This is a genomic window from Flavobacterium ustbae (assembly GCF_003946915.1).
Taxonomy (GTDB): domain Bacteria; phylum Bacteroidota; class Bacteroidia; order Flavobacteriales; family Flavobacteriaceae; genus Flavobacterium; species Flavobacterium ustbae.
This window is the reverse complement of the sequence record NZ_RPOC01000012.1, coordinates 57,672-115,342: the sequence shown is the minus strand read 5'-3', so window position 1 is coordinate 115,342 and position 57,671 is coordinate 57,672. Positions and strand designations below refer to the sequence as shown.

The 57,671-nt window shown below is 34.0% G+C and carries 56 protein-coding genes and 2 tRNA genes (2 of these 58 cut by a window edge); 28 read left to right on the top strand and 30 right to left on the bottom strand.

Features of this window, described 5'->3' with window-relative positions:
- On the top strand, positions 1-625 hold the 3' portion of the coding sequence (locus tag EG814_RS15360; RefSeq protein ID WP_125722780.1) for a fatty acid desaturase family protein. Its footprint begins 473 nt before the window's first position; the window shows 625 of its 1,098 coding nt (coding positions 474-1,098); its start codon lies beyond the left edge, outside the window; its stop codon occupies positions 623-625.
- 75 nt (positions 626-700) lie between these two features.
- Positions 701-1,891, top strand: a complete 1,191-nt coding sequence (locus tag EG814_RS15355; RefSeq protein WP_125722779.1) for a pyridoxal phosphate-dependent aminotransferase — start codon at positions 701-703, stop codon at positions 1,889-1,891.
- 52 nt (positions 1,892-1,943) lie between these two features.
- Here the strand turns inward: EG814_RS15355 and EG814_RS15350 are convergent, their stop codons facing one another.
- The gene (locus EG814_RS15350; RefSeq protein ID WP_125722778.1) at positions 1,944-2,999 is read right to left on the bottom strand and encodes a serine hydrolase domain-containing protein; all 1,056 of its coding nucleotides are present in this window, start codon (positions 2,997-2,999) and stop codon (positions 1,944-1,946) included.
- A 328-nt stretch (positions 3,000-3,327) separates the two neighbouring features.
- Between EG814_RS15350 and EG814_RS15345 the strand changes: the two genes are divergently transcribed.
- The 3 genes from EG814_RS15345 (at position 3,328) to EG814_RS15335 (ending at position 6,439) form a co-directional block, all read left to right on the top strand.
- Positions 3,328-3,783 (top strand): ferritin-like domain-containing protein, encoded by a 456-nt coding sequence (locus EG814_RS15345; RefSeq protein ID WP_125722777.1) that lies wholly within the window; start codon positions 3,328-3,330, stop codon positions 3,781-3,783.
- A gap of 164 nt (positions 3,784-3,947) precedes the next feature.
- Positions 3,948-4,439, top strand: coding sequence for a hypothetical protein (locus tag EG814_RS15340; RefSeq protein ID WP_125722776.1), 492 nt, complete (start codon positions 3,948-3,950; stop codon positions 4,437-4,439).
- A gap of 131 nt (positions 4,440-4,570) precedes the next feature.
- Entirely contained in the window at positions 4,571-6,439 is a 1,869-nt protein-coding gene (locus tag EG814_RS15335) for a peptidase U32 family protein (RefSeq protein ID WP_125722775.1), read from the top strand.
- Between the two features lie 501 nt (positions 6,440-6,940).
- Here EG814_RS15335 and EG814_RS15330 read toward each other — a convergent pair.
- Entirely contained in the window at positions 6,941-7,300 is a 360-nt protein-coding gene (locus EG814_RS15330; protein WP_125722774.1) for a hypothetical protein, read from the bottom strand.
- 61 nt (positions 7,301-7,361) lie between these two features.
- On the opposite strand from EG814_RS15330, the gene purT reads away from it, so the two are divergent.
- The 3 genes from purT to EG814_RS15315 are packed head-to-tail and all read left to right on the top strand — an operon-like array spanning position 7,362 to position 9,420.
- Positions 7,362-8,522: a formate-dependent phosphoribosylglycinamide formyltransferase gene (purT, locus tag EG814_RS15325; RefSeq protein WP_125722773.1), complete on the top strand. Its 1,161-nt coding sequence runs from the start codon at positions 7,362-7,364 to the stop codon at positions 8,520-8,522.
- A gap of 2 nt (positions 8,523-8,524) precedes the next feature.
- Complete coding sequence (locus EG814_RS15320; RefSeq protein ID WP_125722772.1) at positions 8,525-8,845, top strand: DUF6370 family protein; 321 nt, start codon at positions 8,525-8,527, stop codon at positions 8,843-8,845.
- Positions 8,845-9,420 carry a Crp/Fnr family transcriptional regulator gene (locus EG814_RS15315; protein ID WP_125722771.1) on the top strand — a complete coding sequence of 192 codons (576 nt, stop codon included), beginning with the start codon at positions 8,845-8,847 and terminating at the stop codon, positions 9,418-9,420. The genes EG814_RS15320 and EG814_RS15315 overlap by 1 nt, the downstream gene beginning before the upstream one ends.
- 215 nt (positions 9,421-9,635) lie before the next feature.
- On the opposite strand, the gene aceA is transcribed toward EG814_RS15315, so the two are convergent.
- Complete coding sequence (gene aceA, locus EG814_RS15310) at positions 9,636-10,916, bottom strand: isocitrate lyase (RefSeq protein WP_125722770.1); 1,281 nt, start codon at positions 10,914-10,916, stop codon at positions 9,636-9,638.
- Between the two features lie 208 nt (positions 10,917-11,124).
- Positions 11,125-12,726: a malate synthase A gene (aceB, locus tag EG814_RS15305; RefSeq protein WP_125722769.1), complete on the bottom strand. Its 1,602-nt coding sequence runs from the start codon at positions 12,724-12,726 to the stop codon at positions 11,125-11,127.
- A 209-nt stretch (positions 12,727-12,935) separates the two neighbouring features.
- Between aceB and EG814_RS15300 the strand changes: the two genes are divergently transcribed.
- From EG814_RS15300 to EG814_RS15285, 4 genes are all read left to right on the top strand, one after another.
- The gene (locus EG814_RS15300) at positions 12,936-14,417 is read left to right on the top strand and encodes a helix-turn-helix domain-containing protein (RefSeq protein WP_125722768.1); all 1,482 of its coding nucleotides are present in this window, start codon (positions 12,936-12,938) and stop codon (positions 14,415-14,417) included.
- Between the two features lie 6 nt (positions 14,418-14,423).
- Positions 14,424-14,783, top strand: coding sequence for a hypothetical protein (locus EG814_RS15295; RefSeq protein WP_125722767.1), 360 nt, complete (start codon positions 14,424-14,426; stop codon positions 14,781-14,783).
- Between the two features lie 472 nt (positions 14,784-15,255).
- Positions 15,256-15,972 carry a pirin family protein gene (locus tag EG814_RS15290; RefSeq protein ID WP_125722766.1) on the top strand — a complete coding sequence of 239 codons (717 nt, stop codon included), beginning with the start codon at positions 15,256-15,258 and terminating at the stop codon, positions 15,970-15,972.
- A gap of 319 nt (positions 15,973-16,291) precedes the next feature.
- Entirely contained in the window at positions 16,292-16,825 is a 534-nt protein-coding gene (locus EG814_RS15285) for a YceI family protein (RefSeq protein WP_125722765.1), read from the top strand.
- Positions 16,826-17,053: 228 nt separating this feature from the next.
- Here EG814_RS15285 and EG814_RS15280 read toward each other — a convergent pair whose 3' ends face one another.
- Positions 17,054-17,917 carry a helix-turn-helix domain-containing protein gene (locus EG814_RS15280; protein WP_125722764.1) on the bottom strand — a complete coding sequence of 288 codons (864 nt, stop codon included), beginning with the start codon at positions 17,915-17,917 and terminating at the stop codon, positions 17,054-17,056.
- Positions 17,918-18,096: 179 nt separating this feature from the next.
- Here EG814_RS15280 and EG814_RS15275 point away from each other — a divergent pair, with 179 nt between their 5' ends.
- Both EG814_RS15275 and fabD read left to right on the top strand, forming a co-directional pair.
- Complete coding sequence (locus tag EG814_RS15275) at positions 18,097-18,459, top strand: DUF983 domain-containing protein (RefSeq protein ID WP_091492477.1); 363 nt, start codon at positions 18,097-18,099, stop codon at positions 18,457-18,459.
- Between the two features lie 74 nt (positions 18,460-18,533).
- Positions 18,534-19,406, top strand: a complete 873-nt coding sequence (gene fabD, locus EG814_RS15270; RefSeq protein ID WP_125722763.1) for an ACP S-malonyltransferase — start codon at positions 18,534-18,536, stop codon at positions 19,404-19,406.
- A gap of 96 nt (positions 19,407-19,502) precedes the next feature.
- Here fabD and EG814_RS15265 read toward each other — a convergent pair whose 3' ends face one another.
- From EG814_RS15265 to EG814_RS15245, 5 genes are all read right to left on the bottom strand, one after another.
- Positions 19,503-19,826 (bottom strand): hypothetical protein, encoded by a 324-nt coding sequence (locus EG814_RS15265; protein WP_125722762.1) that lies wholly within the window; start codon positions 19,824-19,826, stop codon positions 19,503-19,505.
- On the bottom strand, positions 19,814-20,008 hold the full coding sequence (locus EG814_RS15260) for a hypothetical protein (RefSeq protein ID WP_125722761.1): 195 nt from the start codon (positions 20,006-20,008) through the stop codon (positions 19,814-19,816). The genes EG814_RS15265 and EG814_RS15260 overlap by 13 nt, the downstream gene beginning before the upstream one ends.
- Positions 20,009-20,061: 53 nt before the next feature.
- Positions 20,062-20,964 (bottom strand): DMT family transporter, encoded by a 903-nt coding sequence (locus EG814_RS15255; RefSeq protein ID WP_125722760.1) that lies wholly within the window; start codon positions 20,962-20,964, stop codon positions 20,062-20,064.
- An 82-nt stretch (positions 20,965-21,046) separates the two neighbouring features.
- A complete protein-coding gene (galE, locus tag EG814_RS15250) occupies positions 21,047-22,063 on the bottom strand; it encodes a UDP-glucose 4-epimerase GalE (protein WP_125722759.1) in 1,017 nt (338 codons plus the stop codon).
- A gap of 45 nt (positions 22,064-22,108) precedes the next feature.
- Positions 22,109-23,239, bottom strand: coding sequence for a DegT/DnrJ/EryC1/StrS family aminotransferase (locus EG814_RS15245; protein WP_125722758.1), 1,131 nt, complete (start codon positions 23,237-23,239; stop codon positions 22,109-22,111).
- Between the two features lie 135 nt (positions 23,240-23,374).
- Here EG814_RS15245 and EG814_RS15240 point away from each other — a divergent pair, with 135 nt between their 5' ends.
- Both EG814_RS15240 and EG814_RS15235 read left to right on the top strand, forming a co-directional pair.
- Positions 23,375-24,604, top strand: coding sequence for a 3-deoxy-D-manno-octulosonic acid transferase (locus EG814_RS15240; protein ID WP_125722757.1), 1,230 nt, complete (start codon positions 23,375-23,377; stop codon positions 24,602-24,604).
- A gap of 337 nt (positions 24,605-24,941) precedes the next feature.
- Positions 24,942-25,157: a PG1828 family lipoprotein gene (locus tag EG814_RS15235; RefSeq protein ID WP_125722756.1), complete on the top strand. Its 216-nt coding sequence runs from the start codon at positions 24,942-24,944 to the stop codon at positions 25,155-25,157.
- A 125-nt stretch (positions 25,158-25,282) separates the two neighbouring features.
- Here EG814_RS15235 and EG814_RS15230 read toward each other — a convergent pair whose 3' ends face one another.
- From EG814_RS15230 to mutS, 4 genes are all read right to left on the bottom strand, one after another.
- Positions 25,283-25,663, bottom strand: coding sequence for a DUF1508 domain-containing protein (locus EG814_RS15230; RefSeq protein WP_125722755.1), 381 nt, complete (start codon positions 25,661-25,663; stop codon positions 25,283-25,285).
- Positions 25,664-25,851: 188 nt separating this feature from the next.
- Positions 25,852-25,937: transfer RNA gene (locus EG814_RS15225), tRNA-Leu, on the bottom strand.
- A 15-nt stretch (positions 25,938-25,952) separates the two neighbouring features.
- Positions 25,953-26,025 (bottom strand) — tRNA-Gly (locus EG814_RS15220).
- A gap of 151 nt (positions 26,026-26,176) precedes the next feature.
- Entirely contained in the window at positions 26,177-28,783 is a 2,607-nt protein-coding gene (mutS, locus tag EG814_RS15215) for a DNA mismatch repair protein MutS (protein ID WP_164515332.1), read from the bottom strand.
- A 157-nt stretch (positions 28,784-28,940) separates the two neighbouring features.
- Here mutS and EG814_RS15210 point away from each other — a divergent pair, with 157 nt between their 5' ends.
- From EG814_RS15210 to EG814_RS15200, 3 genes are all read left to right on the top strand, one after another.
- The gene (locus tag EG814_RS15210) at positions 28,941-29,372 is read left to right on the top strand and encodes a DUF1573 domain-containing protein (RefSeq protein WP_125722754.1); all 432 of its coding nucleotides are present in this window, start codon (positions 28,941-28,943) and stop codon (positions 29,370-29,372) included.
- A gap of 74 nt (positions 29,373-29,446) precedes the next feature.
- Positions 29,447-29,989 carry an RNA methyltransferase gene (locus EG814_RS15205; RefSeq protein ID WP_125722753.1) on the top strand — a complete coding sequence of 181 codons (543 nt, stop codon included), beginning with the start codon at positions 29,447-29,449 and terminating at the stop codon, positions 29,987-29,989.
- A 106-nt stretch (positions 29,990-30,095) separates the two neighbouring features.
- Complete coding sequence (locus tag EG814_RS15200) at positions 30,096-33,053, top strand: Ig-like domain-containing protein (RefSeq protein WP_125722752.1); 2,958 nt, start codon at positions 30,096-30,098, stop codon at positions 33,051-33,053.
- On the opposite strand, the gene folK is transcribed toward EG814_RS15200, so the two are convergent.
- Positions 33,042-34,190 carry a 2-amino-4-hydroxy-6-hydroxymethyldihydropteridine diphosphokinase gene (folK, locus tag EG814_RS15195; protein ID WP_125722751.1) on the bottom strand — a complete coding sequence of 383 codons (1,149 nt, stop codon included), beginning with the start codon at positions 34,188-34,190 and terminating at the stop codon, positions 33,042-33,044. The genes EG814_RS15200 and folK overlap by 12 nt on opposite strands.
- A gap of 138 nt (positions 34,191-34,328) precedes the next feature.
- Here folK and sppA point away from each other — a divergent pair, with 138 nt between their 5' ends.
- From sppA to EG814_RS15180, 3 genes are all read left to right on the top strand, one after another.
- Positions 34,329-36,086, top strand: coding sequence for a signal peptide peptidase SppA (sppA, locus tag EG814_RS15190; protein WP_125722750.1), 1,758 nt, complete (start codon positions 34,329-34,331; stop codon positions 36,084-36,086).
- A gap of 10 nt (positions 36,087-36,096) precedes the next feature.
- A complete protein-coding gene (locus tag EG814_RS15185; protein WP_125722749.1) occupies positions 36,097-37,044 on the top strand; it encodes an alpha/beta hydrolase family protein in 948 nt (315 codons plus the stop codon).
- A gap of 168 nt (positions 37,045-37,212) precedes the next feature.
- A complete protein-coding gene (locus tag EG814_RS15180; RefSeq protein WP_125722748.1) occupies positions 37,213-39,816 on the top strand; it encodes an AsmA-like C-terminal region-containing protein in 2,604 nt (867 codons plus the stop codon).
- A gap of 83 nt (positions 39,817-39,899) precedes the next feature.
- Here EG814_RS15180 and EG814_RS15175 read toward each other — a convergent pair whose 3' ends face one another.
- Positions 39,900-40,949: a glycosyltransferase family 9 protein gene (locus tag EG814_RS15175; protein WP_125722747.1), complete on the bottom strand. Its 1,050-nt coding sequence runs from the start codon at positions 40,947-40,949 to the stop codon at positions 39,900-39,902.
- Between the two features lie 152 nt (positions 40,950-41,101).
- On the bottom strand, positions 41,102-41,896 hold the full coding sequence (locus EG814_RS15170) for a DUF2797 domain-containing protein (protein ID WP_125722746.1): 795 nt from the start codon (positions 41,894-41,896) through the stop codon (positions 41,102-41,104).
- A 240-nt stretch (positions 41,897-42,136) separates the two neighbouring features.
- Between EG814_RS15170 and EG814_RS15165 the strand changes: the two genes are divergently transcribed.
- Both EG814_RS15165 and EG814_RS15160 read left to right on the top strand, forming a co-directional pair.
- A complete protein-coding gene (locus tag EG814_RS15165) occupies positions 42,137-43,648 on the top strand; it encodes a GH3 auxin-responsive promoter family protein (protein WP_125722745.1) in 1,512 nt (503 codons plus the stop codon).
- A gap of 70 nt (positions 43,649-43,718) precedes the next feature.
- Positions 43,719-43,961, top strand: a complete 243-nt coding sequence (locus EG814_RS15160) for a redox-active disulfide protein 2 (RefSeq protein ID WP_125722744.1) — start codon at positions 43,719-43,721, stop codon at positions 43,959-43,961.
- 410 nt (positions 43,962-44,371) lie between these two features.
- Here the strand turns inward: EG814_RS15160 and serB are convergent, their stop codons facing one another.
- The 7 genes from serB to EG814_RS15125 all read right to left on the bottom strand — a co-directional run bounded on the left by serB (position 44,372) and on the right by EG814_RS15125 (position 48,583).
- On the bottom strand, positions 44,372-45,601 hold the full coding sequence (serB, locus tag EG814_RS15155; protein ID WP_125722743.1) for a phosphoserine phosphatase SerB: 1,230 nt from the start codon (positions 45,599-45,601) through the stop codon (positions 44,372-44,374).
- A gap of 156 nt (positions 45,602-45,757) precedes the next feature.
- Positions 45,758-46,192, bottom strand: a complete 435-nt coding sequence (locus tag EG814_RS15150; RefSeq protein ID WP_125722742.1) for a VOC family protein — start codon at positions 46,190-46,192, stop codon at positions 45,758-45,760.
- A gap of 90 nt (positions 46,193-46,282) precedes the next feature.
- Positions 46,283-46,720: an SRPBCC family protein gene (locus EG814_RS15145; protein WP_125722741.1), complete on the bottom strand. Its 438-nt coding sequence runs from the start codon at positions 46,718-46,720 to the stop codon at positions 46,283-46,285.
- A 1-nt stretch (position 46,721) separates the two neighbouring features.
- On the bottom strand, positions 46,722-47,132 hold the full coding sequence (locus EG814_RS15140; protein ID WP_125722740.1) for a VOC family protein: 411 nt from the start codon (positions 47,130-47,132) through the stop codon (positions 46,722-46,724).
- 208 nt (positions 47,133-47,340) lie between these two features.
- Positions 47,341-47,745 (bottom strand): SRPBCC family protein, encoded by a 405-nt coding sequence (locus EG814_RS15135; RefSeq protein WP_125722739.1) that lies wholly within the window; start codon positions 47,743-47,745, stop codon positions 47,341-47,343.
- 17 nt (positions 47,746-47,762) lie between these two features.
- Positions 47,763-48,173 (bottom strand): SRPBCC domain-containing protein, encoded by a 411-nt coding sequence (locus tag EG814_RS15130; protein ID WP_125722738.1) that lies wholly within the window; start codon positions 48,171-48,173, stop codon positions 47,763-47,765.
- The gene (locus tag EG814_RS15125) at positions 48,170-48,583 is read right to left on the bottom strand and encodes a VOC family protein (protein ID WP_125722737.1); all 414 of its coding nucleotides are present in this window, start codon (positions 48,581-48,583) and stop codon (positions 48,170-48,172) included. Before EG814_RS15125 ends, EG814_RS15130 begins: the two co-directional genes overlap by 4 nt.
- A 141-nt stretch (positions 48,584-48,724) precedes the next feature.
- Between EG814_RS15125 and EG814_RS15120 the strand changes: the two genes are divergently transcribed.
- Positions 48,725-49,690: a GlxA family transcriptional regulator gene (locus EG814_RS15120; protein WP_125722736.1), complete on the top strand. Its 966-nt coding sequence runs from the start codon at positions 48,725-48,727 to the stop codon at positions 49,688-49,690.
- 81 nt (positions 49,691-49,771) lie between these two features.
- Here EG814_RS15120 and clpX read toward each other — a convergent pair whose 3' ends face one another.
- From clpX to EG814_RS15090, 6 genes are all read right to left on the bottom strand, one after another.
- Positions 49,772-51,004 carry an ATP-dependent Clp protease ATP-binding subunit ClpX gene (clpX, locus tag EG814_RS15115; protein ID WP_125722735.1) on the bottom strand — a complete coding sequence of 411 codons (1,233 nt, stop codon included), beginning with the start codon at positions 51,002-51,004 and terminating at the stop codon, positions 49,772-49,774.
- A gap of 179 nt (positions 51,005-51,183) precedes the next feature.
- Positions 51,184-51,858, bottom strand: coding sequence for an ATP-dependent Clp endopeptidase proteolytic subunit ClpP (clpP, locus tag EG814_RS15110; protein ID WP_125722734.1), 675 nt, complete (start codon positions 51,856-51,858; stop codon positions 51,184-51,186).
- A gap of 343 nt (positions 51,859-52,201) precedes the next feature.
- Positions 52,202-53,524, bottom strand: a complete 1,323-nt coding sequence (locus EG814_RS15105) for a trigger factor (protein ID WP_125722733.1) — start codon at positions 53,522-53,524, stop codon at positions 52,202-52,204.
- 110 nt (positions 53,525-53,634) lie between these two features.
- Positions 53,635-53,979: a phage holin family protein gene (locus tag EG814_RS15100; protein WP_125722732.1), complete on the bottom strand. Its 345-nt coding sequence runs from the start codon at positions 53,977-53,979 to the stop codon at positions 53,635-53,637.
- A gap of 53 nt (positions 53,980-54,032) precedes the next feature.
- Positions 54,033-54,797, bottom strand: coding sequence for an alpha/beta fold hydrolase (locus EG814_RS15095; RefSeq protein ID WP_125722731.1), 765 nt, complete (start codon positions 54,795-54,797; stop codon positions 54,033-54,035).
- 96 nt (positions 54,798-54,893) lie between these two features.
- On the bottom strand, positions 54,894-55,607 hold the full coding sequence (locus EG814_RS15090; RefSeq protein WP_125722730.1) for a pyridoxine 5'-phosphate synthase: 714 nt from the start codon (positions 55,605-55,607) through the stop codon (positions 54,894-54,896).
- 116 nt (positions 55,608-55,723) lie between these two features.
- Between EG814_RS15090 and EG814_RS15085 the strand changes: the two genes are divergently transcribed.
- The 3 genes from EG814_RS15085 to porG all read left to right on the top strand — a co-directional run.
- Entirely contained in the window at positions 55,724-56,383 is a 660-nt protein-coding gene (locus EG814_RS15085) for a CBS domain-containing protein (protein ID WP_125722729.1), read from the top strand.
- Between the two features lie 90 nt (positions 56,384-56,473).
- The gene (locus tag EG814_RS15080) at positions 56,474-57,358 is read left to right on the top strand and encodes an NAD kinase (protein WP_125722728.1); all 885 of its coding nucleotides are present in this window, start codon (positions 56,474-56,476) and stop codon (positions 57,356-57,358) included.
- A 173-nt stretch (positions 57,359-57,531) separates the two neighbouring features.
- Positions 57,532-57,671 carry the start of a type IX secretion system protein PorG gene (porG, locus tag EG814_RS15075; protein WP_125722727.1) on the top strand. Its footprint extends 553 nt past the window's final position, so the window shows 140 of its 693 coding nt (coding positions 1-140); the start codon lies at positions 57,532-57,534; its stop codon lies beyond the right edge, outside the window.

Genomic DNA, 57,671 nt, shown 5'->3' with positions numbered 1-57,671 from the left:
TCACCGTTTTCAACATTATTACTCTGTTTTCTTATACGGTTTATTAACTTTCAACTGGGCTATTACTACCGATTTTAAACAGATGCGTAATTACCTAAAAAGAAAACTATCTTACGGAGAACCAAAAAGTCCGAAGATTCTTTGGACCACTTTAGTAATTACAAAAATCATCTACCTTTCGATTTGGATTGTATTACCAATGGCAATTGGAATAACGTGGTGGAAAGTGCTTTTAGGCTTTTTTGTAATGCATTATACAGCAGGGTTAATCTTAAGTGTAGTATTTCAATTGGCACACGTTGTTGACCATACTACAAATCCAACTCCAAATGAATTAGGAGAAATGGACAATACATGGGCTATTCACCAATTGTACACAACGACAAATTTTGCACCAAAAAATGCCATCGTAAACTGGTATACAGGCGGATTAAACCATCAGATTGAGCATCATATTTTTCCAAATATCAGTCACATTCATTACGGTAAAATTGCAAAAATCGTAAAAGAAACAGCAAAAGAATGCAATTTACCCTATTACGAGTACAAAACGATGCGAAGTGCGGTTATTGCTCACTTTAAGCATTTACGCGATTTGGGTATGAAACCAGAATTATCAGTCTAAAAACTAAAAAAATCTATTAATAATTAACCTTCCTTAAAACAACACAGCAATTTAAGGACATTCAAAAATTTTATAATGAATCATATTCTTTCGGACAGAATCAACAACTTAGCGACTTCGCAAACATTAGCAATGGCGGCTTTAGCACGCGAATTGAAAGCACAAGGAAAAGACATTATCAGTTTAAGTTTGGGCGAGCCAGATTTCAATACGCCAGACTTTATTAAAGAAGCAGCAAAAAAAGCAATCGACGATAATTACAGCACCTATTCTCCTGTTGACGGATACCAAGATTTAAAAGAAGCTATCTGCAGAAAATTCAAAAGAGACAATGATTTAGAATACAAACCATCTCAAATCGTAGTTTCTACAGGAGCAAAACAATCTTTATATAACATTGCACAAGTAATGTTAAACGATGGTGACGAGGTAATCTTACCTGCACCATACTGGGTTTCTTATTTCGAAATCGTAAAACTTTCAGGCGGAGTTCCTGTTGAAGTTCCTACTTCTGTAGAAACTGATTTCAAAATTACTCCAGAACAATTAGAAGCTGCAATCACGCCAAAAACAAAAATGATGTGGTTTTCTTCTCCATGTAATCCATCTGGATCTGTTTACAGCAGAGAAGAATTAACAGCTTTGGCAAAAGTTTTAGAAAAACACCCAAATATTTATGTAGTTGCAGACGAAATCTACGAGCATATTAACTTCTCTGGAACTTTCTGCAGTATTGGTTCAATCCCAGGAATGTTAGAAAGAACAATTACTGTAAATGGAGTTGCAAAAGCATTTGCTATGACAGGGTACAGAATTGGTTATATTGGAGCTCCTGAATTTATCGCAAAAGCGTGTACAAAAATTCAAGGACAAGTAACTTCTGGTGCAAACTCAGTTGCACAAAGAGCTACTATCACAGCGGTAGATGCAGATCCAAGCGTATTAAACGAAATGGTTCAAGCTTTCCACGGACGTAGAGATTTAGTCGTTGGATTATTAAAAGAAATTCCTGGAGTAAAAATCAACGTTCCAGAAGGAGCTTTCTATGTATTCCCAGACGTTTCTTCTTTCTTTGGAAAAACTTTGAAAGGACACGAAATTAAAGATGCAAACGATGTTTCTATGTATCTTTTAGCAGAAGCAAATGTTGCTACAGTAACTGGAGATGCTTTCGGAAATCCAAACTGTATTCGTTTCTCTTACGCAACAAGCAACGATATTTTAAAAGAAGCATTACGCAGAATCAAAGAAGCGCTTACAGCTTAATTATTTTGCATGATATAGTAAAAAAGGGTGTTTTTCAACACCCTTTTTTCGTTTATTCCATTAGATGCAAAGCAATATCTTTTACTATCGAAGTTGGAGAATTGCATTCACAATTGCTTAAACCTACTACATAAATTTCTTCCTCAGGAATATAAACTCCCATCGATTTAAATCCGAAAATACTGCCTCCATGTTCGCGAACAGTTTTATTTTTGACCTTTTCCAAATGCCAGCCGTAGCCGTAATCTATATAAGTTCCGTTATTTAGCTTATAATTCTTAAAAGCCTTTTGAGTAAAAGTTTTACCTAAAATTATATTGTTATCTAAAGCATATTGCCATTTTGCCAAATCATCTACATTCGACATTATGGATCCCGAAGCATACGGAATAGAAAAACTAATATAATTGGCATTAATCAAACCGTCTTTGTCACGATAACCTGAAACTCTATTTTTTATAATTCTTTCGTTACTCGCATAAAACGTATTTTGCATTCCCACTTTCTTAAAAATATTTTTCGTTATAAAATCCTTATAACTCTCGCCCGAAACTATTTCAATAATGTATCCCAAAAGCACATAACCAGAATTGCAATATTTATACTGTTCGCCAGACTTAAAATCGATTGGCTCATTCTTAAAAAAATCGACCAATTCTTTTGGAGATAAATCTTCTCTGGCAATATTTTTAATCGCTTTCATGCTCGTAAAATCTTTAATTCCAGAAGTATGCGTCAGCAAATGATGAATCGTAATTTTGTTTCCATTCGTCGGATAATCAGGAATAAATTTTGTGATTTCGTCTTCCAATTTTAATTTTCCTTGTTCGGCCAATATTAAAATAGAAACAGCCGTAAACTGTTTGGTCATCGATCCAATTTCAAAAACAAATTCAGGTTTCATTTTTACATTCAATTCCAAATCAGCCGTTCCAAATGCTTTTCTGTACAAAATTTTTCCTTTTTTAACCACCAGAAATACGCCACCCGGATTTTCAGATTTAAATTTTGCCGGAATTAAGCTGTCTATTTTAGCTTCTAAATTTTGAGAAAATGCATTTTGAAAAAGCAGAAATGCAATAATTAAGAATTTTGAAATTGTTTTCATCTAATAACTGATTAATGATTGATATCTATTTCGACGATAAAATCAATATTTAGGTTACACATTCATTTATTTTGGGCGTGTTCGCCGCGGCGAATCGGGCTTTCCACTCCTATCCCTCACGCAAACAATCAACGAGAAATTATCATTTTAAAAAGAAAAAATCTGTTCTAATCTGCAATCCCGATAGCTATCGGAAGCGGGAAACAAAAACACAATCTTTCAAAATTCCCATTCTACAATATTGTAAAACATCAAATGTAATCCTGTAAAACAAAGCGTTATATAATTACAAACTTTGTAACATATTAATTTCAAAAAATTATATGTTATGATACATGCAGATGAAACCACAACAGAAACTATTAAAACTTTAGAAGGATTAATTTCTATTCTTGAAGATGGAAAACTAGGATATACCAATGCGGCAGAGCATGTAGAAAATCCAGCTATGAAAAGCGATTTTCTTGAATACGCCCGCGAAAGATCCTTGTTTATTGTAGAATTACAAAATCAAATTAACAAACTAGGAAAATCGACAGACACTTCTGGAGGAGGCCCACTTGGCGCTTTACACAGAACTTGGATTGATATTAAGTCAGCTTTCACAGGAGGCGATACCGAAGCCATTATAAACGCTTGTATTACTGGTGAAGAGGCCGCAGTTGAAAAATACAAAATGGCACTTGAAGACAATCATTTAGAACACGATCAGATTTACATCGTTTCAAAACAATTAAATAGTATTCAAAATACTTTATCACAAATTAAAATGAGAGCAAGCTAAACGATTCATGCTTTTTTTTTGAAAACCACTTTTAACCTTCGGGTTGGGTGGTTTTTTTGTTGTGTTGAAATTGAAAAATAAATCTTACTTTCGTCGCAACCAATTTCTAATCAAAAGTATTAACAACTACTTTTATCTATTATCCTGTTCAAAACAATTTACTGTTGCATATACTTAAATCAAAATTTACATTAAAAACACTACTAATTCCTTGTCTAATAATATCTTTAACATACGTTTTAATTTCTATATTAATCACAAACTTACCAATAAAAATAGACCAAATAAGATGGATTGATGTTTACATGTCATTTCTATTTCTTTATACGTTGATATTTCTTGTATTTGGTGAACTTAGAAACAAAATAATAAAAATTTCGCTTCATAATAATGAAATTGAAAAGAAGAATTATTTAGGACTTAAACGAAAATATAATTACAAAGATTTTGATGGTTATCAAACTTCTATTTTAACTTCGAAAGGACAAAATTATGAATACCTATATTTCATCAAAGACAACAAAAAAGAAATAAAACTCTCTGAATTTTACCACAAAAATTATTTTGATTTAAAAAATGAAATTTCAATTCATCTAAAATTTTTAGGAGAAGTAAAATCTAGTTTAATTGATGAAACAAAAGAAATTTTTAAATAAGACACATTATTTTCATTCAATATAAGTTAACAATTTCAAAAAAATCGCTTCAGCACTAGCAAACTCAAATAATTTATTAGACCTTTGCACACTTTTTTCCGTGAATACCACAAAAGGCTAAAGTTTTAGAAATGAAGAAGAAAATTGAAATATTAGCGCCTGCTAGAGATTTAATTGGTGGAATGGCCGCTATAAACAGTGGCGCCGATGCAGTATATATTGGTGCGCCACAATTTGGAGCGCGCTCAAATGCCAACAACTCAATCGAAGATGTTGCTGCATTGGTAAAATATGCGCACTTATTTAACGCTCAGGTTTTTGTAGTAATGAATACCATTTTGTACGACAACGAATTAGATACGTGTCGTGCCATGATTTGGGAATTATACGGAATTGGTGTTGATGCCCTGATTATTCAGGACATGGCGATTATGGAAATGGACTTGCCTCCTATCGTTCTTCACGCCAGTACACAAGCCAATAACCGTGATGCGGATAAAATTAAATTCTTAAAAGATGCCGGAATCAAACGTGTGGTTTTAGCACGCGAATTGAACTTGCATCAAATTAAAACAATCTACGACCATGCCGATGTAGAATTAGAATTCTTCGTAACCGGAGCACTTTGTGTTTCTTTCAGCGGAAACTGTTACATGAGTGTGGCAAACGGAGAACGAAGCGCAAACCGTGGTTCTTGTGCTCAAAACTGTCGTTTACCGTACAACTTAATCGACGGAAACGGAGATACTTTAATCAAAAACAGTCACTTGCTTTCTATAAAAGATTTAGATGTTTCAGACCAGATTCCAAATTTGATCGAAGCCGGAATTGTTTCTTTTAAAATCGAAGGCCGTCTTAAAGATGTGGCCTACGTAAAAAATAACGTATCTTATCTTCGTCAGAAATTAGACAGTTATTTAGAAGGAAGCGATAAATACGTTAAAGCTTCTTCTGGAAAATGCACTTATACTTTTGATTCTTCTTTAAGCAGAACTTTCAATCGCGGTTATACCGATTATTTCGTTAACGACAGAGACAAAAGCATTGGTTCTTGGGAAAGTCCAAAATCAAAAGGACAATATATTGGTAAATTAATCCGAACTATCGGAGATGCTTACGAAATCGAAAACGGTGAATTGCTAAACAATGGCGACGGACTTTGTTTCATCAACGAGCAAAACGAAGCCGACGGAATTTATGTAAACAAAGCCGAAAACGGAAAAGTATATCCAAACGTTTTAAAAGAAATCAAAGACGGAACTTTTATTTACCGTAATAATGATATTGCTTTCATTAAAATTGTTGAAAGAGAAGACAGTGCCATCCGTAAAATCGGAACTACTTTATTGTTTACCGAAAACGAAAAAGGATTCGAATTAATAGCCACCGACGAAGACGGAAACGTAAGTACGGTAACTTTAGAACATCCTAAAGAACAGACGAAAACTGGCGAATCTATTGCAGAAAACATCAAAACACAATTGGCAAAAACAGGTTTCACGCCTTACAGCGCTGATGATATTGATGTTGTATTTTCTCAAAACTGGTTTCTTCCTATTTCAAAAATCAACGAAATGCGAAGAAATGTTTTCGATCAGTTGTCAGAAATTCGTTTGGCAAACTATAAACGCGAAGAACATCAATTGGTAAAAACGTCACATCCGTATCCGGAAACTAAACTGGATTTTATGTACAACGTTTCGAACAAAACTGCTCGTAAATTCTACGAACGTCATGGTGTAACCGAAATCGAAAAAGCATTTGAATTACAATGGGATCCAGGAAAATCTCGTGTAATGACCACAAAATATTGTATTAAATACGAATTAAAAAAATGCCCAATCCATCAAAAAGATATCGTAGGCGTTAAAGTAAAAGAGCCGTTGGTTTTAAAACAGGGAGAATTGGAATACAAACTAAAATTCAACTGTAAACCCTGCGAAATGGAAATCTGGGAAAAAGATGCCGAATTTGAGATTGAAGAAGATCATTTTCATTAATATACAAACCGATGCTTTCAAAAGAAGTATCGGTTTTTTATTTTGGGCGTGCCCCTCCGGGTCGGGCTATCCGTTCCAAGTCCTCGCACTTCCTTCGTCAGGCTCCGGGCTTTCCACTGCTATCCCTCACGCGAAACGTAAAAACGAGAAAAAATCATTTTCAAAAGTAAACCTCAATAATATCAATTGCCTCCAGCTTTAGCTGGAGGTTTTCAAAAGATTTCTATTATTCGGCTTTAGCCAAAAAAATGAGTTTGGCTAAAGCCCTGCATTCTACAATTCATTCCTCCAGCTAAAGCTGGAGGCAATTCAAATCAACCTTTAATTATTAAAAATTAAATCTGCCGAATCTGCAAAATCTGTGTGAGAATAATTCTCATTTTATTTATCTTTACTTTTTAAAATCAATTTCAATGGAATCCAAAAACAGCATTACAAAATACTCCATTATTGCAGGATTTTTGGTGTGCTCTATTTTTAGAAAACTTTTTATTGATTTTTCTAATCTAAATTATACCTCTTTACCATTTTTTGAAAATAACCATCGTCCGTTAATTTTCCTTCAACTATTTGATTACCATCTGAGTCGTATTCATAAAAAACCAAACTAGTTTCTCCAACAGTTAAAGTCGTTCGTACAAGTTGTTCGTTTTCATCATACTCATTATCCCACCCCAAATGACTTCCATTTTTGTATTCCATTTCAAATTCCACATAACCATTTGAATTTTTATCTAGTACTAAATAACCCGTAAAAAGTTTTTGACGATATATTACTTTACGACAACCATCATCATCCCATTCACCATATTGTATTTGACTTTGATCAATTCTATTTTTGTGAGGTTGTTTTAAACTCATAGTTTTATAATAAATAATAAAAATAACTATTTTTGTTTACCAAACAATACACTACTCCAAAATGAAAATACTACTCCTAGGTTCAGGCGAATTAGGCAAAGAATTCACTATCGCCGCACAACGAATCGGACAAACCATAATCGCAGTTGACAGTTACGAAAACGCTCCAGCCATGCAGGTTGCACACGGCTTTGAAGTGATTAATATGCTCGACGGCGAAGCTTTAGACCGAATCGTAGCCAAACACAAACCCGACTTTATCGTTCCCGAAATAGAAGCCATTCGCACCGAACGTTTTTACGATTACGAAAAACAAGGCATCACCGTTGTTCCTTCAGCGAAAGCGGCCAATTTTACCATGAATCGTAAAGCAATCCGAGATTTAGCAGCAAAAGAATTAGGTTTAAAAACCGCTAAATATCAATACGCAACATCGGCAGAAGAATTGCAAAAAGCCGTTGCAGAAGTTGGAATTCCGTGTGTCGTAAAACCTTTAATGTCTTCTTCCGGAAAAGGGCAATCGACAATAAAAAGTGAAGAAGATATTTTAAAAGCCTGGGAATATGCCGTGGCAGGTTCACGTGGCGATGTTATCGAAGTAATTGTAGAAGCTTTTGTAGATTTTAATTCAGAAATTACGCTTTTAACCATTACGCAAAATAATAATCCAACGTTGTTCTGCGCGCCAATTGGTCACCGACAAGAACGTGGCGATTATCAGGAAAGCTGGCAGCCGGCTTTGGTTTCAGAAAAAGACTTATACGAAGCTCAGGATATGGCCGAAAAAATTACCGAAGCACTTGGCGGTGCCGGACTTTTTGGTGTTGAATTTTTCCTTGCTGATGATGGCGTTTATTTCTCTGAACTTTCGCCTCGTCCGCACGATACCGGAATGGTAACTTTGGCAGGAACGCAGAATTTCAACGAATTCGAATTGCATTTAAGAGCGATTTTAAGTCTTCCAATTTTCGAAATCACCTTAGAAAAAGCGGGAGCAAGCGCCGTAATTTTAGCTTCGGCAGATTCAACAAACCCAACTTTTACCGGAATCGAAAAAGTTGCCGCTTTACCTAAAACCGATTTCAGAATTTTTGGAAAACCAACTTCAAGACCTTACAGAAGAATGGGCGTTGTTTTAAGTTCTGATTCTTTAGCAACTCCAATTGATGAAATAACTAAACGCGCCAAAGAAACGGCGAAATTAATAATTGTAAATTCTTAATTATGAAAAATATTGTTTTAGCAGCTTTTCTGTTTATTGGAATTGCAGCAAATGCACAAGACAAAAAGAAATTTGACAAACCAACTGTCGTTGAAGCTTCATGTGGGGAATGCCAATTCGGAATGAAAGGCAAAAGCTGTGATTTAGCCGTTCGTATCGACGGAAAAAGTTATTTCGTTGACGGAACATCGATTCACGATCACGGAGATGCTCACGCTGAAAAAGGCTTTTGCAATGCTATCAACAAAGCTTTAGTAACAGGAGAAATAAAAGGAAATCGTTTTAAAGCGACTTCATTCACTTTAATAGACGATAAAAAATAATGGCATTAATTCTTGAAAACATTGCCAAACATGTTTCGCTGACTCCAGAAGAACAGGCACTTTTTTTATCTAAATTAGAAACGAACACTTACAAAGCCAAAACACTTTTACTGAATGCCGGCGAAGTTTGCAAACATTCGTATTTTGTAAATTCTGGCATTTTAAGAAGTTTCAATATCAACGATAATATTGTCGAACATGTGCTTTCTTTTGCCTGCGAGGGCTGGTGGATGAGCGATATGTACAGTTATTTTTCGCAGAAACCAGGACAGCTTTTTATTGAAGTTTTAGAAGAAGCTGAAGTGGTTTCGTTGTCGAAAGAGAATCAAGAGCAATTGTATTTGGAGATTCCAAAACTAGAGCGTTTTTTCAGAATTTTGATTGAAAATTCATTGGTTGCCAATCAGCAAAGATTAATGGACAATTTGAGTTTACCCGCAGAAGAACGCTTCGAAAAATTCAGCAAAAAATACGGGACTTTAATTCATAAAGTTCCTCAAAAACAAATCGCTTCTTTCATTGGCGTAACACCAGAATTTTTCAGCAAAATGAAAGCACGATTATTGAAGAAATAGTTCTTTTAGCCACAGATTTCACAGATTAAAAGGATTAAAATAACTTTAAAAAGTTACCACAAATTACACAAATTCACACAAATTAATTTGATTTAAAAATGAATAAAAAATTTGTGCGAATTTGTGTAATTTGTGGTAAAAAAAATCATTTTTAATCTGTGAAATCTGTGGCAAAAAAATAAAAAAAACACGGTTAGAAAACCGTGTTTTATGAATTAAAATTGCTCAACCTCTGTAGAATGTTCCATTGCCGTTATGGTAGATTTTCCTATCATAACCGTATTTTGAACAGCGTCGAAATAAGAAGTTCCCACAAAAGCCTGATGTTTTACAGCTCTGAATCCGTTTTTCTGTAAAGCGAATTCTCTTTCCTGTAATTCAGAATAGCCTGCCATACCGCGTTCTTTGTATGCTTTAGATAATTCGAACATACTCGTATTTAAAGCATGAAATCCGGCCAAAGTAATGAATTGGAAAGCATACCCCATTGCAGCTAAATCTTCTCTAAACGTTTCCATTTCGGCAACAGATAATTTTGCAGCCCAGTTGAAAGAAGGCGAACAATTGTAAGCCAGCATTTTATCTGGAAATTCTTTTTTCATCGCTTTTGCAAATTTTCTCGCGTAATCTAAATCCGGATTACTCGTTTCCATCCAAATTAAATCAGCGTATGGAGCGTAACTTAGTCCGCGGGCAATTCCCTGTTCGATTCCGTTTTTCACATAGAAGAAACCTTCTGCCGTTTTTTCACCAGTTATAAATTTTCGGTCTCTCGGGTCGGCATCGCTGGTTAATAAATTTGCAGCGTCTGCATCGGTTCTGGCAACAATTAATGTCGGAACTCCCATAACATCTGATGCTAATCTTGCCGCAATCAGTTTATTAATAGCTTCCTGAGTGGGAACTAAAACTTTTCCGCCTAAGTGTCCGCACTTTTTAGCAGAACTTAATTGATCTTCAAAATGAACTCCAGACGCTCCGGCTTCAATCATCGATTTCATTAATTCGAAAGCATTTAGGTTTCCTCCAAAACCCGCTTCGGCATCTGCCACAATTGGAACCAAATAATCTTTTTTATCTTCAATTTTATTTACGGTCTGAATCTGATCAGCGCGCAATAAAGCATTATTAATTTTCTTCACCACCATCGGAACGCTGTTTACCGGATATAGCGATTGATCCGGATACATTTCTCCTGCCATGTTTGCGTCGGCTGCAACCTGCCATCCACTCAAATAAATCGCTTCCAATCCGGCATCAACTTCCTGAATCGCCTGATTTCCGGTTAAAGCGCCCAACCCGGCAACATAATCCTGACTTTTTAACTTTCTCCATAATTTCTGCGCCCCCATTTTGGCAATAGAGTGCTCAATTTGATACGAACCCTGAAGCGTTACTACTTCTGCAGCGGTATAAGGACGTTCAACGCCTTTCCATCTAGGGTTGGTAATCCAATCGTTAATTAATTCCTGAATTCTGTCTTCTGTTGTTTTCATAAATGTTATAGTTAAGAGTGGTTAGTAATAGTGTTCAGTTCTCAGTTTTTTAGTGTTCAGTTTTAAACTGAGAGAAAATCTGCGAAAATCTATTTATTCTCATTTTAATCTGCTTGATCTGCTAAATCTGCGTGAAAAAATTTTCGCCCGCAGATTTTGCAGATTAAGCGGATTTTTTAGATTTATAATTTCGATATATTCGAAAAATCTATAAATATTTGTAGCACGGAATCGTTAAGAAATCCACAAAATCAGGATTTACAACTAAGCGTTCCAAAACTTTTTCTGCTAATGGAAATTGCTGTTCTTCGTGTTTTTCGTCTCCCAATTCGGTTTTGATTTTTTTGAATTCATCTAAAGCCAATTCGTGATAATAGGCCAAATCTAATTTTCGCCCATTATCCAAAACCACTTTGTTTTGAAGCCACTGCCACAATTGCGATCTTGAGATTTCTGCGGTTGCAGCATCTTCCATTAAATTATGAAGCGCCGCTGCACCTTGTCCGTTTAGCCATGAAGCCAAATAGAGAACACCAACGTTTATGTTTTTTCGAACACCGTTTTCTGTAATTAATCCAATTGGTGGTTCAATCAAATCTTCTTCTGTAATTTTTCTATGTTCTCTTTTAATATGAATCTGATTTGGCGTTGGCATTCCCGCATCAAAAATTTCTTTGGCAATCAAAACCAAATCCGGATGCGCCACCCAGGTTCCGTCGTGGCCGTTTCGCACTTCGCGCTCTTTATCGGCTCTTACTTTCGCGAAAGCGATGGCATTGGCTTCTTCATTATTTTTAATCGGAATTTGTGCTGCCATTCCGCCAATTGCATGAATTCCTCTTTTGTGACATCTTTGAATAACCAAATTCGAATACGCATTCATAAAAGGCGAAGTCATAGTTACCTGATCGCGGTCTGGAACAATAAATTTTGGATTTTTTCTAAATTTTTTAATGTAAGAGAAAATATAATCCCAACGTCCGCAGTTCAAGCCAACGATATGTTCTTTTAATTCATAAATGATTTCGTCCAATTGGAAACTTGCCGTAATGGTTTCAATTAAAACCGTCACTTTTATTGTTCCTCTTTTTAGTTTAAGATAATCTTCTGTAAAGTCAATTACAGAATTCCACCAACGCGCCTCCAGATAATGTTCTAATTTCGGAATGTAGAAATAAGGCCCAGAATTATTCTCAAGCAATCTTTTGTGATTATGGAAAACGTACAAACCAAAATCTATCAAAGATCCCGAAGCTTCATTTCCTTCAATCAAAATATGTTTTTCTGGAAGATGTAAACCTCGCGGACGAACAATCAAAACAGCTGTTTTCTCTTTTAAATGATACGATTTCTGTTTTACCAAATCGGTATAAGTAATGGTTTTATTAACCGCGTCGATTAAATTCACTTGTCCATCCATTAAGTTTTTCCAAGTTGGCGAAGTGCTGTCTTCAAAATCGGCCATAAAAGTTTTGGCTCCCGAGTTCAAAGCATTGATAATCATTTTTCGATCAACTGGTCCTGTAATTTCTACCCGACGATCCAGTAAATCTTTCGGAATTTCTCCAGCCGTCCAATTGCCTTCTCTGACACTTTTCGTTTCAGGAATAAAAGTCGGCATGACTCCGTTATCAAAAGCAGTTTGTTTTTGTTCACGCTGTAACAATAACAATTTTCGCTGTGAATCGAATTTTTTGTGCAATTCGATAATAAAAGCAGTTGCTTCTTCTGTCCATATTTTTGGATAAGCAAGCTTTTTGTCGGCCAGAATTTCTAAAGCCATTTCAGTAATCTCTAATTGGTTTTTCATAGCTGCAGATTTTAATTTTAATTGATTAAAAAATTATTTTCTTCAATCATTTTTTATTATATCGAAATCATCAAATCATAACTCATTCATAATTAATAAGTTTTAACAATACAATGTTATAAAAAAGTTTTTTACAAAACAAGCGAACGTTCGCTAAATTTAAAAAATATTTTTTTGGCGATTATTTTTAGAATGTTTACATTTGATTTATGGATATCGAAAAAGACTATATAAAGCTGATTTTTGGGCTAAAACTAAAGCAGGTTCGTACGCAAAAAAACCTTTCGCTTTTTGGCTTAGCCAAACTGACTAATTTGTCAAAATCATACTTAAACGAGATTGAAAAGGGAAAAAAATATCCCAAAACAGATAAAATTTTGCTTTTATGCGAACATATGGACGTTTCTTACGACCAAATGGTGTCTTTAAAATTGGATAATAATCTTGCTCCGATTGGTGAAATCCTGAAATCGGGAATTTTAAAAGAAATTCCGCTCGAGCTTTTCGGAATTCAGGAAGCCGATTTAATTGATATTATTGCCAATGCTCCTGCAAAAGTCAATGCGTTTATTAGTACCATAATTGAAATTGCACAGCATTATAACCTCAGTCGAGAAAGTTTTTTTCTGGCTGCTTTGCGTTCGTATCAGGAAGCACACAGTAATTATTTTGAAGATCTTGAAGAAAAGGTCATTGCTTTTTCGAAGTCTTTTCAAATCAATTTAGATTCTAGAATTAGTATAGAAGAATTAGAAGCGATCCTTAAAGAAGAATACGATTATAAAATTGAAGAAATTGCTTTTATTGATCAGGAAGCTTTGGGTGATTTACGTTCTATTTACGTTCCGAAAAGTAAAACTTTATTACTTTCTACAGAATTGGATATTCCGCAGAAAGCTTTTATTTTAGCCAAAGAAATCGCTTATAATTATCTCAAAATATCTGATCGTTTATTGACTTTTAGCTGGATTAAGTTTGAAAATTTCGATCAGGTTTTGCATAATTTTTATGCTTCTTATTTTGCTGGAGCTTTACTTTTGCCGAGAAAATTAGTGGTAGATAAAATCAATCTTTTCTTGGAAAATGAAAACACGAAACCAGAAGAATTTGTTGCTTTAATTGAGAGTTTTCAGGTTTCACCAGAATCATTTTACCAGAGATTGACGAATTTATTGCCGAAAGATTTTCAGCTGAAAAACCTTTTCTTTCTGAGATTATCACATAGAATTGGTTCTGATTTCTATCAGATAAATAAAGAATTACACATTACGCATCAACAAGAACCGCACGCCAACGAAACCAACGAGCATTATTGCCGAAGATGGGTTTCGGTTAAAACGATTGACGAAGCGATTAGACAAAATAAACCTCATTTTTTTGACGCTCAGATTTCGAGTTATGCAAACAGCGGAAACGAATATTTGGTTTTTTCATCGGCTACAAAAGATCCTTTTACTGAAAATTATATCAGAAGTATATCGGTTGGAATTTTAATTAATCCAACGATGAAAAAGAAGTTCAAATTTATTGATGGAAAACCCTTGGTAAAACGAATTGTAGGTGTAACTTGCGAAACCTGCGCCGTTGAAAATTGCTTAGAAAGAGCTGCACCGCCAATTATTTTGGAAAAAAAGAAACGCCATGAGAACACAGATGCTGTTGTTCAGCAGTTTATTAATCAATACAGCTAGAATCTTATGAAATATTTTGCGTTACTATTTGCACTGTTTTTCATCAATTTCAAACAGAAAACAGATAAACTTATCGGCCGTTATAGTTATTTAATTGAAGACAATAATTCCTATATTCAGAAAGACAAAATCACTTTTAAGGATAGTGTTTTCGTTTTTGACAACAAGTATATGCCTAAAGGAAAGATTTCTTATGGAAATGCAATATTGTTGGAAAACTTTATAAATACTAGCTTAGTGATAACTATTCCAAAAAATCAAATCGAAAAAGATACTATTGAGTTTTACATGCATGACAAAAATAGTTCTTCAGCGAATTATCTTGACGAAGTGACTGGGAAAGGGAGATTGATTAAGATAAAATAGTTGGTTTTAGAAATTCACTCAATCATGTCATCCTGACGAAGGAAGGATCACACACGAAATTCTACAAAGAATGGCGATTCACTTCATAGAGCTACTATTGTGATCCTTCCTTCGTCAGGATGACAAACTGAACGGTTAGCTTTGTCTATTATTACTTCTGAAAACAAAAACTTCTAAATTAGCCCCGATAGAAGTGGAAATCCTTTTGTGATGGTGTTCGGCACAAAAGATTGAAACGGATAGCGGGACTAGACTTCTTTTGAAAAATAAAATTTCTGCTTCAAAAAAAAATAATTAGATAATTTGGAAATGTGCCAATTAGATAATTTACCCAATCGCGAAAATTACACAGAGAACAACTTAGAAACTTAGAAGCTCAGAACCTTAGAAGCTTTTTCTTAACCTAGATTAAGTGCTTTTACTTTACCACGGTGGTATCTTTGTACTATAAAAATAACAAAACGACAAAGTCATGGAAAATATAGTAGTACATAAAGCAGAATCAAGAGGAAATGCAAATCACGGATGGTTAAATGCTTATCATAGTTTTAGTTTTGCAAGCTGGTACAATCCTGATAAAATTCAGTTTGGAGCTTTGAGAGTTTTAAACGATGATACGATTGCTGCCGGAATGGGTTTTGGAACGCATCCTCACGATAATATGGAAATTATCACCATTCCGCTTGAAGGAGATTTGGCTCACAAAGACAGCATGGGAAATACCGAAGTGATCAAAAACGGAGATATTCAGGTAATGAGTGCCGGAACCGGAATTCAGCATAGTGAATTTAATCCAAATGAAGATCAGCAGACTAAATTATTGCAGATTTGGCTGTTTCCAAATAAAAGAAATGTTACACCCCGTTACCAGCAGATTACTTTAAATGTTGCCGACAGACACAATAAATTGTCTCAGGTTTTATCTCCAAATGCAGACGACGAAGGAGTTTGGATTCACCAGGATGCCTGGTTTAATATGGGAAATTTCGATTCCGGAGTTTCTGCTGAATATAAAATCAAAAAAGAAGGAAACGGAGTCTATGCTTTCATCTTAAAAGGAAATGTAACTATCAACGGTCAGGAATTGAACTCTCGTGATGCCGTTGGAATTTCAGGAACTGATACTTTAAATATTCAAGCCAATACAGATGCTGAGTTTTTATTAATGGACGTTCCTATGAATTATTAATTCAAACAAAAACAATTAAATACCTGTAGCTTGAAACGATAATAAATCTGTAAATCAGATTATTATCGTTTCTTTTTTTATTCCATTTCAAAAAAGAAAGACTAACTTTATAAATGGTCTTGTTTGCCACAGATTAAAAGAATTATTATGATTTTTATTAATTGGAAGAAAAAAAAATCCTTTTAATCTGTGGAATCTGTGGCTTACAAAATAAATCCCATTTCTCATTTCTTAATCTAGGTTAAGTGCTTTAGGGCAACTGTCACCGTAACTTTGTCCTATCAAAATGAAACAAATTAATTATTAAAAAAATAAAATTATGGCAACTACAAAATGGTCTATTGACCCAACTCACTCAGAAATTGGTTTTAAAGTAAAACATATGATGTTTACTAATGTTTCAGGAAAATTTGGAACTTATGATGCTTCTGCAATTACAGAAGGAGAAAGTTTTGACAATGCAGATTTCAGTTTTTCTGCTGATATCGCTTCTGTTGACACTGCAAATGCAGATCGTGACGGGCATTTAAGAAGCGGTGATTTCTTTGACGCTGAGAATCATCCAAAATTAACTTTCAAATCTTCTGCTTTCAAAAAAATCAATGAAGGAAGCTACGAAATTACTGGAGATTTAAACATTAAAGGTGTTTCTAAAACCGTAAAATTCCCAGTTGAATTCAGCGGAATCATGACTGATCCTTGGGGAAATACTAAAGTAGGTTTAAGCATAGAAGGAAAAATCAATCGTAAAGATTGGGGACTAAATTGGAACTCTGCTCTTGAAACTGGAGGAGTTTTAGTTGGTGAAGAAGTAAAATTAAATATCGAATTACAGTTCGTAAAACAAGCTTAATCTTTTGGTTTTAGATTAAAAATTGGTTGGTTAAAAGCCCTGTACAATAGTGCAGGGCTTTTTTTTATAGCCACGAATTCACGAATTATTTTTTTATTTCACGCAGATTTAAAGGATTTAAGCTGATTTGCGCAGATTTATTTTTAATCTGCACGAATCTGTGAAATCTGCGTAAAAATAATAGCCAAAGATTAGCAAAAGAATTCGTGAATTCGTGGCGAAAAAAAATCATCTAACAGTATTTCTAAATTCTGTGGGAGACATTCCAGTTTGTTTTTTGAAGAAGCGGGAGAAATACGAGTAATCTTCGTAGCCGACTTTAAAAGCGACTTCGTTTACGGCTAATTGTTTGTCGATCAACATTCTTTTGATTTCTAGAATAACTCGATCTATTATTACTTCTGTTGCTGTTTTTTGGAGGATTTCGTTGCAGATTCTGTTCAAGTGTTTTAAAGTTATGTTTAGTTTTTCCGCATAAAAAGAAGGCAATTTTTCGGTTCTAAAGTATTCTTCCAAAAGCGATTCGAAAGTATTGATTTTGATATTGTACGAATGTGTTTGATGCGAATACGTATCGCTGTATTTTCGGGAAACTTCAATGTGAATGCAGTCTAATAAATTCAGCAATTTATCTAATTGATATTTACTGTTTTGAATATTTTCCTGAATCAATAAATCAAAATACGGAAGAATTTTTGGAATTTCATTTTCTTCAAAAACCATTTCTGGTCGGTTATGAATGGAATGATAAAAATTATAATTGTTGATTTTTTTTTGCCCGAAATACAAATTGTACAGTTCCTGCGAAAAGATGATTACGAAACCTTCTATGTCTTCAGATAAATTCCAATGATGCATTTGTCCTGGCTGCAACACAAAAAGACTTCCTCTTTTAATTTCAAACTGATCAAAATCGACTTCGTGCAATCCCGAACCTTTAGTAAAAAAAACCATTAAATAGGAATCATGACGGTGTGGTTCTTCGACAAAACTGTGGCTTTTTAAATGTTCTTTAAAAGTATTGACATAAAAATCACGGTGAATGTCGTTACAGCTGAAATTTTGTACACTGTAAACGGGATATCTTTTCATACACAAAAAATTTTTATTGATTTCTGATTACAGAATACTATTGATCGATTTGGAATTTGGAATTTAGATTTTGAAAATTTAGTCAAAAATGTCTTTTTTGTGCTATAATAAGCGAAGATATAAAAAAGACTTTTAAGTCATTACAAATTACCTTTGTATAAACAAAAATCAACAAAGTCATGTCAAGCGCATTAACTCATATTTTAAAAAACGAATGTCCTGTTTGTCACAAAGGAAAAGTTTTTACAGACAAAAATATTTTTCTGAATTTCAGTTTTCCAAAAATGAACGAATACTGCAGTCATTGCCATTATAAATTCCAAAAAGAGCCTGGTTATTTCTTTGGCGCCATGTACGTAAACTATGGTTTAACTGTAGCTCAGGGTATTGCAACGTATTGTATTGCGCAGTATTTCTTCGAAACTAACTTCGATTTAAGAATCCTTCCGATCATTGCAGTTGTTATTACTTTACTTACTCCTTTTAATCTCCGATTTTCAAGATTAGCATGGATTTACATGTTTAAGGGTTATACAAGTTAAAAAAATAGTACTTTTGCCTTCCAATTGAAACTAATTTTCAATTTTAAAAAAAAATAAAAAATTAAATTAGACAAATGAAAGCATACGTATTTCCGGGTCAGGGTGCACAGTTCACAGGAATGGGTAAAGACCTTTATGAAAATTCGGCTTTAGCCAAAGAATTATTCGAAAAAGCCAATGAAATATTAGGTTTTAGAATTACAGATATTATGTTCGAAGGTACTGCCGAAGAACTAAAAGAAACTAAAGTTACTCAGCCGGCTGTTTTTTTACATTCAGTTATTTTGGCTAAAACTTTAGAAGATTTCAAACCGGAAATGGTTGCAGGTCACTCATTAGGAGAATTTTCAGCTTTAGTAGCAAACGGAGCTTTATCTTTTGAAGACGGATTAAAATTGGTTTCTCAACGTGCTCAAGCAATGCAAAAAGCTTGCGAAATCACTCCATCTACAATGGCTGCTGTTTTAGGCTTAGCAGATAATATTGTTGAAGAAGTTTGTGCTTCTATCGATGGTGTTGTAGTGGCTGCAAACTATAACTGCCCAGGTCAATTGGTAATTTCTGGAGAAACTACTGCTGTTGAAAAAGCTTGTGAAGCTATGAAAGCTGCCGGAGCAAAACGTGCTTTAATTTTACCTGTTGGAGGTGCTTTCCACTCACCAATGATGGAACCTGCAAGAGAAGAATTGGCTGCTGCAATTGAAGCAACTACTTTCTCTACTCCAATTTGTCCAGTGTATCAAAATGTTACTGCAAATGCGGTTTCTGATGCAAATGAAATCAAAAAGAACTTAATCATTCAATTAACGGCTCCTGTAAAATGGACGCAATCTGTTCAGCAAATGATCGCTGACGGCGCAACTTTATTTACTGAAGTGGGTCCTGGAAAAGTTTTAGCTGGATTGATTAACAAAATTGATAAAGAAGCGGCTACTGCTAATGCTTAATTTTTAAAGTGGTCAGTGGTCAGTTTTTTAGTGATCAGTTAAAATATAAATTTAAAATCCCGAATTCATTAAATTTTGAATTCGGGATTTTAAATTTTAAAGCTCTTTAGCTTCAATAGAATTATTATTTATAATTGCTGTTATCAAATAATTTTGTTCTCGCTTTTCAAAAAATATATACCAAGTAGTCCTTGAACTAGTTTTGTAAAAGATATAATTTGAACCTAAATATCTAATAGGTTTTGGAGTTTCTTTATGCAGCATTTTTTTTAATCTATCAGGAATTGCTGCATAAATATCAGACACATAATTTTCTGCAGAATCTATAAATCCGAAATATTCTTTTTTATATAATGTAATAACCAAATCATCTAAAGAACGAATAACATGCGGTGTATAAATAATTTCTATTTCCCCCACCACTCTCTTATTCTTCTTATTGATTCAGCCTTGGCTTGTTCTGGAGTCAATCCTTTGGCAAACTCTGCATCAAAATCAAAAGTCTCGTGATCTATTCCTTTAAATTTTGGCTTTATTGTTTGGTATTCAACTTCAGGCTCTTCAACCTTATTATTTTTCTCGTTTTCTTTCTTTGCATCCATAATCACTTTCTTAATTCGTCAAATTTACAATAAAAAGGTCGAATCAAAATTTATTAGAGAGATTTTTCTTTCTTTTTGTAGTTAATAATAAAAACGCCTAAAATAATCAGAATTGTTGCAATTATAAACTCAACCGTTATCCTTTCATTCAAAAGTAGCCAGCCTAAGAATACCGCAATAATCGTGTTGATATAAGCTAAAATAGAAACTTGTACTGGAGTAACACGTTTCAACGCATAATTGTAACTAAAAAAAGCAATTACAGATCCGAAAATTGATAGATACAAAGCTGCACCTATACTCGTCAAACTCCATGAACTGACATCTGGATTTGGAGAAAAAATAGATGCCAAAACCAATTGAATACAAGACGCTATCGTAAATTGATAAAATAAATTAAGGATAATGTTATTCGATTTACTTCCGTGAATTTTAGTGTAAATCGTTCCAGATGCCCACGCCAAGATTGCAAAGCCCATGAATATCATTCCGGTTCTGTAATCAGCATCTAAAAATGATCCGAGTCCGTCTTTGAATATTAATACGACTCCAGAGAATCCAATAACTACACCTATAAATCCTTTGAGGCTCATTTTTTGCAATCCGAACAAAATACTTCCTAGAAAAATAAGTATCGGAGCCAAGGCGCTAATAACAGACGCTAATCCGCTTGGCAAAGTCTGTTCTGCAATTGTGGTAAAACCATTCGCAATAACAAGCATGCAAACCGATGCAACCAACTGATGTTTTAAATTTTCCCAACCAATCCATTTTAATTCTTTTTTAAACAGCAAAATAACCATCATAATTATTCCTGCCAATCCTTGACGAATTGATGTTACAAACCATGGCGGAATAGTTTCGACCGCAACTCTGATTCCTAAGAAAGTGGTTCCCCAGATAATTCCAACGGCCATTAAGGCTAATATTAATTTATAATCTAAACTTTGTTTCATGATAATCAGTCATCTAAAAAAAATCCCAAACTATACTGCTATAATTTGGGATCTTAAAATTTTATAATTTCAATTCAGTGAATTATTTATTCCTCACTTTTTGTTCCCATTTCCAAGCGCTCGCCATAGCTTCATCTAAACTTAGTTCAGCCTTCCATCCTAGCACATTATTCGCCTTATCTGTATTTGCATACGCTTCGGTAATATCTCCTTCACGACGTGGCATCATTTTGTATGGCAGCTTTTTATCACTGACTTTTTCAAAGCTGTGAATGACCTCTAAGACAGAGCTTCCTTTTCCTGTTCCTAGATTGAAAGTTTCCACTTTTGCTAAATTCTTTTTATTCAACAAACGCTGTAACGCAATTACGTGCGCTTTTGCTAAATCAACAACGTGAATATAATCGCGAACTGCAGTTCCGTCTGGAGTTGGGTAATCGTTTCCAAAAACCGATAATTCCTGACGTAAACCTACTCCGGTCTGTGTAATAAACGGAACCAAATTCTGAGGAACTCCTAATGGTAATTCTCCAATTTCTACTGATTCGTGCGCTCCAACTGGATTAAAATAACGCAATAAAATAGCACTGATATTAGTTACCTTAGCAGTATCTGTAATGATTTCTTCTCCAATTTGTTTCGTATTTCCGTAAGGAGACATTGCGGTTTGAACAGGAGCATCTTCTGTAATTGGCATTTTTTCGGCTTGACCGTAAACTGTACAAGAAGAGCTGAAAATAAAACTTGCTTCTGGTTTTTGCTGTAATTCCTGTAAAAGGTAAATTAAACTGCTAATGTTGTTTTCATAGTACAACAATGGCTGCTCAACACTTTCCCCAACTGCTTTTGAAGCTGCAAAATGAATTACACCTGTAACATCATCGTGTTTTTTAAAGAAATCCCGAACAGCACTTTTTTCTCTTAAATCTAATTTTTCGAATAAAGGCGTTTTACCTGTAATCGCTGTAATCCCTTTTAAAACCTCTTCTGAAGAATTGGAAAGGTTATCAATAATCACCACTTCATAGCCTTCATTTTGCAATTCGACTACAGTGTGAGATCCGATAAATCCTAATCCTCCCGTTACTAATACTTTCATTTTGTGGTTGTTTGTGTTATCTTTTTCGGCTAATAAATAAGTCTCTTATTTTAAAAATTCTATTACACTGTCTGTAATAAATTTAATCTGCTCGTCATCCAATTCTGTGTGCATTGGAAGCGCAATTACCTCTTGTACTAACTGATTTGTTACAGGAAATTGCTCTTCTTTATAACGAGGATCTAAATACGCTTTTTGAGAATGAAGCGGAATTGGATAATAAATCGCACATGGAATTCCTTTATCTAATAAATGTTGCATTAAAGCGTTACGATCTGCATCGATAATTCTTAAAACATATTGATGAAAAACGTGATCATTTTCGTTTGAATCAAATTCCGGAGTTATAATTTTTGCGTTTCCAGCAAAAGCAGCATTGTATTTTGTTGCTGCCAAACGGCGCGCTTTATTGTATTCATCTAATAAAGGCAATTTTGCATTTAGAACCCCTGCCTGAATACTGTCTAAGCGAGAATTTACTCCCACAACATCGTGATGGTAACGCTCGTACATTCCGTGATTTACAATTCCGCGAATGATGTGCGCTAGTTTATCATCGTTAGTAAAAATTGCTCCACCGTCTCCATAACATCCTAAGTTTTTAGATGGAAAGAAAGAAGTCGCTGCAACATGACCGATTGTTCCAACTTTAGCTTTTGAACCCGATTTAGAAATATAATCTGCTCCAATTGCCTGAGCATTGTCTTCAATTACATATAAGTTGTACTGAGCCGCAATTTCCATAATCGCATCCATATTGGCTGCGCGTCCAAATAAATGAACTGGAACAATCGCTTTTGTTTTTGGCGTGATTGCTTTTTTTAGCGCATCGATATCAATGTTCATATTTACCATATCAACATCGACCAAAACTGGTGTTAATTGCAATAAAGCAATAACCTCAACAGTTGCTGCAAACGTAAAATCTGCAGTAATTATTTCGTCTCCTGGCTGAAGACCCAATCCCATCATGGCAATCTGCAAAGCATCCGTTCCGTTTGCGCAGGGAATAACGTGTTTTGCTCCTAAATAATCTTCAAGATTTTTTTGAAACTGATGCACTAAAGGTCCGTTAATATAAGTATTGGTATCTAAAACTTCCTGAATTGAAGCATCTACAGTAGATTTTATTTTTTCGTATTGACTCTTTAAGTCAACCATTTGTATTTTTTTCATTTTTGAATAGTATTAAAATTAAAGACCTCCATTATGGGAAGAAATCTCTAAAAGGAGGAACAAAAATAGTTATTTAATACCTTCAAACAATGAAAATAGTCGAAAGAAACGTAATTTAGCCACAAAAATTTATACATGCTTTTTTTATACAATTTAGCCATTCACATCGCAGGATTTTTCTTAAGAATCATCGCCTTATTTAGTCCGAAAATTAAGCTTTTTGTTGAAGGCCGAAAAAATGTTTTCAATACACTAGAGGAAAAAATAAAACCTGAAGACAAAACCATTTGGTTTCATTCTGCATCCTTGGGCGAATACGAGCAAGGGCTTCCTGTTATCGAAAAAATCAAAGAAAAATATCCTTCGCACAAAATTATTGTTTCCTTTTTTTCGCCGTCTGGATACGAAGTGCGTAAAAATAACACAGTTGCAGACGTTACTGTTTACCTTCCTTTGGACACTAAAAGTAATGCAAAAAAATTCATTAAGATAGTTCATCCTGAAAAAGCATTTTTTATTAAATATGAATTTTGGCTGAATTACTTAAAAGAGCTTGAAAACCAAAAACTTCCAACTTATTTAATTTCTGGAATTTTCAGAGACAAACAAACGTTCTTTAAATGGTATGGTGGATTTTATAGAAAAGCTTTGAATGCTTTTACCTATTTCTTTGTTCAGAACGAAAAATCGAAACAAAAAATAGAAAGTCTTGGTTTTAAAAATGTAATTGTTTCGGGCGATACACGTTTTGATCGTGTAAATGCCATTTTAGAAAGAGACAATCGTCTGGATTATATTGAAAATTTCAAAAACAATCAGCCTACAATTGTTATCGGAAGTTCATGGCCAAAAGATGAAGTTTTAATCGCAGAATACATCAATCAGGCACCCGAAAATGTAAAATTCATTATCGCTCCGCACAACATTAAAGCAGATCAGATTTCAAATCTTAAATCACTCATTACAAAATCAACAATTTTATTTTCAGAAAAAGAAAATAAAGATCTATCCTACTACAATGTTTTTATAATTGACACAATTGGAATCCTTACCAAAATTTATAGTTACGGAACAATCGCTTATGTAGGCGGCGGATTTGGAAACCCTGGAATACACAACATTCTAGAGCCGGCAACATTTGGAATTCCGATTGTAATTGGCCCTAATTATTCCAATTTTGCAGAAGCAATTGCTTTAGTTGAAATCGGAGGATGCATTCCAATAACAACAAGCAAAGAATTAAAGGATATTCTTGACAGACTATTAAATGACAAAAACTTTTTAGAAGAAAAAAGCAAAATTTGCAGATCATTTATTCAAGATAATAAAGGCGCAACTGAGACAATTATAAAACTCGTTTCATGACTCTGAAAGCTCACAAGAAGGATTTAATTCAAAATAAGAATAAAAATACAGCGGTATTTTTCAGAAAGCATCTGCATAAATACTCTTAAAAAACATAACAAACCACAAGTTAGAGAATTAAAACCGACTGTTTTTATAAAGAATATTTAATAAAAATTTATTTACGCAACAAATTAAATAATTTAAGATTTTTTTATAAATTTGGCATATTCTTTGATAAATAAGATAATCGTGAGTAAGGAAAATATTTTAAAAAAAAAGTGAAAAAATATTTTACATATTAAAAAATTTATATCTTTGCCACGAATTAATAATTAACCTTTTATAATAAAGTAAGATGAAAAAAGTATTTTTAAGTTTAGCTGTTGTTGCTGTTTTAACTGTTGTATCTTGTAAAAAAGCTGACGCTGCTGCTGAAGCTCCTGCTGTAGATTCTACTGCTGTTGCTGTTGATTCAGCTGCTGCTGTTGTTGACTCTGCTGCTACAACTGTTGATTCTGCTGCTGCTAAAGTTGATTCTGCTGCTGCTAAAGTAGAAGAAGTAAAAAAATAATTAGAACCTAAGTTCTAACGATTTTAAAACCATCTTTTAGATGGTTTTTTTTGTGGTTAACTTTTTTAAAATCACTATCAAGCACAAAAAAAGCGCCTGCAATTTGCAGACGCTTTTTTTTATTATCATTCAGCTGCCTCTTCCTCTTCTTCCAACTCTTCATCCCCAAAAATAGATTCACTCGAAGAAAAATCTAAAATTTCCGATCTAGAAGAATAGGTCACAATTTCCTTTATTCCTTTCTGCAAAAGCAATTCTGTACTGTATTTACGACTTGTTGCAAAATGAACTTCACCAAGCATCAATTTAAAAAAATACTTCCCCCCAGAACCTTTAAATTTCAAAAACTTAGCCTGATCAATATTTGCTTTAAATTTCTCAATATCTTCCTCACACTCAAACCTCAACTCATAACTAAGGCTCGTAAAAATTACTTTCCCTCTTCTCGAAGTAAACGTAAATTTATATTCATCATTAAATCGTTTGCTAATTACAAAAGCACCCATTGAGAAATTTTAGATTTTAGATTGTTGATTTTTTTTTAAGATACTAAGCTTCTAAGTCACTAAACTCTAATTCTTCGCAATACCAAAACCCTCAAATTCCAAAATCTTAGAACCTCAGAATCTTAGCGCCTCAGAACCTTAAGCACAGCCTAGAAACAAAAAAGCCTCTTCAAAAGAAGAGGCTTTAGTACTCAGAGCGGGACTTGAACCCGCACGAACATTGCTGTTCACTGGATTTTAAGTCCAGCGTGTCTACCAATTTCACCATCCGAGCATTGTATGGTTTTTGAGCGAAAAACGGGGCTCGAACCCGCGACCTCGACCTTGGCAAGGTCGCGCTCTACCAACTGAGCTATTTTCGCATTTTCAAATTTTACTAAGAACTGCAACACTTGATTTGTTTCGTATTGCGAGTGCAAATTTAGGACATTTATTCAATTACACAAGCGTTTTTTCAAAAAAAAATCGACTTATTTTATAACTTTCTGATAACCTAAACTTTAAATTTAAAAATTATTTTTTAACCAACATTCTTTTGATCTCGTTCAGTTTCATTAATGCTTCTACTGGAGTAATTGCATTAATATCGAGATTCAGAATTTCCTCCTTTATCTCTTCCAACAATGGATCATCCAGATTAAAGAAACTCATCTGCATTTCTTCATTTGCCGATTTTATTCCGTTTAGCGCCTCGCTCGAATGATTCTTTTCTAATTTCTTTAAAAGCTTTTGCGCTTTCGAAATAACCAATTGTGGCATTCCAGCCATTTTAGCTACGTGAATTCCGAAACTGTGCGCACTTCCTCCTTTTACCAGCTTTCTAACAAACAGAACGGTATCTTTTAGCTCTTTTACCGCCACATTGAAATTCTGAATTCTCGGCATCGATTCTGTCATCTCATTCAGCTCATGATAATGCGTTGCAAAAAGCGTTTTAGCTCTTCCCGGATGTTCGTGTAAGAATTCAGCAATTGCCCAAGCAATCGAGATTCCGTCGTAGGTACTAGTCCCTCTTCCGATCTCGTCTAACAATACCAAACTTCTATCTGAAATATTATTCAAAATAGAAGCCGTTTCGTTCATTTCGACCATAAAAGTAGATTCTCCCATCGAAATGTTATCTGAAGCACCAACTCTGGTAAAAATCTTATCTACAATTCCCATTCTAACACTATCAGCAGGAACAAAACTTCCCATTTGAGCCAAAAGGACAATCAAGGCTGTTTGCCTTAAAATTGCCGACTTACCCGACATGTTAGGTCCGGTAATCATGATAATTTGCTGTGTTTCGCGATCTAAGAAAACATCGTTTGCAATATATGGCGTTCCAACTGGCAATTGTTTTTCGATTACAGGATGACGACCATTTTTAATATCTAATTCGAAAGTATCATCGATTTCTGGACATACATATTGGTTTTCGACAGCCATTTGTGTAAACGAACACAAACAATCCAGCTGCGCAATTAAATAAGCATTCATTTGAACTGGCTTGATATAAGTTCCAATCCAAGCCACTAATTGCTCAAAAAGTTCGGTTTCTATTTTATAAATCTTTTCTTCGGCACCTAGAATTTTAGTTTCGTATTCTTTTAATTCTTCAGTAATATAACGCTCTGCATTTACCAAAGTCTGTTTACGAATCCACTCTTCTGGAACTTTATCCTTATGCGTGTTTCGAACTTCGATATAATATCCAAAAACATTATTAAAGGAAATTTTCAATGAAGAAATACCAGTTCTTTCCGATTCTCTCTTTTCTATTCCTTCTAAAAATTCTTTTCCAGAAGTCGATATCGCACGCAATTCGTCCAATTCTTCATTAATACCTTTTGCAATAGCATTTCCTTTAGAAATTGCAACTGGCGCATCTTGATTTAAAGTCGTTTTAATTTTTTCGCGAAGCAAATCACAAGCATGCAAACTATCCCCAATTACTTTTACCGCTTCTTGCGGACTTTCGAGCGCAAGGGTTTTGATCGGAATAATGGCGTCTAGAGATTCCTTCAGATAAACAATTTCTCTTGGCGAAACTTTACCTGCAGCAATTTTAGAAATCAAACGTTCTAAATCTGAAATCTGTTTAATCTGATATTGAATATTATGCAGAATTTCAGGATTCGATTTTAAGTACGCCACAACTTCATGTCGGCTTTTTACTTTATTGGCATCTTTTAAAGGTAATGCCAACCATCGCTTCAATAAACGTCCTCCCATTGGAGAAAGCGTTTTATCGATCACATCCAAAAGCGTCACTGCGTTTGGATTGTAACTATGATACAATTCTAAATTTCGAATGGTAAAACGATCCATCCAAACGTATGCGTCTTCTGCAATACGCTGAATTGCTGTAATATGCTGTACGCGATTATGTTGTGTTTCTGACAAATAATATAAAATTGCTCCAGAAGCAATAATTCCTTCTTTCAATTCCTCAACACCAAAACCTTTTAAAGAATTTGTTTGAAAATGCTTTGTTAATATTTCTAAAGCATAATCTTCTTTATAAATCCAATCTTCTAGATAAAAACTGTGAAAATCTTCTCCAAAAGCAGCTTTAAACTCATTTTTATTATTCTTAGGAACCAAAACCTCACTCGGATTAAAGTTCTGCAATAATTTATCGATGTATTCTGCAGTTCCTTGAGCGGTTAAAAATTCTCCTGTAGAAACATCTAAAAAGGAAATTCCGATATTTTTATTAGCAAAATAAACAGAGGCCAAAAAGTTATTTGATTTTGACTGTAAAACCTCATCATTTAAAGAAACCCCCGGAGTTACAAGTTCTGTCACTCCTCTCTTTACGATCGTTTTAGTCATTTTCGGATCTTCCAGCTGATCGCAAATCGCTACACGAAGTCCTGCTTTTACCAATTTTGGCAAATAAGTATTTACGGAATGATGCGGAAATCCAGCTAATGCCGTTTCGGTATCAGACCCAGCTCCTCTTTTAGTTAAAGTAATTCCTAAAATCTTAGAAGCTCTAATGGCGTCTTCTCCAAAGGTTTCATAAAAATCTCCTACTCTGAAAAGCAGACACGCATCAGGATATTTACTCTTGATTTCATTGTACTGTTTCATTAAAGGTGTTTCTTTCACCACTTTCTCTTTAGCTGCCAAATTGTAATGTTTTAAATGAAAAAAATAAGACAGCGAATTTATGATTTTTTAACGGCATATCGAAAGCTTCAAAAATTAAAATATTTTAAGATTTTTTTAGTTCCTGATTTAAGAATTTTATATAGCTTTGTTTATCATTTAAAAAAGACCCTTAAAGATGAAAAAAATAATCTTATTTGCTATGTTAGCTGTTGCTGGTATCACGGCTACTAACGCACAAACAACTAAAAAAGCTAAAACAGCTAAAGTTGCAAAAGTGGAAGGAGCTGGAATGGCTTTTGAAACTGAAACTATTGACTACGGAACTATCGCTCACAACGCAGACGGAAAACGTGAATTTGTTTTTGTTAACAACGGAACAAAACCATTAATCATTACTAACACTACAGGATCTTGCGGATGTACTGTTCCAACTACGCCTAAAGAACCAATTGCTCCAGGAGCTAAAGGTATTATTGGGGTAAAATATGCTACGGACAGAGTTGGTGCTTTTACAAAAACGGTAACAGTAACTTCTAACGCAGAAGGACAACCAACAAAAATCCTTACTATTAAAGGTACGGTTTTACCAGATCCAGTAAAAAGCTAATCTGAGAAAGATTTAAAATAATCAAAAAGCTTCCTTATCTTTGGAAGCTTTTTTTATGACTTGAATTTAATACAATGAGAAAACTCGAAAACAGCGAACTAGATCGTAAATCAATTGAAGATTTTAAAAAATCGGAGAAAACCCCTTTAATATTAGTTTTAGACGATATTAGAAGTCTGCATAATATTGGTTCTGTTTTTAGAACTGCTGATGCGTTTTTGATTGAAAAAATAATTTTATGCGGTATTACTGCAACACCTCCAAACAAAGAAATTCATAAAACTGCTCTTGGAGCGACCGAAACTGTGGCTTGGGAACATCACGAAAATGTTTTGGAAGTTATCGAAAACCTAAAGAAGGAAAATGTTCTAACGATGGCAATAGAACAAGTTGAAAGTTCTGTTTTTCTTCAAGACTTTAAAATCGAAAAAGACCAAAAATATGCTCTAGTTTTTGGAAATGAAGTTTATGGTGTCTCACAAGAAGCCGTTGCTATTTGCGATGGATGTATTGAAATTCCGCAACTTGGAACTAAGCATTCCCTTAATATCTCTGTAAGCGCTGGAATTGTAGTTTGGGATTTGTTTCAAAAACTAAACTGGCCAAATAACAATTAAAGCCTTTTTCTGCCAAAAAAATGTGATTTTAAAATATTTTTACAACTTAATTTGTTAGAAATATAAATATATTTTTTTATTATTATAAAATTGATACTTTTATGAAATGAAAACTAATTTCTTAAAAATATCAATTTTATTTTTTGCTTTACTTTCCAGCTCTTTTGGATTTGCTCAGTATACCAATATTCCTGACTCAAAATTTGAGCAAGCATTAATTGACTTTGGAATTGATTCTGGCCCTCTTGACGGACAAGTTTTAAAAGCAAATATTACTGGGGTTCAAAGTTTAAATATTTCTAGTAGAGAAATCACTAATTTGACAGGAATAGAAGATTTTGTTGCTTTAAAAGAATTATATTGTTTTCAAAACCCACTATTAAATTTAGATATTTCTAAAAATATAGCTTTGGTTAATTTGAGCTGCGGCAACACTTTTATATCCAGTCTTAATACTTCTAATAATATTGCTCTAAAAGAACTTGATTGTCAAAAAAGCAAGATAACTGCTTTAGATCTTTCTAAAAATATTGCGTTGACAAAGCTTTTATGCAATGAAAATCAATTAACAAATTTAGATTTAGCGGCAAACACACAACTTGATTTTTTACAATGTAATGACAATCAAATAGTAAATCTAAACACTTCTACATGTGCACTTTTAAAACACTTAAATTGTGATAACAATCTGATAACGAATCTGAATATTAGCTCAAGTACAGTTTTAACCCATTTAGAATGCAGCAATAATCGTTTATCTGCTTTAGACACCTTAAATAATCTGGCTTTAATTAATGTTTATTGCAATGAAAATGAAATAACAGAATTAGATTTTTCTAAAAATACAGCTCTTGTTCGTTTATTCTTCGCTCACAATCAGCTAATAAAATTGAATTTAAAAAACGGCAATAACCCTTCTCTTCTTGCAGGTGATTTTAAATTTAATTCAAATCTTACCTGTATAGACGTTGATAATGAAATCTACTCTTTAGGAAATTGGGAAAGCTACAAAGATGCAACTGCTTTTTATTCGAACGATTGCAGCAAAGTCATATACAATCTACCAGAATTAAATTCGACAGGAGATCAGTTATACTGTCCGGGCTCTGAAATAAAAATAGTAGACACGTTTTCTATTACTCACGATACAAATGATACCGGAACAGTAGCTGGCTATATTCAAATTTCTTCTGGTTATGCACAAGGAGATCTACTTAAACTTTCAAATGCAGCGATGTATCCTTCCATTTCTACGCAATGGGATCCTGAATCAGGAAAACTAACCATTACAAAATTAGATGGAAGTCCAATTTTATATTCAGATTTCGAAGCAATTATAAAAGAGATTGTATTTTACAACCCTTCTACTACAATTTCTGGCACAAAAACTTTTTCAATCACCATCGGGCAAGCCAATTATTTGCCTTCAACAGGACACTTTTACATCTACATATCTTCACTTGGAGTCACATGGTCTTATGCAAAAGAGACAGCTGAGAATATGATCTATTTTGGCCTTAAAGGCTATTTAGCTACTATTACATCGGCAGATGAAGCAAAATTAATTGGAGAACAAGCATCTGGAACCGGATGGATTGGAGGGAGTGATGCTGAAACTGAAGGTGTTTGGAAATGGGTTACCGGCCCAGAAGCAGGAACTGTTTTTTGGAACGGTAATGCAAATGGTTCTACTCCCAATTATGCTTTTTGGAATACAGGCGAACCCAATCAGCAAGGTGATGAAGATTACGCACATATTACACAACCTGGTGTTGGAATACGAGGCTCATGGAATGATTTATCAAATTCTGGCGACAGTCAGGGAGATTATCAGCCAAAAGGATTTGTTATTGAGTTTGGAGGAATGCCAGGAGAAGCTCCTGTTAAAATTGCAACAAGTACTAAAATCACAATACCTGTTGCAACGCCAGAAGCAAACCCTGCTGCAATTTGCGACACGGGAAGCTTCACCTTCACTGCTACAGCAAATACTGGAACAATAAGCTGGTATGATGCTCCAATAGGGGGAAATTTATTAGGAACGGGAACAACATACACTACTCCGACAATAAACACAACAACAAATTATTATGTCGATGCTGGTTGCGAGATAAACCGTAAAATGGTAACTGCGACGGTAAACACAACTCCAGCAGATCCTATTGCAGAGCAAGAAACGTATACGAATTGCGGTCCGGGTACTTTAACTCTAAAAGCGATTTCAAATGTTGGTTCCATAAACTGGTACGATTCATTAACGGGAGGAACAATTCTTTTTACAGGAGAAACTTTTTCAACTCCAACAATCACTTCAAATACAACTTATTATGCAGAAGCATCAAATAATGGATGTGTAAACCTCACAAGAACGCCTATAAATATTCTAATCTATACGCCTCCAGCTGTTACAGATGAAACTTTGCCTTTATGCCAGTTTCAGTCCAGAACATTAGATGCGGGAATTCCTGGCATGAGTTATTTATGGTCAAATGCCGAAACAACTCAAACAATTGATGTTACTGTAGGCGGAACGTACACTGTCGCTGTGACAAGTCCCGAAAATTGTACGAGTACAAAAACAATCATAGTAGATGAACACAAAGTTCCGCAGATTGCCCGTGTTGATGTTGAAGGAACAAGAGCGATTATCTATCCCGTAAATGCAGAAGATTATTTTGAATATTCTGTAGACGGTATTAATTATCAAGATTCTAATATCTTTTATAATGTCCCTGGCGGACTTCAGACTGCTTACGCGCGAGAAAAAAGCGGATGTGGAGAAACTGTTAAACAATTTGTAGTACTTGTTTTTCCTCCATTTTTTACACCAAATAACGATACTTACAACGACATTTGGGAAGTAACCGGAATGGAAAATTATCCTCAGGCGACTGTTACCATTTTTGATCGCTACGGAAAACTAGTAGCGCAATTAAGCCGTTTCAAAATGAGTTGGGATGGCACATTAAACAAAGTTCCGCTTCCGGCATCTGATTATTGGTATGCCTTACAAGTAGATGATTCTATGCCTGTTTTAAGAGGGCATTTTAGCTTAAAAAGGTAGTTTTTTAATTAACTTGTTTTTGATTTCGTTTAAGATAAAAAGATAATCTTCGTGTTTTTTGACAAAATCACGATCCGAAACATCAATGATTAAAACATTCAAATCGGTTTGAGATTTTATGTATTCCAGATAGCCCGTATTGATTTTCTCTAAATATCCCGCTTCTATATTCTGTTCGTAAACTCGACCGCGTTTTTTGATGTTTTGAAGAAGTCTATCTGTATTCTGATATAAATAAATATACAAATCTGGCTTTGGCATTTCTTTGTAAATGATATCGAATAGATTTCTGTACAAACGATATTCATCTTCCTGAAGCGTTATTTTGGCAAAAATCAACGACTTAAAAATGTGATAATCGGCAACGATAAAATCTTTGAACAAATCAAATTGCGCCAAATCATCAGATAATTGCTGGTAACGATCGGCTAAAAAAGACATTTCTAGAGGAAACGCATATCGATTTTGATCTTTGTAGAACTTTGGCAGAAACGGATTATCAGCAAATCTTTCTAAAACTGTTTTTCCGTTAAAATCTTCTGCAATTTTGTGTACTAAAGTTGTTTTTCCTGCACCTATATTACCTTCAAAAGCAACATAATTAAACTGGTTGAGCGGAATTTTATCAATCGGACTTTCTAAATTCTGAACAACCGTACAAATACTTTCATCGGGAGTAACTGCAATCAATTCGGGAATTGTTTTTTGCAGAATCGGATGTTTCCAATTTAACTTTAAATCCTGCATAGGAAGCAGTACAAAATTCCTGTTTTGCATTAGCGGATGCGGAACCTGAAGTTTCTCTGTCTCAATTATTTCATCATCAAAAGCAATCAAATCAACATCAATAATCCTAGACTGATAGCCTTCTTGATTCAGACGGATTCTCCCTAGTTCTTTTTCGACTTTTAAAATTAGATTGAGTATTTTTTGCGCAGACGAATTGGTGTGCAAAAGTAGTGCACAATTATAAAAAGCATCACTTTCAAAACCCCAGGCCGGAGTTTCATAAAGTTTTGAAACCTGAATAACAGTTCCTACATTTTGATGTATTAAATCAATACAATTTTGAATGTTTTCTAGTCTGCTGCCTTGGTTGCTGCCTATCGATAAAACGACTTGATGCTGTAATTTCATAATTAATGCAAATTAACTAAAACTATTTTAGAATTAACCAATATATTTGTGAAACGACGTCTCAAATTCAATCTAAAATTTAGAGGTCTCGTTTGTAACAATTTGCTCTTTTTTGCTACTTATAAAAAAAATATACATATGAAGTTTTTAGGAAATGTAATTGCCACAGTAATTGGTATTTTTGTTTTTATCATGCTCTTCTTTTTTGGAGTAATCTTTCTCGGAGTAGTTTTTGGCGGAGACGACGCCGTTTCTCTTAAATCGGATTCGGTTATTGAATTGAATTTAAAAGAAATTAAAAATGACTACGCCGGAAAATATAAAGATCCTTGGGTTACTCGTTTTTCTGAACAAAAAGGCATTGGCTTGACCGATGTTATTAACGCCATCGAAGCGGCTAAAACAGATGATAACATTAAAGGGATTTCGATCTTAAATGATGAATCTTCTCTTGGTCTTGCTCAATATAAAGATTTACGAAATGCTTTGGAAAGCTTTAAAAAATCAGGAAAATTTGTTTGGGCTTATGCTAATACTTATTCTCAAAAAGAATATTATTTAAATTCTGTTGCCAACACCATTTATATAAATCCTGCTGGAGATCTAGACTTTAAAGGACTTTCTTCTGAGGTAATGTTCTTCAAAGATTTTCAAGACAAATCGGGAATCCGTATGGAAGTTATCCGTCACGGAAAATACAAAAGCGCCGTTGAGCCTTTCTTAGAAAATAAAATGAGCGATGCCAACAGAGAACAAATAACAGCACTTTTAAACTCAATTTGGGCTACCGTTTCTAGCGATATTGCAAAAAGCAGAAATATTCCGCTTCCTAAATTGAACGAAATTGCAAATGGTCTTTTGGCACGAACTCCAGAAATGGCAAAACAACAGCATTTAGTAGATATTATAGCTTATGAAGATGTTTACCACAACGCTATTAGAAAAGCTTTAAACGTAGACAAAGACGAAGATTATAATAAAATTTCGATTGCAGATTATACTCAAAATTATGTTACAACTGCTTTAGCCAATACGGCAACAGATCAGATTGCTATTATTTACGCTCAAGGCGAAATTGGCAGCGGCGAAGGAGATGTCAACACAATTGGTGAAGGTTCTATGCGCCGTTCTCTGCAAGAAGCCAGAAAAAATGATGACGTAAAAGCTATCGTTCTTAGGATTGACAGCCCAGGCGGAAGCGCACTAACTTCTGATTTAATCTGGAGAGAAATTGAAATTACCAAAAAAGTAAAACCGGTTGTGGTTTCTATGGGTAATTATGCGGCCTCTGGCGGTTACTATATTGCCTGCAACGCCAATAAAATATTTGCTGAAAATAATACCATTACAGGATCTATCGGTGTTTTCGGAATATTGCCAAACTTTAGTCCGTTAGCCAATAAATTAGGAATCAATTCTGAACAGGTTAAAACGCATGAAAATTCAGCAAATTATAGTCCGTTTGTACCAGTCGATGAAAAATTCAAAGCCTTTACATTAGAAGGAGTCGAAAAAATTTACAACACTTTTGTATCACATGTTGCAGAAGGCCGTAAAATGACTTTTGCACAAGTTGATTCTATTGCGCAAGGAAGAGTTTGGTCTGGATCAGAAGCGTTAAAAATTGGTTTAGTAGATAAAATCGGAGGATTGAATGATGCAATTGCTGAAGCTGCAAAAATAGCCAAAGTAAAAAAATATAGCACTCAGAATTATCCGGAATACGAGAAAACGTTAAATGATCTTCTTTCAGGACTTCCTTTTGCAAAATCTAAAGAAGCTTTCATAAAAGAAGAAATTGGAGAAGAAAACTATCTTCTTATCGAACAGGTTAAGAAATTTCAAAAACAAAAAGGAATTCAAGCAATATTGCCTTACGGAATCAATATCTATTAATTGAGCTAAAATGAATAAAGTAATTCTTTTTTTAACGGTTTTGTTTTGGAGTTTTATAAATGCTCAAGACAAAAAAGAAATCACGTTTAAGGAAACGCCAGCGGTATTAAAAATAAATACAGATCAGATTTTTGGTACGCTGACAACACCAGATTTGACCAAAAAATATCCAGTTGCTTTAATCATTGCTGGTTCTGGCCCAACTGACAGAGACGGTAATAATCCGATGATGAAAAACAATTCATTAAAAATGCTGGCAGAAGCGTTGGCAAAAAAAGGGATTGCATCTTTACGTTACGATAAAAGAGCTATTGGAGAAAGCAAAGCTGCAGGCGGATCTGAAAGCAGTCTGGTTTTTGAAAATTATATTCAAGATGCAAAAAGTTGGATTAATTATTTAAAACAAGACAAACGATTTTCTAAAATAATTATAATTGGCCATAGTGAAGGTTCTCTAATTGGAATGGTTGCCAGCACAAAAGCTGATAAATTTGTTTCGATTGCGGGTGCCGGCGAACCTGCAGATAAAATCTTGAAAACGCAGATTGGCGCAAAATCTATGAAACAGCTTAACGACTTGACTTTCCCGATTATAGATAGTTTGAAAAACGGTTTTGAGGTAAAAAAAGTCGATCCAATGCTAAACTCTCTTTTCAGACCAAGCATTCAGCCTTATTTGATTTCGTGGTTCAAATACAATCCGCAGACCGAAATACAAAAACTTACCATTCCGGTTTTAATACTACAGGGAAACAATGATCTTCAGATTGCTGTTAAAGATGCTGAAAATTTAAAACAGGCCAATAAAAATGCTGAATTACAGATTATCGACAAAATGAATCATATTATGAAAATTATTGACGGCAATCAGGAAGACAATATAGCGAGTTATAGCAACGACGTTCTTCCAATTTCCGAAGTTTTAGTCGACAAAATAGTTTCATTTATTCAGAAATAAATAAAATAAAATAAACGAAAAATCCGTTTTGACATATATCAGAGCGGATTTTTTATTTCATTAAAATAAAGTTAATTCTTACAATATTAAGAAAACTTTATTTTGGACTCTTGCAAAAAAGGCTACTTTTGTGGAGTCGATTTTTTGTAAACCCTCAAATCTATTAATATGCTAAAAAAAGTTTTAAAAATAAGTGCCATCATTCTAGTGGTATTTGTTGTTGCATTATTTGCCATTCCGTTTTTATTTAAAGACCAGATCAAGTCTAAAATTGTCGAGGCTATTAACAAAAGTGTTGATGCGAAAGTAAGTTTTGCTGATGCCGATTTAAGTTTATTCAAGAATTTTCCAAACGCTACCGTTGGAATCGAGAAATTAGTAATCATAAACAAAGCTCCTTTTGAAGGTGACACATTAGTTTCTTTAGGAGAGCTGAATTTGAAAATGAGTGTTAAAGAGCTTTTCAAAGGAAAAGAAGAACCTTTAAATATTCAGGGAATTAGCTCTACAAACGGGTTAGTAAATATCATCTTTAATAAAGATGGCATCGGAAACTTTGATATTGCTTTAAAAGACAAAAAAGAAGAAGCGAAAGACGAAGCAAGCAAACCACTGGCCTTAAAAATTCAAAATTATAAAATTGAGAATTTTACTTTTAGATACATCGATCAAGGTTCTAAAATTAAAATGGTAATTGATAGCTTAAACCACGAAGGAACTGGAGATTTCACCAATTCAAAATTAGATTTGACAACAAAATCTACTGCAAAAGTTTCATTAGACATGGACAAAATGAATTACATGAAAAATGTAAAATTGACTTTAGATGCAGTTCTTGGTATTGATTTAGAAAAGAGTAAATATACTTTTAAAGAAAACAAAGCTTTAATCAATCAATTGCCTTTAGAGTTTGACGGATTCATTCAAATGGCCGAGAAAGCTCAGATTTATGATTTAAAGTTTAAAACGCCTACTTCGTCATTTACCAACTTTTTAGGTTTAATTCCTTCAGCATACTCTTCAAGCTTAGAAGGTGTAAAAACGACTGGAGATTTTACTGTAAACGGTTTTGCAAAAGGAGAACTTACAGATACCACTGTTCCTAAATTCAATATTGAAATTGCTTCTAATAATGCCTCTTTTCAATATCCTAACCTTCCAAAATCGGTTCAGAATATTGTAATCGACACTAAAATCATCAACGAAACTGGAATTTTAAATGATACTTATGTAAATCTGGATAAGTTGTCTTTTAGAATTGATCAGGATGTTTTTAATGCTAAAGCGAATATCAAAAACATAACCGTAAATCCGATTGTTGATGCGGCTTTAAAAGGAACAATCAATTTAGCTAATCTTTCAAAAGCCTATCCTATTAAAATGGATAAGCCTTTGGCTGGTATTTTAAAAGCTGACGTTACAACCAATTTTGATATGGCTTCTGTAGAAAAAAGCCAATACCAAAATATCAAGAATGCTGGTACAATGAGTTTGTCTGGATTTAAATATACAGACGAAAACAATAAATCGATGAACATTAGTACGGCTTTAGTCCAGTTTAACACAAGTACAATCAACTTAAAACAATTTGATGCTACAACTGGAAAAAGTGACATAAGCATTAATGGAGTTTTGGAGAATTTCTATGGCTTTATGTTTAAAAAACAAGAGCTGAGAGGAAATTTCAATATGAGTTCCAACCAATTGGCGGTTGACGATTTCATGACTTCTGGCGAACCGGCTAAAACAGAAACAAAAATTCCAGCAAAACCTGCTGAAGCAATGAAAATTCCTGCGTTCTTAAACTGTACTTTAAATGCAAAAGCAACAACTGTTTTGTATGATAATCTAAAATTAAAAGATGTTTCTGGAAGATTGCTTATTAAAGATGAAAAAGCAACTCTTGAAAACTTTAAAACCAATATTTTTGGAGGTTCAATTGGTTTAAACGGAGCTGTTTCTACAAAAGAAAAAGTACCTACTTTTGATATGAATTTAGGCTTTAATCAAGTTGATATTGCACAGACTTTTACGCAATTGGACATGATGAAAAAAATCGCTCCTATCGCAGGAATCATCAACGGAAAACTGAATTCTACCATTAAATTGAATGGTAATCTGGACGCAAAAGAACTGACTCCAGATTTGAAATCTATTTCTGGCGATTTGTTAGGTCAATTATTATCGACAACTGTTAATGCTAAAAATTCAACTGTTTTAAATTCATTGACTTCAAATATTAAGTTTCTTGATTTAAACAAATTGAATCTTAATGATTTGAAAATGGCATTGACTTTTGATAACGGTAAAGTGAATGTAAAACCATTTGATATAAAATATCAAGACATTAAAGCTACTATTGGCGGAACACACGGTTTTGACCAAACTATGAATTATACGCTTAAATTTGATGTTCCTGCTAAATATTTAGGAACTGAAGCTAATAATCTAATTGCAAAATTATCTCCTGCCGATGCTGCAAAACTGGACAATATTCCAATTAATGCTTTTCTAACTGGTAACTTTTCAAGTCCTAAAATTAGTACAGACATGAAAGCAGCTGTTATTAATTTGACTGCACAACTAGTGAATCAGCAAAAAGAAAAACTAACTCAAAAAGGGACTTCTGCTTTAACCGATTTAATTAATAAAAATACTAAAGCAAAAGATACAACTCAAGCTGCGAAAACAGAAAAAGAGCAAAAAACTCAAGAGGTAACCAAGAAAGCAAGTGATTTATTAAATGGATTGTTTAAGAAAAAGAATCCGTAAATAAAAGGTGCTAAGGGACTGAGGTGCTAAGTTTTTTAAATAAAAAAATCCTGTTCAAATGAACAGGATTTTCTTTTTTTATTCTAGTTGTTTAGTACTTTATGTATGGCTTTAATGAAATCTGGAACGCCTAATTTATTGGTATCCAAACCTTCACTCCCATTTCCATAAGGTTCGTATTTTTTCATATTAGCGCCTGAAAACAATCCCAAAGTTGGTGTTTTTGAAGCGCTTGATAAATGCATAATTCCACTGTCTGCTCCTACAAACACATCTACATTGGCTAAAAAAGAACCAATTTCGCGAACATCTTTACTGTAAAAAGTAGGAGCTTCAAAATTGATTTGAGAAACATTTTCAACTGGTAAAACTTCTACAATATTATAGTCGTCCGAAAATTCCTTTTTTAAGGCCGTATAGAACTCATCCCACCAAGAAACACTATAACATTTTTCGCCGGTTGCAAACGTAAAAATGGCAATCGTCTTTTTATTGGGATCAATAATTTTATCTAGAATGTTTTTTCCGTTTGAAATTTCAGTTTCGGTTAATTTTAAATCTAAAAGTGCCACAGGCTCATTTTTGCCTTCTACACCTGCTTGATTAAGAAAATGTCTAAAATTATACACGGGATATTTTGCAATATGCTCATAATCTTCGTGCTCTAAAGTTACGCCTTCAGGAAGATTGCCAAAAAACTTATGTTTAGCAGTCGAGAACTTAACCCCCAATCTTCCAGAAGATGAATTCTGATCCACATTTATCGCAATATCATAGTTTTGTTTTCTAATTAAAGTCCAGACTTTAAAGTATTTTACCAATTCTTTAAAAGGCTTTTTAGGAAGATGAATAATTTTATCTACATTATCATATTTTTCAAAAACGATAGGTGCCACAAAACCTTTTACAAACACATCAATTTTACAATCAGGAAAAGTTTCAGTCACTTCCTGAACCAATGGCGTAATTAAAAGCATATTCCCTAATCGGCCATTTGGTCTGCAGATTAATACTTTTTTTATTTTACTTTTATCAATTGATTCAACATTGCCAACGCCCGAATTTCCAACATTCTTCGTTAAATTCTGCATTAGCGATCGCCTAAAAGCATTTACCTTTTTTTTGTTACTCATGTGGTATTTGTTTTTTGAAAATTAAATTTGCTTCAACACTCCAAAGCTATAATTATTCACCAACTAATTAACACAAAAACACAAATTAAATTGTAAATTTTGAAGTAAAATAATTTAAACCAAAAAAAAGATAACAATTTAGTAATAAACTCTTACACGTTTATAGTAACAACATATCCTTCTGAGCCACGTATATTAAAGACGGTTCCGTTTTCAAACAACAAATATTGCCCTTTTATTCCCGTTAGTTTTCCACTAAAAGAAGGTGTTTTATCTAAGTTTAAACTGTTCACTTTTGCAGGATAACTTAAAACAGGATAGTCTAACTCATAAATATCATTTTTTTCGCTTTGGAAGTATTCTCGAGCCTCAGCAGGAATTAAACTTTCTAATTTCGATTTTTCAACTACCAAATCGCAGTTGCCGGTTGTGCATTGCAGCATTTTTCTCCAGTTGGTTTTATCGGTATAATGTTCTTTTAATGCTACTTCTGTTATTCCTGCCAAATATCGGTTCGGAACCTCTACAATCGCAATGGCTTGAGATGCTCCCTGATCAATCCAACGGGTTGGAACTTGTGTTTTACGTGTTACCCCTACTTTTACTTCGCTTGCAACAGCCAAATAAACAATATGTGGCTGCAATTGCACTTTTGATTCATAATCTAAATCTCGGTCTGCAATTCCTAAATGCGCTGTACTCAATTCTGGTCTCATAATCCAATCTCCAACTGCCGGACTCGAATAAAAACAATCGTAACAAAAACCTTGACGGAATATTTTTTTCTTTTTACCGCAATTCAAACATTGGTAACCTGCAAAATTGATTTCAATTTCTTTGTCTAATAACTGATTAACATTTAAGAAACTATCTTCGAAAACTAAGTAGTATTGAATTGGACTTCCAAGTTCGGTTTGCATTTTTGTCAGTACACCTTGATATTGCATTCGTATTTTATTTATAATTGCTGATTTCGACTTATCAAAAGATTTAAAATTTTTTGTGTTAAAATTCCACTTATTAGGTAGAATCTTTACTACAAATAGAATTGTTTTTTACAAAAAAACATTATTTTTGATATGAAGACAAAGTTACTATTTGTCTACCGATATTCAAATTTTAAGTTTTTTGTTTTATAGAGATTATAACATTTAAAAACCTAAACTAGTTAACTAAAAACCAGATTCATGCCTTTATCAATTATCAATTCGTTTGCATCTTGGGTCCTAAAACAGAGGATCCATCAAATAGAGCTTTTTTTAAAATACCCGAATGAAGTTCAAGAAGAATTATTGCACAACTTATTGACGGCATCTGAAAATACGGTTATTGGAAAAAAATACGAATTCTCGACTATAAGTTCCTATCAGACTTTTGCAGAAAGAGTCCCGATTGCGACTTACGAAGAATTGCAACCTCTGATTGAGCGTACACGCTTGGGCGAACAAAACGTTTTTTGGGAAACTCCGATCAAATGGTTTGCCAAATCGAGCGGTACTACAAATGCAAAAAGCAAATTTATTCCGGTAAGTAACGAAGCGCTTGAAGATTGCCATTATAAAGGCAGTAAAGATTTGTTATGCCTTTATCTGAATAATAACGAAGATTCTGAATTGTTTTTGGGAAAAAGCCTTCGTTTGGGCGGAAGTTCTCAAATTTACGAAAACAACAATACTTTCTTTGGTGATTTATCGGCCATTTTGATTGAAAATATGCCAATGTGGGCCGAATTTAGCAGTACGCCAAGCAGCAAAACTTCGCTGATGAGCGAATGGGAAACGAAAATGGCAGCCATTATCAATGAAACCAAAAACGAAAACGTAACCAGTTTTGCTGGTGTTCCTTCTTGGATGTTGGTATTGATGAATAGAGTGTTGGAAAACACAGGAAAACAGAATTTATTTGAACTTTGGCCAAATTTGGAAGTTTATTTTCATGGCGGCGTGAGTTTTTCTCCATACAAAGAACAGTACAAAAATATTTTACCAAGCAAAGATTTTAGATATTACGAAATATACAATGCTTCTGAAGGTTTTTTTGCGATTCAGGATTTAAACAATTCAAGCGACTTATTGCTGATGCTGGATTATGGAATTTTCTACGAATTTATTCCGATGGACACTTTTGGAACGCCTAACCAAAAAGTGATTCGTTTGGCAGATGTTGAGCTGAATAAAAACTATGCGATTGTAATTACTACAAATTCTGGTTTGTGGCGTTATTTAATTGGCGATACGGTTCGTTTTACTTCTTTAAATCCGTATAGAATTAGAGTTACGGGAAGAACGAAACATCATATTAATGTTTTTGGAGAAGAATTGATGGTCGAAAACACCGATCAGGCTATTGCAAAAGCATGTCAAGTGACACAAACTGAAGTGATCGATTATACGGTTGCTCCTATTTTTATGCAAGACAAAGAAAAAGGCGCCCACGAATGGATGATCGAATTTAAAAAACATCCTGCTGATGTTGGCCTTTTCCAAAAAGTTCTAGATGAAACTTTACAGACTTTAAACTCAGATTACGAAGCAAAACGCTACAACAACATGACTTTAAATCCATTAGTGGTTAATGTCGCTCGAGAAAATCTTTTTTATGACTGGTTGAAGGAAAGAGATAAATTAGGTGGACAGCACAAGATTCCAAGGCTTTCGAATCAGAGGGATTATTTGGAGCAGTTGAAGGAGATGTGTTGATATTTTTTTGCCACTAATTACACGAATTTTCACGAATTAAAATTGTAAATAGATTTTTATCTAATAAAACATGAAGAATACGAAATTTAGCGAAATGACAACAGAAGAACTGATTAAAAATCAGAAGACTTTGAAAACAGTTAATACCATTTTTGCTGTTGTATTGTTTATGTTATTTGCTCTTAACTTGTTTATTATTTTTATGAAAGGTTTTAGCGCTATGAATGTGGTTCCTATTGCTTTAGTACCGATTCTTATTTTGAATGTTAGAAATTTAAAAGAAATGAAAAGAGAATTGGAATCTCGAGAGTAAAATAGAAATAGCTCTATAAAAAAATATAAATTGCCACTAGCTTTAGCTAGTGGTTCTAAAAAGACTCTTTTGAGGGCTTTAGCCAAACTTGTTAAACAATTGGCTAAAGCCTTTTTTTGTTTTCTTCCATACCTCCAGCTAAAGCTGGAGGCAATTCAAATTTCTTTAATTGTTTAAAAACGGAAATTCCACTAAACCTACATGAGGGATAGAAGTGGAAATCCTTTTGTGCCGGGGTTCGGCACAAAAGATTGCAACGGATAGCCCGACCTGGAGGGACATGCCATTATTTAGATTCTAAGGTTCTGAGATTTTAAGCTACTAGGATTTCCTCAATATTGTCATTTCTCTTTCCTCGAAATGACAAAAAAATGTATTAAAACCCCTTAATTAGCTTAGGGTAAACACTTTTACATCATATCAATATACCTGTCGTGGTAACCTAAAAGGTATAAAACACCATCGAGACCTAAACTTGAAATAGATGTTGAAGCGCTTTCTTTTACTTTTGGTTTGGCGTGGAAAGCGATTCCTAGACCTGCTAAGTTTAGCATTGGCAAATCGTTTGCTCCGTCTCCAACAGCGATGGTTTGGTTAATATGAATTCCTTCTTTTTCGGCAATTGCTTTTAAGTGTTCGGCTTTCTTTTGTCCGTCTACAATATCGCCAATATATTTTCCGGTTAGTTTACCGTCTTTTATTTCTAACTGATTGGCGTGAACGTAATCTATGCCTAATTCTTTTTGAAGGTATTCTCCAAAATAAGTAAATCCTCCAGAAAGAATTGCGGTTTTATATCCGTAATATTTTAAAGCTTTCATCAAACGATGTGCTCCTTGTGTTATTGGCAAGTTGACAGCAACGTTTTGCAATACTTCTTCGCTCAAACCTTCTAAAAGTGCCATACGCTGTTTGAAACTTTCGTTGAAATCAATTTCTCCGTTCATAGCCGATTCTGTAATGGCACGTACTTGATCTCCGACTCCGTTTAATTCTGCTAATTCGTCAATTACTTCGGTTTGAATTAAAGTAGAATCCATGTCGAAGCAAACCAAACGGCGATTTCTTCTGTAAATATTATCTTCTTGAAAAGAAATATCAACGTTTAGCGTTCTAGAAATTTCCATAAAACTTGCCGTCATGATGATCTTGTTTACGATTTCGCCTGTTACAGACAATTGAATACAAGAACGCGGATATTCTTCTTTCTCAACGATAGAAGTTCTTCCCGTTAGTCGAATGATAGAATCGATATTCAGATTTTGATCTGACATGATTTTGGTTACTGCCGCCAATTGTGAAGCCGCCAGTTTTTCGCCCAAAATATTGATGATGTAACGTTGTTTAGATTGTGATTTTACCCAGGTTTCGTAATCTTCGATAGAAATCGGAATAAATTTTACTTTGATTTCCAGTTCGTAAGCTTTGAACAGAAGATCTTTTAAAACCGGCGCTGAAGAAGATCCAGCAGCAATTTCGAACAAAATTCCCAAAGAAAGTGTATCGTGAATATCGGCTTGACCGATATCTAAAATATTAGCATCGTATGCCGCCAATACAGCGGTCAAGCCTGCTGTAACTCCAATTTTATCGTGTCCTGAAACTTTTAATAAAATTATTTCTTTATCTTCTACTGCCATTTTTCTTTCTTGATTTTGAAGCGACAAAAATCGGCAATCTCTAGTTGATAAAAAAGAATAATCCTTGTTTTTTTGAAAAGAAAAAGCACATATGAATGTGCTTTTTCGAGTAATTTAACAATTATCTTTTATTATTAAGATAACGTAACTTTTTAATTATTTCATTGGTTCATTTTTGTCAAAATTGACCATCCAGTTGATACCGAACTTATCTTGGAACATTCCGAAATAAGCTCCCCAGAAAGTATCATCCAGAGGCATTTCTACTTTCCCTCCAGCAGAAAGTCCGTTAAAGATTCGGTCAGCTTCTTCTCTGCTTTCTGCATTAATAGAAACAGAGAAATTGTCTCCAAAACTTACATCTCCATATCTTGGATGACTGTCGCTTCCCATTAAAATGGTATTTCCAATTGGAAGTGATACGTGCATAATTTTATTTAAATCTTCTTCTGAAAGTACTTCTCCTTCTTCTGCAGGAGCGTCTTTATATTTTCCTATATACGGAAATTCTCCGCCAAAAACTGATTTATAAAACAGAAATGCTTCTTCGCATGTTCCGTTAAACATTAAATACGGGTTTACTGCTGCCATGATTTTTTTATTGTTTATTGTTTGTTATTTTAGTCCTTAGTACTAAATTTTAGAAAGTATAACTAATGCTAAGCACTAAAAGCTAAAAAGCTAATTCTCCGATAATTCTTTAATCGTTTCCAATCCTTTTGGGAAAGCTTCTTTGAAGAAATCTATATGTTTGTCGATTACATCAACTTCTACATGAAGTTCTACGACATCGCCTTTTTGGATTAATCGATAGGTTTCCATTGCTCCGATCCATTTTTTTGTTTCTTCATTTGGCGGAACTTCTTTAAAATCTTTAAGCTCGCCCATATGTTTAAACGCCATGTATTCGTTTGGAATTTTAGTTTCAATTATACTATTCATTCCTTCTCCGCCAGAACCTAAAAAATAAATTTTATCGCCTTCGTTCCAATTCGTTTGCACGTAACTTTCTCCACAAAAAGAGCTTGTCCACTTTCTGTATGTTGCGTCGTCCCATAAGACTTTCCAAATCTTCTCTCTGGAAGCCTTTACATCGATATTAAATACTAATTTTTCCATATTAACTTGGTAATTTATTAAAGTCCATAAATAAAACATTCCAACGATGACCGTCCAAATCGGCAAAACCGCAGCCATACATCCAGCCTTGGCTTTCTGCAGGAGGCGAAAATACATTTCCGCCAGCTTCTTTTACTTTTTCTGCCAGTTCATCTACTTCTTCTCTGCTTTCTGCATCGATAGAAATCAAGACTTCAGAACTTGATTTGGTATCGGTGAGATTGTGCTGAGTAAAACTTGAAAAAAGCATTTCTTCAAAAAGCATTATCACAAAATGTCCTTCGCCTACAACCATGCAGGTAGAACTTGGAGTATCGTGCTGCTCATTAAACGAAAAACCTATATTCCAGAAAAAGTCTTTTGCTTTTGCTACATCCTTTACAGGAAGATTCAACCATATTTGTTTCGCCATTTTTTTTGTTTTTTGTGTTAGATATTTTTTTCTTTTTAAACCATATAAGTTATGTAAGCCATTTTAAGTTTCACTTTTTCCTTTTTTTGCCACAAAGACGCTAAGTCACTACCTTTTTTATTTTTTGAGATTTGTTTTCGATAAAACCCTTCAATTTTTTATCGCTTATTAAAAGCCTTCGAACCTCTCTCACTTTGCAACTTTAAACCTAATTCGACTCAACATAAGCCTTAAAATTATCCAAAATTGCCTGCCAGCCTGCGCGCTGCATTTCTTCAGGATTTTGCGTTTCTGGATCAAAACTTTCAATAATCTCTACACCATCAGCTACTTTTGTAAAAGTAATTTCAACTTTTCTTCCATCGGCCATAACATATGAGAGTGCTTCATTAGGTTTTACTAAAGTAAATTTACCCTCAAAATCAAAACTCATGCTTCCGTCTTTGGCTGCCATAGTCGATTTGAATTTTCCGCCTTCTCGCAAATCAGCTTCTGCATAAAGAGTGTGCCAGTCTGGTGAAGCAAAACTCCATTTTGTGATATGTTCAGGAGTATTCCAGAAATTCCAAACTTTATCAAGAGATGCATTAACGGTGTTCTTTATTGTTATCATTTTAGTTTTTTTAATTATTACAATTTACTTAATTCAACATAGGTTTTAAAATTATCTATCACAGCCTGACACCATTGCTCTTGCATACTTTTTGAATCGTGTGTGTTTGGCTCAAATATTTCTGTAATTTTTACAATATTGTCATTTTCTTCAAAATGAATGCTTCCTGTTCTGTTATCAAAAAGCTTGTATTCAATTTGAGATAAGACTTTTACATCTGTATATATTCCTTCAAAATCAAATGCTGCACTTTTATCTTTAGTCTGCATGGTATATTTAAATTTACCATTAATTTTTAAATCATTTTCTGCAGCAATTGTTTGCCATTCTTCTGATGGGTAATTCCATTTTATAATGTGTTTGGGCAAAGTCCACAAGTCCCAAACTTTTTCAATAGGTGCGTCTATTATGGATTGTACCGAAATCATTCTGGATTATTTGGAATATTGTTTTCATCCATAAAAAACACTTCCCAATGATGTCCGTCTACATCTAAAAAAGTTTTTTGATACATCCAGCCATAATCTTGTGACTGATTGTAATCAGTTCCTCCTGCCTTAACGGCCTTCTCCATAATTTCGTCCACCTTTTCACGACTTTCTACTGAAATTGCAATAAGAACTTCGCTTGTTGTTTTCGTGTCGCAAATTTGCTTTTTTGTAAAAGTCTGATAAAACTCTTCTACCAAAAGCATAGCGTTAATATTCTCGCCAATTTCTAAACAGGTTCCTTTTTCATTGGTAAATTTTTCGTTGAACGAAAACCCTAATTGTGTAAAAAAATCTACCGATCGCTTTAAATCTTTTACAGCAAGATTTAAGAATATTTTTGTTTTCATCTTTATAAAATTACGAATTAATTAAAACAAATTTAAAATATTAAGATTAGTTTAAAATGTCAATAAAAGTCATTTTTAGGGTCATTTAAGACATTTTATTTATTTTTGTATAAACAGAACCTCCAAAAAACTATAAATATCATGAGCAAGAAATTAGGTTTAATCGTACCTCACGACTATAAATTATTGAGTATAGCAGCGATATTAGAAGTATTTGAAACCGCAAATAAACTTACCTCGGGAAATGAAAAACCATTTGAAATAATGATTTTTCAATCGCAAGAACAATCCGATCAAGGAAATTTATTTGGTTATAAAAGCAATGTTATTGAGTCTTCTGATAGCGTTTTAGACTTAATTTTAATTCCCGCTTTTACTACCGATAATATGAGCGAAATGATTAAAAAGAATAAAAGTTTTATTCCATGGTTGCAAAAACAGCATAGCGCTGGAGCCGAGTTAGCAAGTTTTTGTACGGGAGCTTTTTTGTTTGCGGCGTCAGGTTTACTAAACGAAAAATTAGCCACCACACATGTAGATGCGTGCAGTGCGTTTACAAAAGCTTTTCCGATGGTCAACTTAAAGCCGGAAGAGACTTTAACTGCCGATGGAAGTTTATATACCAGCGGAGGTTCTACCTCAACTTTTCATTTATTGATACTTTTGGTCCAAAAATTCTGCGGGAACGAAATGGCGGTAAAAATTGCCAAAATATTTTCTATCGATTTGAACCGATACAAACAAAGCTATTTTAGCACTTTCAGGCCCAATCATTTGCATAATGATACTTTGGTTGCCATGCTGCAGCAAAAAATAGAAAGTCAGTACCATTCCATCGAAAAACTGGAAGAAATTACCAAAGATATTCCAACAAGTGCCAGAAACATGACACGCCGATTTAAACAAGTAACTGGAATTCCGCCAATTGAATACCTACAGAATATTAGAGTAGAAAGCTCGAAAAAATATCTGGAACAAACCCAGCTTTCCATTTCAGAAATTATCGAAAAAACAGGTTATAATGACCCAAAAGCTTTTAGAAAAGTATTTTATAAAATGGTGGGCATGAAACCTATTGAATATCGAGAGAAGTTTAGGGTTCAATAAGGTCTGAGATTCTGTCTTTAAAAAATCATAAAAAAACCTGTTCAAAATGAACAGGTTTTTAGAAAATAATATTTTCAATACTTAAGACGCAATTTCCATACGTTTCAACAAATTTTTGCTTAATGTATGTTCTGCATATTCTTTGTCAATTGTCAGACTTACATCATCAGAAGTTGGCAGTTCGTACATCGCATCTGTCAGGATAGCTTCGCATAAAGAACGCAATCCACGAGCACCTAATTTATATTCTAAAGCTTTATCTACAATAAAATCTAAAGCTTCGTCTGTAATGGTAAATTCAACATCATCCATCAAGAATAATTTCTGATATTGTTTGATTAAAGCATTTTTAGGTTGCGTTAAAATGGCACGAAGCGTTGCTTTATCTAAGGGATCCATGTGCGTTAAAACTGGTAAACGCCCAATAATTTCTGGAATTAAACCAAAGTCTTTGATGTCTTTTGGAATAATGTATTGCAGTAAATTGTCTTTGTCAATATTGTCAACATTTTTAGACGTTGAATAACCAACTGCCTGACGGTTTAAACGTTTTGAAATAATACGTTCTACACCATCAAAAGCTCCACCAGCAATAAACAAGATATTCTGAGTATTTACCTCAACAAATTTTTGGTCTGGATGTTTACGTCCTCCTTTTGGCGGTACGTTTACAACTGTTCCTTCTAATAATTTTAATAATGCCTGCTGAACACCTTCTCCAGAAACGTCACGTGTAATTGATGGATTATCGCTTTTACGAGCAATTTTATCAATTTCGTCAATAAATACGATTCCTCTTTCGGCTTTAGCTACATCATAATCGGCAGCTTGAAGTAAACGTGTCAAAATACTTTCAACATCTTCTCCAACATAACCTGCTTCTGTTAATACTGTTGCATCAACAATTGCCAACGGAACGTCTAACATTTTTGCAATAGTTTTTGCAACCAATGTTTTTCCTGTTCCGGTCTGACCCACCATGATAATGTTACTTTTTTCAATCTCCACTTCGTCGTCCAATTGCTGTTGCATTAAACGTTTGTAGTGATTGTAAACCGCAACCGACATTACTTTTTTAGTCTGATCTTGACCAATAACATATTGATCTAGGAAAGCTCTAATTTCTTTTGGTTTCTTTAAAATTAAGTCCCCAACTAGTTTTGCGCTTCCGCTAGATTTTAATTCTTCTAATACAATTCCGTGTGCTTGTTCAATACACTTATCGCAGATATGTGCATTAATTCCAGCTATTAATAAATTAGTTTCTGGCTTCTTTCTTCCACAAAACGAACATTCTAATACTACTTTTGCCATTCTTTATTTAAGTTACTAAGCTGCAAAGATACTAAGTTTCTAAGCTTTTTGACCTAAAACTTAAAAACTTAGCAACCTATTAACTTTTTATTTTGTTTAAAGTTTCAGGTTTCAGGTTTCAAGTTGCTGTAGCAAACCTGAAACTTGAAACCTGAAATAAAATTTTAAGCTTAAAAGAATTATCCTCTTCTTAGCACTTCATCAATCATTCCGTACTCTTTTGCTTCGTCAGCTTTCATCCAGTAATCACGCTCACTGTCTTTGTGAACTCTTTCGAAAGACTGTCCTGAATGTTGTGAAATAATGTGATATAATTCATCTTTCAATTTCAACATTTCACGCAAGTTGATTTCCATATCTGTTGCAACACCTTGTGCTCCTCCAGATGGCTGGTGAATCATTACTCTTGAGTGAGGCAATGCAGAACGTTTCCCTTCTGCTCCTGCGCATAATAAAACGGCTCCCATAGAAGCTGCCATTCCGGTACAGATTGTTGCTACGTCTGGTTTGATGTATTGCATAGTGTCGTAAATTCCTAAACCTGCGTAAACGCTTCCTCCCGGAGAGTTTAAATAAATTTGGATATCTTTTGAAGCGTCAGCGCTTTCTAAAAATAATAACTGAGCCTGAACAATATTAGCGATCTGATCGTCGATACCTGTTCCTAAAAAGATGATTCTATCCATCATCAATCTTGAGAAAACGTCTAATTGAGAAATATTCAACTGGCGTTCTTCAATAATATATGGAGTCATGTTGGTTGGAGTCATTGCTGCTACGATTTTATCGTAATACATTGCGTTTACCCCTTGGTGCTTTGTAGCAAATTTTTTGAATTCTTTACCGTAGTTCATATTTTTAGTTTAAAAGTTTGAAAGTCTAAAGTCTTAAAGTGACTCAAAAATATCAAACAAAGTTCATACCTTTTTAAAAGAGATGTCAATTTGTCCTATTTCTAGCCCAGATAGCAGTGGAAAGCTTTTTTTAATTGGCAACTATTTTTTGTTGGTAGAAAAAAAGTAACTCCCGACGCTTCGGGAGAAGCTCTTTTTTTACCTTACAAAAAAAGGCGACAATAAAAAAACTTGTAACGGATAGCTGGATTAGCTTCTGAAAAGTAATCAAAAAATAAATTAAAACAAAAGAGCGTCGGGAAAAACTTCCTGACGCTCTTAATTATGAATGTTATTTCAGAAATTATTCTCCGTAAGAAGCTGCAATAAATTCTTCGTAAGTAACCTCTTTAGTTGTTGGGTTCGCTTTTTCTTTGAAGATATCTAACATTTTAGATGCTACAACTTGCTCAGAAAGTCTCTTAACTTCGTCTTGGTTAGATAAAACTCTAGCTACGATTCCTTCCACTTCTTCGTCAGTTGGATTTGTTTGTCCAAATTGAGCCATTTGCTGTCTGATAGCACTTGATGTAAATGCTTTTAAGTCTTCAAATGTAATTTGGATATTGCTTTGCGCTAATGCTTTTCCTTCGATTAATTGGAAACGTAAACCTTTTTCAGATCTTGCGTATTCAACTTCAGCCTCTTCAGCAGAAAGTTTTTTCTCTCCAACAGTTTGCAACCATTTTTTAAGGAATTCAGCTGGCAAATCAAATTTTGTGTTTTCGATTAAGAAATCTTGAACATCTAATAATAATTTTTGATCTGCTTGCTGTGCAAATTGTGCTTCAGCATCTTCTTTAATTTTAGCTTTTAAATCTTCTAAAGAAGCTACTTTTCCTTCACCAAAAAGTTTGTCGAATAATTCTTGGTTTAATTCAGCAGGCTCAGATCCGTTGATAGCGCTGATTGTGAAATCTACTTCAACATCTAAACCGTGAACACCTTCGTGACCTACTTTTAAGTAATCCATTAGTTGGTGATCGTCATCAAATAAACCTTTTGTGCTTACTTTAACTACATCTCCAACTTTTTTACCTACAAATTGCTCTCCAGCTTTTTTGCTGAATGCGCTAATAGCGATTGTAGTTGTATTGTCGATTCCTTCTGCTTCGTTTGAAAAAGTTCCAGTTAAGTCTGAATTTGCATCAGATACTTCTTGTGGAATTGCTTTTCCAAATTGTTTTTGGATACGTTCTACTTGTCCGTCAATTAATTTGTCGTCAGCAGTTACGATATATTTTACGATATTGTTTTTAGCTTCAAGATCAATTTCGAAGTTTGGCACTAAACCAATTTCGTATTCGAAAGTTAATTCTTCTGCATCCCAGTTAAAATCTTCATTTACTTTAGCAAGAGGAGTTCCTAAAAGATTTAATCTTTCAGATTGAATATAACGCTCTAAAGCCAAATCAACTACTTTTTTGATCTCTTCCTGCTTAATAGCTTTTCCGTATTGTTTTTCAACAAGATCTTTAGGCACGGCACCTTTTCTAAATCCTTTAACTTGCGCTAAAGGCATTTTTTCGTTAATTCTTTTTGCTACTTGACCTTTATAATCCATATGAACAACGTTCATAACGATTGTCTCGTTTACAGCGTCTATTGCTACTCTTTTAATATCCATCTTCTTCTTTAATTTACATAATAAAATTGGGTTGCAAAATTATAAAATTTTTGCAACCCAACCAAGTTTTTAACCTATTGTATTTAGTGCCCTTTTAATCTGATTTTAATTTATTTATCGTCTCCCAGTATTTTATAGGTGATAGATTGCAGAATAGACAAAATTACACTGAATATTAATGCTGTCCAGAAGGAATCGACCGCAAAACCTCCTACAATATTTGTGCATAGCATAATAATAATGGCGTTTATTACTAATAAAAATAATCCAAGTGTAACAACTGTTACCGGCAATGTCAGGATAACAAGTATTGGTTTTATAAACAAATTAAGCAATCCTAGAACAAAGGCAACAATTACAGCTGTTCCAAAACTAGCAACATGAACCCCTGTCAAAAGGTTTGACAATAACAAAACCAAAGCTGCTGTAACAAGAAGTCTAAGTATTAATTTCATAACTTTTTCTTTTAAATTTTAAATAAAAGTACTAAAATTTTTATCACAAAAAACTACTCTTTTAAAAAGGAAGCTGTCATTTCGAAAAACATTTTCGGATTTTCAGCATGAAGCCAATGTCCCGCGTTTGGAATCGTTTCTAGTTTTAAATTTGGAAAATGCTGACGGATTCCGTCCATATCTGCATCTTGAATATAGCCAGAATTTCCTCCGCGAATAAACAATGTCGGTTTGTCAAAAACCAAACCATCTGCCAAAGGTTTCCCAATTGCATCCAGATTATTATTAAAAGCTTGCAGATTAAATCTGAAAGCCAATTGTCCAGGTTCTGCCCAATAAAGGTTTTTCAGTAAAAACTGTCGTGTCCCAAAATCGGGAACATATTGTGACAAAGTTGCCTCTACATCATTTCGGCTTGGCTTTACCGAAAAATCGACGGCATTTAATCCTTCCAAAATATCTTGGTGATGCTGTTTGTAGAATCTCGGTCCAATATCTGCAACAATTAATTTATCTACAATTTCTGGATGTGTCGTAGCAAAAAGCATCGCCACTTTTCCTCCCATCGAGTGTCCCAAAATATCTATTCTTGTCAGATTATTTGCCTGACAATATTCGTAAACATCTTGAACCATTGCTTCGTAACTCCACTCGTCTGAATGGAAACTGCGTCCGTGGTTTCTTAAATCTAAAATATGAACTTGAAATCCAGCTTCTACATATTGCCCGGCAAGAGTTTTCCAGTTGTCAGACATTCCTAGAAATCCGTGCATAATGATAAATGGTTTTCCTTCGCCTTCTATTTTTGAGTATAGCATATTTAATCTTTATTTTTTTGAGATTCTCTGTGAATCTTTGTGGAAAAGTTATGACACAGAGTTTCGCAAAGAATTTCGCGGAGAATCTCAAAAGTGTTATTTCAATTTATTTAGATACATATTTACCGTATTATCCAAACCAAGATAAAGTGCTTCTGAAATTAAAGCATGACCAATAGAAACTTCTAATAAACCAGGAATATTTTGTTTAAAAAACTTGATATTATCTAGACTCAAATCGTGTCCAGCATTGATTCCTAATCCTAATTCATTTGCCAATTTAGCCGCTTCAACATAAGGATCAATCCCTCTTTCGTTTCCTAAATCATATTGGTGTGCAAAAGCTTCAGTATATAATTCTATTCTATCTGTTCCTGTCTTCTTAGCTCCTTCAATCATTTCTAAAATTGGATCAACAAAAATCGAAGTTCTGATTCCGTTTTTTTGAAATTCTTGAATCACTTCTGTCAAATATTCTTGATTTTTGATAGTATCCCAGCCTGCTGAAGAAGTTATAGCTCCAATTGCATCTGGAACCAAGGTTACCTGATCTGGCTTGCATTCTAAAACCAAATCAATAAAATTGTGCTGCGGATTTCCTTCAATATTATATTCTGTTGTCACAATTGCTTTTAAATCGCGTGCATCTTGATAACGAATATGGCGTTCATCTGGACGCGGATGAATTGTAATTCCTTGCCCCCCAAATCGCTGAATATCTGCAGCCACTTTTAACAAATCTGGAACATTTCCGCCTCGGGCATTTCGCAGCGTTGCAATTTTATTGATATTTACACTTAATTTTGTCATATAAATAGATATTAATTCTAGTAATCTTATATTTGTTACGACAAAAATACAAAGTAAAACAGAGCAGTTTTCGGTATTTTTTGATTATTTTGCATCTAAATATCCTCAATTGATTTATGACAGAAATTACAAACTATATCACAAACGATTTCAGAGCGATTGACAGTCAGGAAACGATAGCCTCGATTCAGGACTTTTTTATCGATGTAAATTTTTCTCATTTTCCGATTTTAGAAGATGGTATTTTTATTGGAAGCATCTCTTCTGACGATGTTGAAACATTTGACATTGAAAAAAAAGCAATTGATTACAAATATACTCTAGAACGTTTTTTTGCCAGAAAATCGATGATTTGGCTGGATGTTTTAGAAGTTTTTGCCAAAAACCACACCAATATTCTTCCTATTCTTGATGAAAACAATAATTATATAGGATATTATGAAATGGTAGACATCATGAAGTTTTTTCAAGAAACACCATTTTTAAAAGAACCTGGCGCTATAATTATTGTGCAAAAAGGGCTTTTGGATTATTCTATGAGTGAGGTAAGCCAAATTGTAGAAAGCAATAACGGCAAAATTTTAGGCTGTTTTGTTTCTGAAGCTGATACCGAAAATGTTCAGATTACGGTAAAAATTGGTTTGGGAGCAATCAATGAAATTATCCAGACTTATAGAAGATATGGTTACGAAATTATTTCTGAACATCAGGAAGACACTTATATTAACAGCTTAAAAGAGCGATCAGATTATTTAGACAAATACTTAAACATATAGTATTGTTTGTTGAATCGGTTAATTGTTTAATCGCTTTAACGAAGAAAATTAACGATTAAACAATTAAATAAAAAATCGATTAAACACCAGATGAAAATAGCCATTTACGGACAATACTATCAGAATAGCACCGAACCTATTATAAAAGATATTTTCTCTTTTTTCAATTCCAATAATGTCGAAATGGTAATTGAAGAAAACTTTCTGAAAATGCTTTATGAAAAACAGCTTGTAAAAAAAGAATACAAAACTTTTTCTCCAAGCACTGCTTTAGACAATAGTTTTGAAATGCTGATTAGTATTGGTGGTGATGGTACGATTTTAAGAGCCGCTGCTTTTGTTCGTAATTCGGGGGTTCCATTATTAGGTATAAATGCAGGCCGATTGGGTTTTCTTGCTAAAGTTCAGAAAGAGAACATCGAAAGTTTATTGCAATTTGTGATAGATCAAAACTACACCACTTCTGAAAGAACTTTGTTAGGAATAAGCTGCGAACCTTATAATGAAGCTTTTAAAGAACTTAATTTTGCAATGAACGAAGTTACAGTCAGCAGAAAAGACACGACTTCGATGATTACAGTAGAAACTTATTTAAATAATGAATATCTAAATTCTTATTGGGCCGACGGATTAATCATTTCAACGCCAACTGGATCTACAGGATATTCTTTAAGCTGTGGCGGACCAATTTTAACGCCAGATGTTAAAAGCCTTGTAATTACGCCAATTGCACCTCATAATTTAACCGCCAGACCTCTTGTTATTCCTGATGATACCGAAATTACACTACGTGTGACAGGAAGAGAAGATCAATATCTTGTTTCTTTAGATTCGAGAATTTCATCAGTAAAAAACGAATCTGTTTTAAAAATTAAAAAAACCGATTACAAAATTAAAATGGTCGAAATACCAGGCGAAACTTTCTTAAAGACCTTGAGAAACAAACTGCTCTGGGGAGAAGATAAAAGAAATTAAACTCTTTTCTGATTCTTCACTATACGATAATACCACATTTTCTCGTTCTGCATGTAGTGAATCATCATTAAATGGCTCAAAATCATAACGTAAATTGAAAAAAAAGCACATTTAAGCAAAGGAACTTTGATTCGTATTGATAATTATTATATTTGCACGCAATTTTGAATTAAATGAAGAAAATTTTTAATTTATTGTTATGTTTTTTCCCCTTTATTACACTTAATGCTCAAATCAATGAGATTGGTGTTTTTCTTGGTGGAAGCAACTTTGTAGGTGATGTCGGAAAAACAACTTATATTGCCCCAGAAAA

What these genes read in the sequence shown, in the direction of transcription:
- EG814_RS15320 (WP_125722772.1), top strand. Translation starts at nt 8,525, where the DNA reads ATGAAAAATATTGTTTTAGCAGCTTTTCTGTTTATTGGAATTGCAGCA.
- EG814_RS15130 (WP_125722738.1), bottom strand. Translation starts at nt 48,173, where the DNA reads ATGATTTCGGTACAATCCATAATAGACGCACCTATTGAAAAAGTTTGG.
- EG814_RS15245 (WP_125722758.1), bottom strand. Translation starts at nt 23,239, where the DNA reads ATGAAAAAAATACAAATGGTTGACTTAAAGAGTCAATACGAAAAAATA.
- EG814_RS15290 (WP_125722766.1), top strand. Translation starts at nt 15,256, where the DNA reads ATGGAAAATATAGTAGTACATAAAGCAGAATCAAGAGGAAATGCAAAT.
- serB (WP_125722743.1), bottom strand. Translation starts at nt 45,601, where the DNA reads ATGGCAGTAGAAGATAAAGAAATAATTTTATTAAAAGTTTCAGGACAC.
- EG814_RS15205 (WP_125722753.1), top strand. Translation starts at nt 29,447, where the DNA reads ATGAGAAAACTCGAAAACAGCGAACTAGATCGTAAATCAATTGAAGAT.
- EG814_RS15200 (WP_125722752.1), top strand. Translation starts at nt 30,096, where the DNA reads ATGAAAACTAATTTCTTAAAAATATCAATTTTATTTTTTGCTTTACTT.
- EG814_RS15255 (WP_125722760.1), bottom strand. Translation starts at nt 20,964, where the DNA reads ATGAAACAAAGTTTAGATTATAAATTAATATTAGCCTTAATGGCCGTT.
- aceA (WP_125722770.1), bottom strand. Translation starts at nt 10,916, where the DNA reads ATGAAAACAACAGAAGACAGAATTCAGGAATTAATTAACGATTGGATT.
- EG814_RS15135 (WP_125722739.1), bottom strand. Translation starts at nt 47,745, where the DNA reads ATGATAACAATAAAGAACACCGTTAATGCATCTCTTGATAAAGTTTGG.
- EG814_RS15080 (WP_125722728.1), top strand. Translation starts at nt 56,474, where the DNA reads ATGAAAATAGCCATTTACGGACAATACTATCAGAATAGCACCGAACCT.
- EG814_RS15350 (WP_125722778.1), bottom strand. Translation starts at nt 2,999, where the DNA reads ATGAAAACAATTTCAAAATTCTTAATTATTGCATTTCTGCTTTTTCAA.
- aceB (WP_125722769.1), bottom strand. Translation starts at nt 12,726, where the DNA reads ATGAAAAACCAATTAGAGATTACTGAAATGGCTTTAGAAATTCTGGCC.
- EG814_RS15260 (WP_125722761.1), bottom strand. Translation starts at nt 20,008, where the DNA reads ATGGATGCAAAGAAAGAAAACGAGAAAAATAATAAGGTTGAAGAGCCT.
- EG814_RS15095 (WP_125722731.1), bottom strand. Translation starts at nt 54,797, where the DNA reads ATGCTATACTCAAAAATAGAAGGCGAAGGAAAACCATTTATCATTATG.
- EG814_RS15150 (WP_125722742.1), bottom strand. Translation starts at nt 46,192, where the DNA reads ATGGCAGCAGTAAACCCGTATTTAATGTTTAACGGAACATGCGAAGAA.
- EG814_RS15295 (WP_125722767.1), top strand. Translation starts at nt 14,424, where the DNA reads ATGAAATATTTTGCGTTACTATTTGCACTGTTTTTCATCAATTTCAAA.
- clpX (WP_125722735.1), bottom strand. Translation starts at nt 51,004, where the DNA reads ATGGCAAAAGTAGTATTAGAATGTTCGTTTTGTGGAAGAAAGAAGCCA.
- clpP (WP_125722734.1), bottom strand. Translation starts at nt 51,858, where the DNA reads ATGAACTACGGTAAAGAATTCAAAAAATTTGCTACAAAGCACCAAGGG.
- galE (WP_125722759.1), bottom strand. Translation starts at nt 22,063, where the DNA reads ATGAAAGTATTAGTAACGGGAGGATTAGGATTTATCGGATCTCACACT.
- EG814_RS15100 (WP_125722732.1), bottom strand. Translation starts at nt 53,979, where the DNA reads ATGAAATTAATACTTAGACTTCTTGTTACAGCAGCTTTGGTTTTGTTA.
- EG814_RS15145 (WP_125722741.1), bottom strand. Translation starts at nt 46,720, where the DNA reads ATGGAAAAATTAGTATTTAATATCGATGTAAAGGCTTCCAGAGAGAAG.
- EG814_RS15335 (WP_125722775.1), top strand. Translation starts at nt 4,571, where the DNA reads ATGAAGAAGAAAATTGAAATATTAGCGCCTGCTAGAGATTTAATTGGT.
- EG814_RS15170 (WP_125722746.1), bottom strand. Translation starts at nt 41,896, where the DNA reads ATGCAATATCAAGGTGTACTGACAAAAATGCAAACCGAACTTGGAAGT.
- EG814_RS15105 (WP_125722733.1), bottom strand. Translation starts at nt 53,524, where the DNA reads ATGGATATTAAAAGAGTAGCAATAGACGCTGTAAACGAGACAATCGTT.
- EG814_RS15165 (WP_125722745.1), top strand. Translation starts at nt 42,137, where the DNA reads ATGCCTTTATCAATTATCAATTCGTTTGCATCTTGGGTCCTAAAACAG.
- EG814_RS15180 (WP_125722748.1), top strand. Translation starts at nt 37,213, where the DNA reads ATGCTAAAAAAAGTTTTAAAAATAAGTGCCATCATTCTAGTGGTATTT.
- EG814_RS15160 (WP_125722744.1), top strand. Translation starts at nt 43,719, where the DNA reads ATGAAGAATACGAAATTTAGCGAAATGACAACAGAAGAACTGATTAAA.
- EG814_RS15330 (WP_125722774.1), bottom strand. Translation starts at nt 7,300, where the DNA reads ATGAGTTTAAAACAACCTCACAAAAATAGAATTGATCAAAGTCAAATA.
- EG814_RS15240 (WP_125722757.1), top strand. Translation starts at nt 23,375, where the DNA reads ATGCTTTTTTTATACAATTTAGCCATTCACATCGCAGGATTTTTCTTA.
- EG814_RS15345 (WP_125722777.1), top strand. Translation starts at nt 3,328, where the DNA reads ATGATACATGCAGATGAAACCACAACAGAAACTATTAAAACTTTAGAA.
- fabD (WP_125722763.1), top strand. Translation starts at nt 18,534, where the DNA reads ATGAAAGCATACGTATTTCCGGGTCAGGGTGCACAGTTCACAGGAATG.
- sppA (WP_125722750.1), top strand. Translation starts at nt 34,329, where the DNA reads ATGAAGTTTTTAGGAAATGTAATTGCCACAGTAATTGGTATTTTTGTT.
- purT (WP_125722773.1), top strand. Translation starts at nt 7,362, where the DNA reads ATGAAAATACTACTCCTAGGTTCAGGCGAATTAGGCAAAGAATTCACT.
- EG814_RS15090 (WP_125722730.1), bottom strand. Translation starts at nt 55,607, where the DNA reads ATGACAAAATTAAGTGTAAATATCAATAAAATTGCAACGCTGCGAAAT.
- folK (WP_125722751.1), bottom strand. Translation starts at nt 34,190, where the DNA reads ATGAAATTACAGCATCAAGTCGTTTTATCGATAGGCAGCAACCAAGGC.
- EG814_RS15175 (WP_125722747.1), bottom strand. Translation starts at nt 40,949, where the DNA reads ATGAGTAACAAAAAAAAGGTAAATGCTTTTAGGCGATCGCTAATGCAG.
- EG814_RS15285 (WP_125722765.1), top strand. Translation starts at nt 16,292, where the DNA reads ATGGCAACTACAAAATGGTCTATTGACCCAACTCACTCAGAAATTGGT.
- EG814_RS15230 (WP_125722755.1), bottom strand. Translation starts at nt 25,663, where the DNA reads ATGGGTGCTTTTGTAATTAGCAAACGATTTAATGATGAATATAAATTT.
- EG814_RS15125 (WP_125722737.1), bottom strand. Translation starts at nt 48,583, where the DNA reads ATGAAAACAAAAATATTCTTAAATCTTGCTGTAAAAGATTTAAAGCGA.
- EG814_RS15355 (WP_125722779.1), top strand. Translation starts at nt 701, where the DNA reads ATGAATCATATTCTTTCGGACAGAATCAACAACTTAGCGACTTCGCAA.
- EG814_RS15120 (WP_125722736.1), top strand. Translation starts at nt 48,725, where the DNA reads ATGAGCAAGAAATTAGGTTTAATCGTACCTCACGACTATAAATTATTG.
- EG814_RS15300 (WP_125722768.1), top strand. Translation starts at nt 12,936, where the DNA reads ATGGATATCGAAAAAGACTATATAAAGCTGATTTTTGGGCTAAAACTA.
- EG814_RS15280 (WP_125722764.1), bottom strand. Translation starts at nt 17,917, where the DNA reads ATGAAAAGATATCCCGTTTACAGTGTACAAAATTTCAGCTGTAACGAC.
- EG814_RS15235 (WP_125722756.1), top strand. Translation starts at nt 24,942, where the DNA reads ATGAAAAAAGTATTTTTAAGTTTAGCTGTTGTTGCTGTTTTAACTGTT.
- EG814_RS15140 (WP_125722740.1), bottom strand. Translation starts at nt 47,132, where the DNA reads ATGGCGAAACAAATATGGTTGAATCTTCCTGTAAAGGATGTAGCAAAA.
- EG814_RS15275 (WP_091492477.1), top strand. Translation starts at nt 18,097, where the DNA reads ATGTCAAGCGCATTAACTCATATTTTAAAAAACGAATGTCCTGTTTGT.
- EG814_RS15210 (WP_125722754.1), top strand. Translation starts at nt 28,941, where the DNA reads ATGAAAAAAATAATCTTATTTGCTATGTTAGCTGTTGCTGGTATCACG.
- EG814_RS15085 (WP_125722729.1), top strand. Translation starts at nt 55,724, where the DNA reads ATGACAGAAATTACAAACTATATCACAAACGATTTCAGAGCGATTGAC.
- EG814_RS15185 (WP_125722749.1), top strand. Translation starts at nt 36,097, where the DNA reads ATGAATAAAGTAATTCTTTTTTTAACGGTTTTGTTTTGGAGTTTTATA.
- EG814_RS15315 (WP_125722771.1), top strand. Translation starts at nt 8,845, where the DNA reads ATGGCATTAATTCTTGAAAACATTGCCAAACATGTTTCGCTGACTCCA.